A 57,223-nucleotide genomic window follows, 5' to 3' on the forward strand; every position below is an offset into this window, starting at 1 on the left:
CACGACGGGTACTCTACCAAACGCTTGCTTGGTAACGTAAGCGGATGGATTTCAGGTTCCGCAAGGGCGTCGCCGTCGTCACCGGTGCCACCGGCGGCATCGGCAGCGCCGTCGCCCGCCTCCTCGCCGCCCGCGGCAGCCGCGTGCTGCTCGCCTACCGCGGCAACGCCGCAGCGGCCGAGGCCCTCGCCGCCGACCTGCCGGGTGCGAGCGCGCACCGGGTCGAGCTGAGCGACCCGGCGTCGTGCGCGGCGCTGATCGACGCGGCACCGGTCGTGCACACCCTGGTGCACGCCGCCGGGCCACACGTGCCGATGCTGCACCTGAGCCGGGTCGCGCCGGACCGGTTCGCCACGCAGCTCACCGAGGACGTGGCCGGGTTCTTCAACATCCTCGCCGCGACCCTGCCGCGGCTGCGAGAATCCCGCGGCAGCCTGGTCGCGGTCACCACCGCCGCCACCCGCCGGTTCCCGGTCCGCGACGGCCTATCGGCCGGCCCCAAGGCGGCGGTCGAGGCGCTCGTGCGCGGGATCGCCGCAGAGGAGGGCCGCTTCGGCGTCCGGGCGAACTGCGTCGGGCCGGGCATGCTCACCGACGGCATGGCGGCCCGCCTCGTCGCCGACGGCGATCTGGACGAGCGCGCCCTGGAGGTGACCCGCGGCAACATCCCGCTGCGGATGTTCGGCACCGCCGCCGACGTCGCCGAGGCGGTGTGTTTCCTCGCCAGCGACCGGGCCCGGTTCATCACCGGCCAGAAGCTCGACGTCGACGGCGGCTACGCCGCCTGACCACACCGTTCGGGCCCGCACGACGAAGGACGTCGTACGGGCCCGATGCGGCCGGGTCAGTGCGCGGCGGTCTTCAGCACACCCATCCGGGTGCGGTACTCGCCGTCGAGGGCCGCGCCGCCGTCCTCGCGGGTCGCGACCACCTCGCCACGAACCAGCACGTAGCCGCGGTCGACGGCGCCGCGGACCGCGCCGAGGGCGGGCTCCGCCATGAGCACCGCGACGCCTTCGCCGGCGAGCTGGGTGACGGTGCGCAGCAGCTCCTGCACGACGAGCGGGGCGAGCCCGGTCATCATCTCGTCGAGCAGCAGCACCCGCGGCGAGCCCATCAGCGCCCGGGACACGACGAGCATCTGCTGCTCACCGCCGGACAGCACGCCGACGAGGCTCTTCATCCGGGTCCGCAGGATGGGGAAGCGGTCGATCGCGGTCTGCACCGCACTCCGCGGCAGGCGCAGCAGCTCCGCCATGACCTGCAGGTTGTCCGCGACGTTGAGCTTCGGAAACAGCTGGCGGCCCTGCGGCACCACGGCGATCCCGGCGCGGGCCCGGGCAGCCGGTTTGAGCCGGCTGACGTCCTCACCGTCCAGGAACACCCGGCCGGTCGCCGCGACCGAGCCGTACGCGGCGAGCAGGGCGCTGCTCTTGCCGGCGCCGTTCGGCCCGACCAGGGCGGTGATCACGCCGCCGGGCGCGACGATGTCCACACCGGCGACCGCGCTGGCATGCCCGTAACGGACGGTCAGCCCTTCGAGGCGCAGCTCATGAGACGACATGCGGAACCTCCTCGGCGTCATCTGGGGCAGCGGCCGGGGCGGGGTCGGCGACCCCGAAGTACACCTGCTGCATCTGCGGGCTGTCGAGGCATTCCCGGGGCGAGCCGTCGAACACCGACTGGCCGCGGTCCAGCAGCATGATCCGGTCGACGAGGCCCGCGACGAGGTCGACGTTGTGGTCGACGAGGATCACCGCGTGGCCGCGCCGCTGCACGGTGCGCACCACCTCGGAGATGCCGGTGACGCCGGCCGCGTCCGAGCCGGCGAACGGCTCGTCGAGCAGCAGCACCAGGGGGTCCTGGCCGAGCGCGCGGCCGACCTCGACGAGGCGCTGCTCGCCGAGGGACAGGTCGCCGGCGGGCCGGTCGAGCCGGTCGATGCCGAGCTCCTCGGCGAGCGCGGCGACGGCGGCGAGGTCGGCCGGCGGGTACGGGCGGAACGCCCCGCTGAACGACCCGGCGATCATCTGCCAGACGGTGCCGTGCCGCCGGGCGGCCCGGCCGAGCAGCAGGTTCTCCGCGACGGTGAGCTCGAGGGCGAGCTGCGGATACTGGAAGGTGCGGGCCAGCCCGGCCTTGGCGCGCCGGGACGCGGGACCGGCCAGGCGCTGCCCACGCAGCGTCAACAATCCCTCGGTGGCCGGCTGCGCGCCGGAGATGAGGTCGACCAGGGTCGTCTTGCCGGCCCCGTTGGGCCCGACGAGGCCGAGGACCTCACCGGCGGTGAGCGAGAACGACACGTCCTGCAGGGCGGTGACCCCGCCGTAGCGTTTGGTCAGGCCGGATCCGACGAGGAGCGTCTCAGCCACGGCGTCCCCCCACAAGTTTGGTGAGCCTGCTCGCGTATCCGATGACGCCCTGCGGCGCGACGAGCAGGATGACGAGGACCCCGAGCGCGAGGATCAGCGTGCCGCTGGTCTCCACGGCGGGGAAGTTCAGGGTGAGCTCGACGGCGATGACGGCGCCGAGGACGGCGCCCCAGGGGGTGGCCGCGCCGCCGATGAGCGGCATGAAGATGGCCAGGAACACCAGGTTGAGGGTGAACGTGTCCGGGGTGACGCTGCCGGCCGAGTAGGTGAACAGGCCGCCGCCGACGGCCGCGATCGCGGCGCCGATGGCCAGGGACACGAGGTTCATCACCGGCACCCGCACCCCGGCCGCCTCCACCGCGCGGGGTGCGTCGCGCATGGTCCGCACGATCACACCCCACGGCGACATCCGCAGCCGGTCGAGCAGGAACGCGATGACGCACACGACGACGGTGCAGCCGACGACGACCTGGTAGTGGCTGGGCTGCCAGCCGAGGATGTCGAGCTTGCGGAGGCTGCCGAGGCCCCCCGAGCCGCCGGAGATACCTTCGGCGTCCACCAGCCAGGCGGTGAACGCCATCCCGAACAGCAGCGTCACCGCGGCGAGGAAGAAGCCGGACAGCCGCCGGGTGGCGAGCCCGAGCAGCACGGCGACGGCCGCCGCGACGATCGGCCCGGCGACCCAGGCGAGGATGAGCGGCAGGCCGCTCTTCGTCGAGATCAGGCCGACCGCGTAGCCGCCGATGCCGGCGTACGCGCCGTAGGCCATCGACAGTGATCCCGCCATCAGGTACGGCACGTACATGCCGAGTGCGATCAGCGCGTAGGTGGCGGTCGTGGTGACCAGCGTCTGCTTGTAGCCGTCCGCGCCGACCCAGAGCAGGATCAGCACCGCGCCCACGACGCCGCCCAGCAGGCCGAAGGAGCCGGGGAAGCGCTTCATGCTCGTACCCTCCGCACGAACAGGCCGCTCGGTTTGAGGGCGAAGAACAACAGGGCGACGATCAGCAGCCCGTACACGTGGGACTGGCCGCCGAAGTAGTAGGGGACGAAGACCTCGACGGCGCCGAGCAGCAGCCCGCCGACGAGCGGCGCCCAGACCGAGCCGGTGCCGCCGACCACCATCGCGAGGAAGCCCGACAGCGCCCAGCTGAGCCCCGACAGTGAGCTGACGCCCGCCTTCGGTGCGAACAGCAGCCCGGTGATCCCGGCGAGCAGACCCGACAGCAGGAACGCGATGAGCCGCACCCGGTTGACGGGGAGGCCGAGGAGTCCGGCGGCGTGGGTGCTGTCACCGACCGCGCGTAGCAGCCGGCCGGTGCGGGTGCTGCGGATCCACACCGCGAGACCCGCGAACGCAACGACGGTGAAGGCGAGCAGCACCAGGGCGCTCGGCTGCACGACCGTGTCGCCGACCGTCACCGGGTCGAACGTGAGGAGGTTCTGCCCCGGCAACGTGGTGTAGCCGAACAGGTACCCGCCGAGCTGCTGGATCGCGAACAGCACCGCCGCGACGGCGACCAGGGCGGGCAGTTCGCCGCCGCCGGAGCGGCGCTGCACCGGCCTGACCACGACCAGTTCGGTGACGACGGCGAGCGCCGCGGCGGCGGTGATCGCCACCGCCGCCGCGGCCCACACGTTCATGTCCTCGTAGAGCACCAGGTACGACGTGCACAGCCCGCCGACCATCGCGTACGGCCCGATCGCGAAGTTGAAGAACCCGGCGCCGACCAGGACCAGGTAGTAGGCCAGCGCGAGCAGGCCGAAGAAACACCCCATCTCAAGGGCGGACAACCACAGCTGCAGCTGGCCCATACCTGTTACCTCTTACCTCACTACTTGACGCACGGCGGCTGGAAAGTGGCCCACGGGCCCTTGGGCTTGTTGTCCGCGCCGAACTCGATGAGCGACAGCCCGCACGGCCCGTCCGCGCCCAGGTGCTTGTCGGCGCCGAAGGACAGCGTGAAGTTCGCCTGGCCGAAGGTGGCCGGGTAGCCCTTGACGCTCTGGATCGCCTCGTTGAGCTTCTTCGAGTCGTCGACCCCGCCGGCCTTCTCGATCGCCAGCTTGAGCACGTGCACCGAGTCCCATGCCTGGGCGTCGTATGCGGTGATGTCGTAGTCCTTGCCGTATTTGTCCTTCAGCAGGGTCACGAGCGCCTGGGTGCGCGGGTTCGCCGTGTTGATGGAGCCCATGAAGATGAGGCCCTCCAGGGCGCCCGGGGCGGCCAGCTTCCAGGAGGCGGGCTGGTTGCCGATGGACGCGAGCGAGAAGCGCTTCGTGCCTTTCATCTGGCTGCCCAGGGTGTTCTGGGCGAGCACCTCGAACGCGCCGCCGACGCTGGTCACCAGGACCGCGTCAGGGTTGGCGTTCTTGAGCCGGGCCACCTGCGCTGACAGGTCGGAGGCGTTGGCCGCGCCCTTCTCGGTGGCCACGATCTGCACGCAGGACAGCGCCGGCAGCAGCGCCTTGTCGAGCGCGGCGATCGTGGTCGTGTCGTCGGTGAGGACGCCGATCTTCGTGATGTTCGCGGCCTTGAAGGCGCCGCAGTACACCTGTGCCCAGTCCGTGGTGGTGTTGGCGAGCATGTAGATCAGCTCGTTGTCCGGCGGTGCGACCAGTGTGGCGGTGACACCCGTGGGTGCGATGGCGGGCAGGCCGAGCGCCGTGAGCGTCGACTTCGCCTGGAGGATGGCGGCGCTGCCGCTCTGCAGGAACAGTGCCTTGGCGCCCTGGCCGGCGAGCTTCTGCAGCACGGCCGGCACCTTGGTCGGGTCGGATTCGTCGTTCTCGACGACCAGCTGCAGCGGGCGGCCCAGCACGCCGCCCTTGTCGTTGACGTCCTGGATCGCCAGCCGGATCGTCTTGCCGGCGATGGTGCTGTAGGAGGCGCCGGAGCCGGTGCTGTCCTCGTCCAGACCGATGATGATCGGAGCGCCGGACGCGGTGCCGTTGCTCGGCTTTTCGTTCTCCGCCTTGTTACCGCAGCCGGCGACGGTGAGCGCCGCCAGCGCGAGACAGCTGACGATGCGGCTCGTCAATGAAACGCCCATTTGTACCCCTGTCACGGAATTATACGAATCGTCAGCCTCAGGAGGAGTGATCGCGGCGAACACCGCCGGCCGTTTGGCCTCATGTCCATAAACCTAACAAGCGCTTGGTTTTTACATCTTGGCCACGGGCGCCCAGCGTGTCAAGAACGCCACGGACGCACGGACGTAACAGAACCGTCAAAATCCGCGACACAACAGCGCCGCGGGACGTCCCGCGGTGCTGGAAAGCGACCGGTCGCGCCGGCTACCCGGCCAGAGCGTCGACGAGGCAGTCACCGAAGATATCGCGAGGCGGCGCCGTGTCGACCACGACGGCAGGAGCGGTGCCGGTCAGACGGCCGGTAACCTCGCGGGCGAGGCGCTCGACCTGTTCGTCCCCGGCCGGGTGGACGGCTTCAGGTTGAGCATGGTGCAGCCCATCCAGGTCAGCGCCCGCAGCCGCTCGGCGACCTGGTCCGGCGATCCGGAGATCACGCCGGGCCTGACGTCTCCGACGCGCACCTCGACTTGAGGGCGCAGGTGATGTCGTCCATCGAGCGGCCGGCCGCCGCCACGGCGGTGACGACGCGGTCACGCATCCCGGCAGGCGGTCCAGCGGCGCGTAGCCCAGCGACGGCATCCACCCGTCGGTCAGCCGCCCGGTGACGGCCAGCGCGCGGGCCGAACGTGCCGAGCCAGACCGGGATCCGCCGGGCCGGCTTCGGCTCCATCGGCGCGGCGACCGCATGATGGATCCGCCCAGTGTACGTCAGGGCAGCCTCCGTCCACGGTCCCTGGATGATCTCGATGGCCTCGGCCAGCCCGTCGACCTTGTCCCGCGGCGCTGGCACGCCGATGCCGAAGGCACGGAACTCGTCGGACGCGCCACCGCCCAGGCCGAGGATCAGCCGGCCGCCGGAGAGCCGGTCGAGGGCCTCGGCCATCTGGCGACCATCGCTGGCTGCCGGTACGGCACGCCGAGCACCCGCAGCATGACGGCGATCCGCGAGGTGCGCGTTCAGCATCCACCCGACCACATCCCTGCGGGTCGGTCGTTGCAGATCGAAGTCGCCAGGTGGCTGCCCGGACGGCCAGGACTGTCCTTCGATCACGGTGGTGGTCGGCACTCGTGGTTGCACTCCGTGCCGTGGTTGCGGTGATGGTCCCCGGCCGCCGGCCGCGCAGGGTCCAGCGTCGTCGAGGGCATCATTCGGTGCTTCCGCACCGTCGCCGGCTTTCACGACCAGTCCGCATGGCACCGACCGCAGACGCCGCGCCCGCCGTCGTTGGTTACGACCAGTGCGCATCGCGCTGGTCGTCGGCAGCGGCCCGCAGCTGTCGCCATTGGTTTCCGGCATGGGCGCATCGCGCCGAGCGGCGGCGGTGGGCGGTACAGCGGCTGCTGGCGTGCGACGTGTCCGAGGAGTGGACCGCGCTCGCCCGCAAGCACTGGGAGCGGGCGGGCGTCGAGGACCGCATCGACCTGCGGATCGCGCCGGCCGTCGAGACCCTCGCGGCACTGCCCGCCGAGCCGGTGATCGACTTCGGGTTCATCGACGCCGACAAAACCGGGTACCCGCGGTACTACGAGGCGCTCGTGCCGCGGCTGCGGGCAGGTGGGCTGCTGGTCCTGGACAACGTCCTGCTCGGCGGGCGGGTGGTCGACCCCGGCGACCCGGCGACCCGGCGGCCGGCGCACGTCGCGATGCGCGAGCTCAACGAGACGGTGCTGCGCGACGAGCGGGTCGAGTCCGTGATGCTGCCCGTACGGGACGGGGTGACGCTGATCCGGAAACGGTGAGCGGGAGGAGGGGCCGGCGGACCGGCCCCACCTCGTCAGACCTTGGTGCAGGTGGCGCCGTTGAGGGTGAAGGTGGACGGGATGCCGTTGGTGCCGGGGACCGAGGTGGCGCTGAAGCCGAAGTTCAGGCTGCCGCCGGCGGGGATGGTGACGTTGTAGTCGGCCGGGTTCCTGGCGGTCACCTGGTTGCCGGTCTGGGTGGGCACGGCGTTCCACATGTTCGTCACGACCTGGCTGCCCGGGAAGGTCCACCGCAGGGCCCAGCCGGTGATCGGGGCGGTGCCGGTGTTGCGGATCGTCACGTCGCCGTTGAACGTGCTGCCCCAGTCGGACAGTCCATAGTGAACGGTACAGGGGCCGGACGGCAGCGAGGCGGAGGGCGAGACCGAGACCGAAGGCGACGCGGAAGGCGAACGCGAGGGGCTGGCGGAGAGCGACACGCTGGGCACGACGCCGCCGCTCTTCGTGATCATGTTGGCGGAGTGGGTGCGGAACGGGGCGAGCTCCGGGGCGCCCTTCATCACGCCGAACTTGCCGTCGACGCTGGTGGCCGAGTACCACCAGAAGGCGCTGCCGTCGCCGCCGGCGGCCTCGAAGTCGCTGTACAGGGCGCTGAACCAGGCGGTCCGGTCGACGTTGTGCACGTTGAACTCGCCCATGAAGAAGGGCTTGCCGACGAGGTTGTGCGAGTCGTTGATCCAGGCTCGGACCAGGGTCTTCGTCTGCTCGATGCCGAGGTTCGCCCAGGACTCCGTCGGGTACGGGTGCGCGGAGGTGAAGTCGATGTACGGCGACTGGTGGATGTGGACGAAGGGGTTGCCCTCGTCGCCGCCGAAGCCGTACCGCGTCTCGTGCCCCTCCAGGCCGGTGCCGAGCAGGTGGTTGGGGTCGATGCCCTTGATGAACGCGCCCATCTCGTCGACCCAGGCGCGCAGCGTCGTGCCGCTGGTGTTCTCGTTGGGGGTCTGGTTCTCGTAGCGCGGCTCGTTCATGAGCTCCCACGCCATGATGGTCGGGTCGTCCTTGTACTTGACGCCGCTGTAGTGGTTGGTGCGGTTCAGCGCGTGGGACACGTAGTTCTTGTAGCTGGTGAAGCAGCCGGGGCACTTCGACTTGTTGAAGAACTGCCCCCGGCCGGGCTGGCCACCGGACAGGCCTTCCCACTGGAGGCGGCGGTCGATCCCGCCGTACGCCTCCCAGTAGTTGTCGAAGACCGGGATGAGGCGGATGTTGTGGGTCCGGGCCGACTCGATGATGTAGTCGAACAGGGCGAACTGCTGCTCGTTGTAGACACCCTTGGCGGTCTCGAAGCCGTGCCAGCTCTCCATGCTGAACATCCACAGGCGCAGAACGGTCACCTTGTCGGCGGCCAGGTTCGTCATGTGCGCGTCGATCTTGGCCTTGTCCATGTACTGGGTCTCGGTGTCACCGGAGCCGGAGCCGTAGGTGAACAGGTCGTAGGTGTTGGTCCCGGCGAAGTAGAAGCTCTTGCCGCCGAGACAGAAGCGGATGCCGCAGCGCTGGACGAAGGCGGTGGCGGCGGCGGCCTGGTTGACGCCGGTCAGCGTGACGACGGCGCCGACCAGGACCAGGAGGACGGCGGTCAGCGCGGCGGGCCATCGACGGCGGGCGGGTTTGCTCATGCGGGTTTCCTTCGATGCCGATCGGGCGGGGTGTCCCGCGGCCGGCGCCAAGCCGCGAGCATTGAACGTGATCGACCTAACCGGTTAAGCGAAGTCAGGTTACGACTCCGCAGAAAATCGGTCAAGGATGGAACTTAGCCGATTCAGTTGCCACCGCGGGGCACTCACCGGGTCAGGTGGCCGCCCTGGCCGACCTCGTACGCCTCGGCGACCCACCCGGCGAACGCGTCGTCGAGCTGGCCGCGGTCGCCGATGCGGAACTGATGCACGAACAGACGCTTCGTGTACGGCGACGCACGCAGGTGGTCTTCCACGGTCCAGTCATCGCGCTCCACGCGCTGCCGGTCATGTAAGGAGGCGGACGATCCGGCCGGAGCGGGGGGCGGCGCGGCCGGCGAGCACGTCGAGCCAGGCGGCCCGCAGCGCTTCCGGGCCCTCGCCGGTCTCGACGTCGACCCAGCCGGCGGCGGCCGCGGCGAAGCGGCGCCACGCCTCGGCGAAGCGGCGGTCGAGGCCCTCGCGGCCCCAGTCGGCGGTCCGCTTGCGCATCTGGTCGGGGGCGAAGAAGACCTGGCCGGCGGCGTCGGCGTTGGGGATCTGGGCGGTGAGCCCGACCGCCACGTCACGGACCAGCCGGTCGCCGAAGTGGGCGCGGACCGCCGCCCGGGTGGCGGGCGAGCCGGACAGGTCCAGGTAGACGGCGGGCACCGCGTCGAGCGTGGCGATGTCGTCGTAGGACACGACCTGGTCGTAGCAGCCGAGCGACTCGGTGAAGGCGACGTTGCCCGGCGAGGTCAGCCCGATCACGCGCGGGCCGCGGCCCCGCAGCTCGAACGCGGCGGCGTAGGCGGTCTTGCTCGACGCCGAGGACAGCAGGACGGCGGCCGCGCCGTGGCAGTCGTTGTCCAGCAGCTGGTCGGCCAGCATGAACGAGGTGAAGAACAGCGGCCGGAACAGCACCAGCAGGTCCTCCTGGTCGGCGCGGTACACCGGGTCGCCCGTGGTCAGCCGGTACGCGTTGTACGGCGACGGCAGCGCGGCCCGGTGCCCGGCACCGTCGCGGAACCCGCTCCCGTCGATCCGCACCGGCCGCACGACGAGGTGGCTGGCGGGTGGCAGGTAGCCGTACACGCGCTGTCCGGCCTCGACACCCGGTACCGTCGACGCCGCCACCTCCGCGAAGCCCCACAGCGGCACCAGTCCCAGACCCGGGCCGCTGCCGGGGTCGCGGTGCGGGAAGAACTCCCAGTAGCGCATCGACTCGCCGAGCACGGCGTAGGTGACGTTGTTGGCCGTCATGCCGACCCGGTCGACCCGCAGCAGCGCCTCACCGCCGGCCAGGTCCGGCACCGGCCCTTCGACGAGCACGGTCCGGGCGAGGTCGTCACGGGCGACGGCAAGAGTCCAGGCGGTCATGGCCGCGACGGTAGGAACCGCCGCGGCATCGGGCAACGGGGCGCCGGGTGACATGTGCCATCCCGCCGCCCCGGTCGCCCGCGACATCGGACGCGGTGAGGCGAACCCCACTTACATGAAGCGCCAGAGGTGGTCGTTGGTGCCGTTGTCGTCCCAGATGAGGACCTGGGCGCCCTGGGCGGTGGAGGCGCCGTTGACGCCGAGGACCCGGCCGCCGTTCGCGGCCTGGATGCGGAAGTAGCCGTTCGCGCCGTACCGCAGCCGCCAACGCCGATCGGAGGACGAGGTGTCGGCGAGTTGGACGGCTCTGGCGCCGTTGGCGGTGCCCGCGTTCTCGACGCCGAGGACGAGGCCGCTGTTGGCGTTGCGGAGACGGATGTAGCCGCCGGTGTCGACGACGGCGGTCCACAGGTGGTCGGCGGTCCCGGTGTCGCCCCACTGCAGGACGAGGGCGCCGCTGGCCGTGGACATGTTGGTGACGCCGAGGACGAGGCCGCTGCCGAGGTTCTGGATGCGGCGGGCGCCGTTGGGCAGGAAGCGCCACAGGTTGTCCGCCGAGCCGTCGTCGGCGGACTGCACCGCCTGCCCGCCGTTGGCCGTCGAGTTGCCGGAGATGCCCAGCACCAGGCCGCTGTTGACGTTGCGGAGCTTGTGGCCGCCGTCGCCGTTGTCCACAACGGTCCAGCGGTGGTCGGCGGTGCCGTTGTCGGTCCACTGCAGCGCGACGGCGCCGGCGGTGGTCGACATGTTCTGGATGCCGAGGACTTTGCCGCTGTTGATGTTGCGCAGCCGGACGGCGCTGCCGTCGACGACGACCTCCCAGTTGTGGTCGGCGGTGCCGTTGTCGGTCCACTGCAGCGCCAGGCCGCCGTCGGCGGTGGACATGTTCTGGATGCCGAGGACCAGCCCGCTGGCGGCGTTCACCAGACGGTGGTCCGGCGAGCTGGTGGAGGCGCCGTTGGCGCTCCAGTAGACGGTGTAGTTGAAGCCGTGGGCGTCCTGGAAGGCGCCGAGGCCGACGTTGGTGCCGTTCGCGGTCGCGGTGAACGCGAGCGAGCTCGTGCTGGTCCGCGTGATCGACGAGGTGTTCAGCGCCGGCAGCGCGGACAGCGTGGTGTTGCCGTAGTTGCCGGCGAGCACGACCGGGCCGTAGGTGACGGCGACGACGTTGGCGTTGTCGTTGGCGGGGCGGATCGCCACGGCCATCGGCAGACGGACGGTGACGGTGTCGCCGGAGGTCCATGACCGGGTCAGCGCCGCGTAGGTGCCGGGGGCCGTGGCGATGTTCTGCACGGTGCCGTTGACGCTGACGGTGGCGCCGGACGTCCACGAGGGGATGCGGATCCGCATCGTCCACGACCCGCCGACGCTACCGGTGACCTGCAGCGTGGTGGTGTCACTGACCGGGTAGCTGGTCGTCTGCGTGACCGTGATCCCGCGCTGGCTCCAGGTCAGCACCGACGGCGCGAACAGGTTCACCGTCAGGGTGGTGCCGTTGTAGAAGTAGATGGACTCCATCAGCTTCGTGTTCGTCTCGACGCCGGTGCCCTGGCAGCACCAGAAGCTGTCGTAGTCGGTGCTCCACGTGCCGCCGCCCCACGCCGGGCCGACGCCGCGCCGGCCGCCGGCCCGCAGCGGGGTGAAGTAGGTGACGTGGCCGTGGCTGTCGGCGGGGTTCTGTGCGCCGATGAGGTGGTTGAGCAGCGCCCGCTCGTAGAAGTCGAAGTAGCCGGCGTTGTTCGGGTCCAGCAGCCAGAGCTCCTTCGTCAGTTTCAGCATGTTGTACGTGTTGCACTGCTCGGCCGTGTCGTTGGTGAGGAAGCCCGCGATCGCGTTCGGGCCGCGGAAGTGTTCGGCCTGGCTGTTGCCGCCGATGACGTACGTGTGGGCGTTGACCGCGATGTTCCAGGCGTTGACGGCGATGTCCCGGTAGCGGGTGGTGCCGGTCGCCTTGTACTCGCGGGCGGCGCCGATCCACTTCGGCACCTGGGTGTTGGCGTGCAGCCCGTTGAGCGCGTCGGTGTTCGAGGCCAGGGGGTTGAACACGGCGTTGTGGTCGAAGCGTTGCGCGGCGGTGAGCCAGCGCGCGTCGCCGGTCTGCTGGTACAGGTCGGCGAGGACCGCGTTCATGCCGCCGAACTCGACGCCCAGCGTGGTCTGCATCTGCGAAGCGGACAACCGGCCCGTGCGCCAGTCCACCCAGCCGGCCAGGGCGAGCAGCACGTCCCGGGCCTGGGTCGAGCCGATCAGGCGCCACACGTCGAGCAGGCCGGCGAGGGTCTTGTGGATGCAGTACCAGGGAACGTTGCCGTTGCTCAGGTTGCCGGCTTCCAGGGCGGTGAAGTCGGACTCCGGGAAGCCGGACAGGTAGCCGGTGTTGAAGCCGGCGGCGGCGTTGTTGGCCTGGCAGGCGGCCATCGCGGCGACCATGGCGTTGGCCTTGTCGCGGCAGGTGGTGTCGCCGAGCACGGCGTAGGCCTGGGCCCAGGCGGTCAGCAGGTGGCCCTGCATGTGGGTGCGGAACGGGAAGGTCGGCGCGTCCCAGCCGCCGGTCGCGGCGGCGCCGGCGGTGGACAGCCGGTGGTTGGCCCGGAAGTTGTAGACGAGCCGGTTGACGTCGACGAAGCGCAGGTAGGCCAGGGTCCGGTTCTGGTTGTCCAGGAAGCGGCCGGTGCTCAGCCGCACCTGCCCGAGGTCGAACGCGTATGCGGAGACGCCGATGTCGGCGCGCGCCGGGGCGAGGGCGGCGCCCGCGGCGGTCGGGTCGCCGAGCAGGGGCGCGGCCGCCGAGGCGGCGGCGACGGCGCCGGTGGTCTGCAGCAGCCGGCGGCGGCTGACGCTGGGGTGGGCCATGGGGTCTGTTCCTTTCGAACCGTGACGGCGGCGGTGGCTCTGTGAGCGTTAACATGCCTGCGCGACGCGCCCGCACTACGGGGGTGACGAGTGAAGTGAGCGCTAACATCGCGGCGGCATGACGAGACTGCCAGAGGAATCGGCAACCTTCAAGGGCACGGGCCGGGTCTACGACACGTCGGCACGACTGTCACGGGACTTCTGAGCACCCCGCGCCGGCGTCGTGGCCGTCCACCGGGGCGCGGCTGGTGGACAGCACCGGCGGTCAGGGCGCGGCACCGACCCGCCGCTCGGTGCCCCAGCCGAGCGTCCAGTGCTGGTCGGGGACCTCGCCGGCGGCACCGGCGAAATCGCGCAGGGCGAGCAGGAGTTTCGGCCGGCTGTGGGCGGGCATGGCACTCAGGATGCGGTTGATCTCGCGCCGGCGGGCGTCGGTGACCCGCTCGACGAGCTGACGCCCGGCCGGGGTGAGTGACACCTGAACCGCACGCCGGTCACCGGCGGCTGGGTCACGCTGGACGAGACCACGTCGCTGGAGCCGGTCGCAGTGACGCGTGGCGGTGGAGCTGTTGACGCCGAGCAGCTCGGCCAGGTCGACCATGCGTTGCGGGCCGCGGCCGGCCAGCAGCACCATCGCCCGGTGCTGGGGCAGGCTGATGTCGGCGGCGCCGGCGTCCAGCGAGCGCACGGCGATGGCGACGAGCACGCGGCTCGCGGTGAGGAACGCCTCGGCGAGATCGGCGTCGACGTGATCGGGATCGGTCACGCACCCAGTGTGCCCCGTCCAGGAAAATTTCATGCATCGGGCATGGATGCCCAGTGCACGGGTAAGCGAACCGGGCCGGCAGCTCCCGACCCGGGCGGGAGAAGCGGGCCGTGCCGTTGCGTGCCGGGCCCGTGCCCCGCCACCACGACCCGAGACGCCACGCGACGGTCCGGCTGTGCGGTGGCGCGGACCGGCCCGACACCGGAAAGGACCAACGCCACATGGAAACCATCACCTCCGAGGTACTGATCTCCCGGCTGGCCGACTGGGGCGTCGACACGGTGTTCGGCATCCCCGGCGACGGCATCAACGGGATCATGGAAGGGCTGCGGCGCAACGCCGACCGGGTGCGCTTCGTCCTGACGCACCACGAGGAGGCGGCCGCGTTCATGGCCACCGCCCACGCGAAGGCCACCGGACGCATCGGGGTGTGCCTGGCCACCTCCGGGCCCGGCGGCATCCATCTGGCCAACGGCCTGTACGACGCGAAGCTCGACCACGCGCCGGTGCTGGCGATCACCGGGATGCAGGAGACCTCGGTGCTCGGCACCGGATACCAGCAGGAGGTCGACCTGACCCGGCTGTACGAGGACGTCAGCGTCTACAACCAGCTGGTCGTCAACCCGCAGCAGCTGCCCGCGCTGGTGGACGTGGCGATCCGGCACGCGTACGCCCGGCGCGGTGTCGCGCACCTGTGCGTCCCCAACGACATCCAGGTGGCGCCGGCCGACGCCGACCCGTACCAGCACGTGTCCCCCGCCAAGCCGCCGGCCACGGCGCCGGTGTACCTGACCGGCTCGGTGCGGCCCCGCGACGAGGACGTCGCCCGCGCCGCCGAGGTGATCAACGGCTCGGCGAAGGCGGCGATCCTGGTCGGTGTCGGCGCGCGCGGCGCGGGCGCACTGGTGGAGCGGATGGCCGACACGATCGCCGCCCCGGTGATCAAGACCCTGTCCGGCAAGATGGTGATCCCCGACGACTCGCCCTACACCACCGGTGGCATCGGACTGCTGGGCACCGCCCCCAGCGAGGAACTGATCGACGACATCGACACCCTCGTCATGCTGGGCACCAACTTCCCGTACACCAAGTACCTGCCGCAGGCGGGCAAGGTCAAGGTCGTCCAGGTCGAGATCGAGGAGACCCGGGCCGGGATGCGCCTGCCGACCGACGTGCCGCTCATCGGCGACGTCGACGCGACGTTGCACGCGCTCATCCCCCGGCTGACCCGCCGCACCGACCGGTCGCACCTGCAGCGGTACCAGGCGCAGATGCGCGACTGGAACGAGAAGATGCACACCCTGGAGAACGGCGAACGGGACCCGATCGCCCCGCAGTACCTCGCGTCCTGCCTGGACGAGCTGGCGAACGAGGACGCGGTGCTGTGCTGCGACTCCGGCACGATCGCCACCTGGGCGGCGCGGCACTGGCGCATCCGCGGCGGGCGCGAGTTCTACCTGTCGGGCAACCTCGCCACGATGGCGCCCGGCCTGCCCTACTCGATCGCCATCCAGCACGCCTTCCCCGGCCGGCAGGTGATCGCCTATCAGGGCGACGGCGGCTTCGCGATGCTCATGGCCGAGTTCAACACCGCCTGCCGCTACGACCTGCCGATCAAGGTGGTGATCAACAACAACAACGCGCTGGGCCAGATCCTGTGGGAGCAGATGGTGCTCGGCTACCCCGAGCACGGGGTCCGCTTCGGCGACCCGAAGCCGGACTTCTCCGCCTGGGCGCACGCCTGCGGCGGCTTCGGCGCCCGCGTCGAGAAGGCCGGCGACCTGCGCGCCGCGCTGGTCGAGGCGTTCACCCACCGCGGCCCGGCGCTGGTCGACGTGACCGTCGACCCGAACGAGCCGCCGATGCCCGGCAAGGTCAGCTACGAGCAGGCGAAGAAGTTCGCCCAGGCCTTCCTGCACGGCCAGCCGCACAAGGCGTCGATCGCCACCACCCTGTTCAAGGACAAGATCCAGCAGCTGAAGGCGGACCGGTGACCACCCTGCTGCCGGCGCCCAGGGTCCGCACCGCCCGGCCCGCCGGCGTCGACGTCGACGCCCAGGGCCTGGCCGCCGCGCTGCGGCAGCGGATCCACGGCGGCGTGCGCTTCGACGACGGCACCCGCGCCCTCTACGCCACCGACGCCTCCAACTACCGGCAGGTCCCGATCGGTGTGGTGGTGCCGCGCACCCTCGACGACGTGGTCGCCACGGTGGCCACCTGCCGCGAGTTCGGCGCGCCGCTGCTGTCCCGCGGCGGCGGCACCAGCCTGGCCGGCGAGTGCTGCAACGTCGCCGTGGTCATGGACTTCTCCAAGCACCTCAACGCGATCGAGTCCATCGACGGGCCGCACCGGCGGGCGGTGGTGCAGCCGGGGCTCGTCCTCGACCAGCTCAACGCCGCCACCCGGCGCCACGGCGGGCTGGTCTTCGGGCCGAAGCCCGCCACGCACAGCCACTGCACGATCGGCGGGATGGTCGGCAACAACTCGTGCGGCTCCACCGCCCAGTGGAGCGGCACGACCGCCGCCAACGTCGAGCGGCTGGAGATCCTCACCTACGACGGCGAGCGGATGTGGGTCGGCGAGACCTCCGACGAGGAGTACCGGCGGATCCTCGCCGCCGGCGGCCGCCGCGCCGAGATCTACCGGGCGGTGCGTGACCTGCGCGACCGGTACGCCGGGCAGATCCGCGCGTTCCCGAAGCTGCCGCGGCGCATCTCCGGCTACAACCTGCCGGCGCTGCTGCCCGAGCACAGCATGAACCTCGCCCAGGCGCTGGTGGGCACCGAGTCGACCTGCGTGACGGTGCTGCGCGCGCAGCTGCGGCTGCTGCCCGAGCCGCCGAAGCACGTCCTGGTGCTGATGGCCTTCCCCGACATCGCCGCCGCCGCCGACGCGGTGCCCACCATCAACCGGTACGCCCCGACGGCCCTGGAAGGGCTCGACGACAAGCTGATCCGCTACGAGGGCGAGGAGCACATGCGCCCCGAGGCGCTGAAGCTCCTGCCCGAGCCGACCAACCACACCGGTCGCGGGGCCGCCTGGCTGATGGTCGACGTCGGCGCCGACACCGTCGAGGAGGCGAAGGACCGCGTCCACCGGATGCTCGACGAACTGGGCCACGACGAGGGCAAGGTCTTCGACGACCCGGAGCACCAGGCGCAGCTGTGGGCCGTCCGCGAAGGCGGCCTCGGCGCCACCGCCCGCACCCCCGGCGGGCCCGACACCTGGCCCGGCTGGGAGGACTCCGCCGTGCCGCCGGAGCGCCTCGGCGACTACCTGCGCGACTTCCAGCGGCTGCTGCACCGCCACGGCTACGACGCCGCCAGCCTCTACGGCCACTTCGGCGACGGCTGCCTGCACACGTCGATCCCGTTCGACCTGGTCACCGCGGGCGGTGTGGCCGACTTCCGCACCTTCGTGGAGCAGGCCGCCGACCTCGTCTCACACCACGGCGGGTCCTACTCCGGCGAGCACGGCGACGGGCAAGCCCGCGGCGAGCTGCTGACCAAGATGTACGGACCGGACGTCGTCCAGGCCTTCGAGGAGTTCAAGGCGATCTTCGACCCGGACAACCGGATGAACCCCGGCAAGGTCGTGCACGCCAACCCGCTCGACGGACAGCTGCGCCTCGGCGCCGGTTACGCCCCCGCCGAGCCGGCGACCTACTTCCGGTACACGGAGGACAGCGGCAGCTTCGCCCGCGCCGCGCTGCGCTGTGCCGGGGTCGGCGCGTGCCGCCGGCCGGAGCCGGACCAGGGCGTGATGTGCCCCAGCTACCAGGTCACCGGCGACGAGGAGCACTCCACCCGGGGGCGGGCGCGGCTGCTGTTCGAGATGGTGCGCGGCGAGACGATCACCGGCGGCTGGCGGGAGCAGTCGGTGGCCGACGCCCTCGACCTGTGCCTGGCCTGCAAGGGCTGCAAGCGGGACTGCCCCATGCACGTCGACATGGCCACCTACAAGGCCGAGTTCCTCGCCCATCACCACGCCGGGCGGATCCGGCCCCGGTCCCACTACTCGCTGGGCTGGCTGCCGGCGGCGGCCCGGCTGGCGGCGCTGGCCCCCGACCTGGTCAACGCCGTGACGCACGCGCCCGGGCTCGGTGCCGCGGTCAAACGGCTCGGCGGCATCGACCCGCGCCGCGACCTGCCGCGCTTCGCCGGGGCGAGCTTCCAGCGGTGGATGCGCAACCGGACGCCGGGCGGCACCGGCGAGCGCGGCACGGTGCTGCTGTGGCCGGACACCTTCACCACGTACCTGTCGCCGGGCATCGCCGCGTCGGCGGTCGGCGCGCTGGAGGCGGTCGGCTTCCGGGTGGAGCTGCCCCGCGGGCCGGTCTGCTGCGGGCTCACCTGGATCTCCACCGGGCAGCTCGGGGTCGCCCGCCGGGTGCTGCGGCGCACCGTCGACACGCTCGCGCCGTGGCTGCGGGCGGGGGTCCCGGTCGTCGGGCTGGAGCCGTCCTGCACGGCGGTGTTCCGCGGTGACACGCTGGAGCTGCTCGGCCACGACCAGGACGCGCTGCGGTTGCGCAAGCAGACGCGGACGCTCGCCGAGCTGCTCGTCGCCGACCACGACCTCAAGCTGCCCGAGCTGCGCGGTGAGCACGGCGAGCGGCCGCACGCGATCAGCCAGACGCACTGCCACCACCACGCCGTGCTCGGCCACGACGCCGACGTGGAGCTGCAGCGCCGGGTCGGCCTGGAGGTCGACCAGCTGGCGTCCGGCTGCTGCGGGCTGGCCGGGGACTTCGGCATGACCCCGGATCACCGGGACGTCTCCCTCGCCGTCGGTGAGCAGGTCCTCCTGCCGGCGGTCCGGGAGGCCGCGGCCTGCACGCTGATCCTCGCGGACGGCTTCTCGTGCCGGACCCAGATCGAGGAGGCCGGCACGGACCGGCACGCGCTGCACCTCGCCGAGGTGGTCAACGCCGCGCTGCGCGGCGTGCCGGCGGGCGAGCGGCCCGAACGCGCGCTGTCGGTGCGTCCGGAGGCGAGAGCGGGGCGGTCGTGACCGCCGAGGTGCCCGTCGAGCGGGTCGCCGCGGCGGTGTACCGGATCCCCACCGACGCCCCGGAGGCCGACGGGACCATCGCCTGGGACAGCACCACCATGGTCACCGTCACCGTGACGGCGGGCGGGCAGACCGGGCTCGGCGCGAGCTACACCGCGCCGGCCGCCGGGCAGCTCGTCGAGCAGACCCTCGCCCCGGTGGTCACCGGGCGCTGCGCCCTCGACGTGACCGCCGCCTACGAGGCGATGCACCGGGCCGTGCGCAACATCGGCCGGCCCGGCGTCGCCGCGACCGCGATCTCCGCCGTCGACATCGCCCTGTGGGACCTCAAGGCCCGGCTGCTGGACCTGCCCCTGGCCCGCCTGCTCGGCGTCGTGCGGACCGCGGTGCCGGTCTACGGCAGCGGCGGGTTCACCACGTACGACGACCGGCAGCTCACGGCCCAGTTCGGCGGCTGGGTCCACGAGCAGGGCATCCCGCGGGTCAAGATGAAGATCGGCGAGTCGTGGGGCGGCCACGTCGAGCGGGACCTCGCCCGGATCCGGCTCGCCCGCCAGGTCATCGGACCGCAGGCGGCGCTCTACGTCGACGCCAACGGCGCTTACCAACGCAAGCAGGCGATCCGCGTCGCCCGGGCCGCCGCCGAGCACGACATCGCCTGGTTCGAGGAGCCGGTCTCCTCCGACGACCTCGACGGGCTCCGGCAGGTCCGCGACGCGGTGCTCCCCGACGTGGCGGCCGGCGAGTACGGCTACGACCTGCCCTACTTCGCCCGCATGATCGACGCCGGGGCGGTCGACTGCGTCCAGGCCGACCTCACCCGCTGCGGCGGGATCACCGAGTGGCGCAACGTCGCCGTCCTCGCCGCCGCCCACGGCCTGCAGGTCTCCGGGCACTGCGCGCCGCACCTGCACCGCGACGTCGCCGCCGCCACCCCCAACCTGCGCCACCTGGAGTGGTTCCACGACCACGTGCGCATCGAGTCGATGCTCTTCGACGGCGCCGCCGCCCCGGACCCCGGCGGCACCCTGGCGCCGAACCTGTCCGCCCCCGGGCACGGCCTGACCCTCGACCAGGACCGCGCGCGGCAGTACCGGATCGGCTGACACTACGTCGGCGTCACCCACCTGGAGACGCTCACCGACATCCTCGTGCACGGCCAGGACATCGCCGTCCCGCTCGGCCGCGACCTGCCCACCCCGGCGGAGGCCGCGGCCGTCGCCACCACCCGCACGCTGACCATGAGGCTGCCCCCGCCGCTGCCGTCGGCGAAGCGGCTCACCGGCTTCCGGCTCGTCGCCACCGACACCGCCTGGACGCACGGCGAAGGCCCCGAGGTCCGCGCCCCGATGGCCGCGCTGCTCCTGCTCGCCTGCGGCCGCCTCACCGCCCTGCCGCAGCTCAGCGGCGCCGGCGCGGCGCAGCTCACAGGCCGCCTGAGCGCCGGCGCACGGCACAATGTGTAGGTGCGAGCGAAGATCACCCGGCCCGAGCTGCGGGGCCGGCGCCACGAGCGGGAGCGGCTCGACCGGCTGATCCGTGACGTGCGCGCCGGCCACAGCCGGGTCCTCGTCCTGCGCGGCGAGGCCGGCGCCGGGAAGACCGCGCTGCTCGACCAGGTCGCCGGCGACGCCACCGCGGTGACGGTCGCCAGGGCCGCCGGGGTCGAACCGGAGACCGAGATCGCCTACTCGGCGCTCCAACAGCTCCTCGCCCCGCTGCTCGGCCACCTCGACGCGCTGCCCGAGCCGCAGCGGCGCGCGCTCGGCACCGCGTTCGGGCTCACCGCCGGCGACCCGCCGGAGGCGCTGCTCGTCGGGCTCGCCGTCCTCGGCCTGCTCGCCGAGGCCGCCGCGGAGCGGCCCCTGGTGTGCGTGGTCGACGACGCGCAGTGGCTCGACCGGATGTCCGAGGTCATCCTCACGTTCGTGGCCCGGCGGCTCGACGCGGAGTCGGTGGCGCTGGTCTTCGCCGCCCGCACGCCCGGCGGCGACCGGATCCTGGCGGACCTGCCCGAGCTGCGCGTCGACGGGCTGCCGGAGGCCGACGCGCGGGCGTTGCTGGATTCGGTGCTGCCGGGCCCCGTCGACGACCGCGTGCGGGACCGCATCGTCGCCGAGACCCGCGGCAACCCCCTGGCGCTGCTGGAGCTGCCCCGGGAGCGGACCGCGGCGGAGCTCGCCTTCGGCTTCGGCGGGCCGGGCGGCGCGCCCGTCGCCGGGCAGGTCGAGGAGGACTTCCAGCGGCGCGTCGCCGCCCTGCCCGCCGACACCCGCACCCTGCTGGCCGCCGCGGCCGTCGAGCCGGTCGGCGACCCCGCCCTGCTGTGGCGCGCCGCCGGACGGCTCGGCGTCGGCATGGACGCGGCCGCCGCCGCGGAGCAGGCCGGCCTGGTCGAGTTCGGTGCGCTGGTACGGTTCCGCCACCCGCTCGTCCGCTCCGCCGCCTGGCGCGTCGCCGGCCCGGCGACGCTCCGCGACGTGCACGCCGCCCTCGCCGCCGGCACCGACCCCGGCCTCGACCCCGACCGGCACGCCTGGCACCGCGCGCACGCCGCGACCGGCCCCGACGAGGACGTCGCCCTGGAGCTGGAGCGGTCCGCGGACCGGGCCCTCGCCCGCGGCGGGCGGGCCGCGGCGGCCGCGTTCCTGGAGCGCGCCGCCGAGCTGACCACCGACCCGAAACACCGCTCGGCGCTGCTGCTCGCCGCCGCGCGGGCCCGGCTCGCCGCCGGCGCCGCCGACCGTGTCCCGGACCTCCTCGCCGCGGCGGGGCTCGGCCCGCTCGACCCGCTCCAGCAGGCGCGCGCGGAGCGGCTGCGAGCCCAGGCGACCCTCGCGCTCGCCCCCGGCCCGGCCGCCGGCCCGGCGCTGCTCGCCGCCGCCCGGCGCCTCGAGGCACTCGACCCGGCGGCGGCCCGGGAGACCTACCTGTCCGCGCTCGGCGTCGCCGACCCCGCCGGCGACGAGCTACGGCGGACGGCCGAGGCGGCGCTGGCCGTGCCGGCGGCGGACGACGCGCCGGGAGCGCTGCTCACCGGCCTCGCGACGTGGGCCCTGGACGGATCCGCCGCCGCGGTGCCGGCGCTGCGGCGGGCCCTCGACGCGATCGACCCGGCCCGCGACCTCGACCTGCTGTGGCTGGCGGTGCCGGCTGCCCTGGAGGTGTCCGACATCGCGACCGCGCACCGGCTCAGCGGCGCGGCGGCCGGCGCGGCGCGGGCGGCCGGGGCGCTGTCCGTGCTGCCCGTCGCGCTGACGCTGCACGCCGGGACGCTGCTGCTCATGGGCCGGTCCGGCGAGGCGGCGGACCTGCTCGCCGAGTGCGAGGGGCTCGCGGCGGCCACCGGCGCCGCCCGGCACGCCGAGGTCGGCTGCGGGCACGCGTCGCTCGCCGCGCTCCTCACCACCGCCCCCGCCGCACTCCTGACCACCGCGCCCGGCGCGCGCCCGGCGCTGGGCATGCGGGCGCTGGTGCTGTCCGAGGTCGTCGAGGCCGCGGTACACGCGAACGAGCCGGCCGTCGCCGCGGACGCCCGGGACCTGCTGGCCGCGCACGCCGCCGCGACCGGCACGGACTGGAGCCTCGGCGCCCTCGCGCTCGCCGACGCGCTGACCGGACCCGGCGAGGCCGCCGACGGACGGTTCCGCGAGGCCGCCGCCCGGCTCGAGGCCGCCGGACTGGGCCTGCTCACGGCCCGCGCCCGGCTGCTGCACGGCGAATGGCTGCGGCGCGAGGGCCGCCGCGCCGACGCCCGGACCGTGCTGCACGCCGCGCACGACGCGTTCGACGGCATGGGCCTGCACGCGTTCGCCGAGCGGGCGGCCCGGGAGCTCGCCGCGACGGGTGAGACCGTCCGCAAACGGTCGGAGGGCCCGTCCGACGAGCTCACCGCGCAGGAGGCGCAGATCGCCCGCCTCGCGGTCGCGGGCCGGACCAACCCGGAGATCGGCGCCGCGCTGTTCCTCAGCCCCCGCACCGTCGAGTGGCACCTGCGGAAGGTGTTCGGCAAGCTCGGCATCACGTCCCGGCGCGAGCTCGCCGCGGCGCTGGTCCGGCCCTGACGGCCGCTCAGCTCCTGAGGCCGGCGGCCTCCGCCATGTACGTGGCGTACCAGGCGGGCCAGTTCTCGTCGGCGCGGCCCAGCTCCTGCTCGTGCCGGCCGTGCGCCGCCGCCGCCTCGCGCAGCGCGTGCTCCAGCTCCGCCACCGAGCCGAAGTTCGCGTGGTCGACGCGGCCCGGCAGGCGGCGGGTGATCTCCTGCAGCACGAACTCGTTGCCGTCCGGGTCGGTGAACGACGCGAACGACGCGTACGACTGCCGCCGCGGATCAGGTCCGGGCGCCCGCGCCTCCGTGCCGGCGTGATGGAAGACGCCGCCGGCGTCGTGGAACACCTCGCTCACGTCCACCCCGCGGGTCGCCAGCTCCTTCTGCGCCGCGACGACGTCGTCGACGACCAGGTGCACCCCGCGCACCGAGCCTGGCTCCGCGTCGGTGACCCGGTCACCGAAGATGATCGACGTGGCCGACCCGGGCGGGGTGACCTGCACGACCCGGAACTCGTCGGCACCGGTGAAGTCGGCGTCCTCCCGGCAGCCGATCCCGAGGTAGAACCGCTTGGCCCGGTCGACGTCCGAGACCGGCAGCACGACGATTTCGAGCTTCATGTCCACCATGCCGGTCCTCTGCCCACTCCGGCGCGCATCTACCTTCCCCGCCCGACCCCATGCCACCCTTCCGCCTCCTCCGCCCCGCCGCCTTCTCCGCCCCCTCGCGGCCCGTCGTATTGTGAGGGCCTGACGGGGAGAGGATGGGTCCATGTCGATGCTCAAGGGCGCCAACATGCCAGTGCAGGCGCCGGTGGTCCGGGCCGTGCTGGGGTGGCAGAGCGGGCCGGGCGTGCCCGACGCGGACGGCTCGGCGCTGCTGCTGACCGGCGGTGGCAAGGTCCGCGACGACAACGACTTCGTGTTCTACAACCAGCCGTCGCACCCGGCCGGCGCGGTCCGGCACGAGGGGAAGGCGACCGCGGGGAGCCAGGTCACCGACACGGTGTTCGTCGACCTGGGCCGGGTCGAGCCGGCGATCGAGCGGATCGTGCTGGCCGCGTCCGCCGACGGTGGCACGTTCGGGAAGGTGCCGGGGCTGCACATCCGGCTCCTGGACGCGACGAGCGGTGCGGAGGTCGCTCGCTTCGACAGCCCTGGTGCCACGACCGAGACGGCGTTCATCTTCGGCGAGTTGTACCGGCGGGCCGGGCAGTGGAAGTTCCGGGCGGTCGGGCAGGGGTACGCCTCCGGGCTGGCGGGACTGGCCCGCGACTTCGGCATCTCGGTCGACGACGCGCCCGCGCCCGCTGCTTCCGCGCAGCCGACGGAATACCCGCCGCCCGTCTCCAACCTGCCGATGGCGCCGCCGCCTCCGGTCGCGCCGCCGGCTCCGGTCACACAAGGGTGGCCGTCGGTGACCGTGACCGGGCCCGACGGGCAGCCGCAGCGGATCGGGCTGCCCGCGACGGTGCCCCCGCCGGTCGCCCCGCCCCCGCCGCCGGCGCCCCCGGTCCCCGTCGCGCCGCCGGCTCCCCCGGCGCCGCCCGTCGCGCCGCCCGCGCCGGTGCGGCTGTCCAAGGTCACGCTCACCAAGCAGGCGCCGACGGTGTCGCTCGCCAAGCAGGGCGGCCGGTCCGGTTCACTGCGGGTCAACCTCAACTGGAGCATGCGTTCCCTCGGCAAGCGCGGCCTCTTCGGCAAGCAGAGGACCGCGCACCTGCCCGACCTGGACCTCGACCTGTGCTGCCTGTGGGAGCTCATGGACGGCCGGAAGGGCATCGTCCACCCGCTCGACAACCAGTTCGGTCAGCTGAACGACGCGCCGTACATCATGCTCGACGGCGACGACCGCACCGGCGCCAACGAGGCGGGCGAGAACCTCACCATCAACCTCGACCACACCGACAAGTTCCGCCGGATCCTGGTCTACGCCAGCATCTACGACGGTGCCGACTCGTTCGCCGGCCTCGACGCGGTCGCCACCCTGTATCCGCAGCACGGCGCCCCGATCGAGATGCGCCTCGACGAGTGCACCGTCATGTCGCGGGCCGGCGTGCTGTTCCTCATCGAGAACGTCAACGGCGAGCTGGTCGTGCGGCGCGAGTCGCGGTACATCATCCCGGCGCCCGGCCAGTTCCGGAACCAGGCCGTCGACCTCGCCTACAACTGGGGCCTGTCGTGGGTGGCGGCCGGGCCGAAGACCTGACGGGTCACACGACGACGACCAGCTTGCCGGTGGTGTGCCGGCGGGCGAAGTCGACGCAGGCCTGCGCTCCCTCGGCGAGGGTGTACCGGCGCCCGATCGTCGCCCGGAGGCCGGCGTCCGCGACCTCGCGCATGCCGCCGTGGACGCCTTCCATGTCGAGGACGAACCTGAGCTCGACGTCGTCGCGGCCGGTCCAGTCCTGCCGCGGCACCGGGAACGTGATGGTGAGCAGCCGCCCGCCGGGCCGGACCGCGGCCGCGACGCCCGTCAGCGCGTCGCCCGGCAGGGTGAGGTTGACCGCGGCGTCGACGCCCGACGGGTAGCCGGACTCGGCGTATCCGATCGTCTCCGCGGCGCCGAGGTCGCGCAGCAGGCCGGCGTCCTCGTCGGTCGCGGTGGCCACGACCTCGGCGCCCGCCGCGGCGAGCAGCGGGACGAGGGTCGTGCCGACGCCGCCGGTCGCGCCGACGACCAGGATCCGCTCGCCGGGGCGGACGCCGGCGGTGGCCATCAGCGCCCGCGCGGTCAGGCCGGTGGTGGCGAGCGCCGCGGCGTGCTCGGCCGTCAGGCCGGCGGGGCGGTGCGCGACGAACGGCGTGTCGGCCTCGACGACCGTGTATTCGGCGAGGGAGCCGGTGCTCATCGACGGGCGCGGGCCGAGCATCGGGCGCAGCGCCCGGGGTGCGGCGTAGCCGAAGATCTCGTCGCCCTCGGCGTAGCCGGTCACGCCCGGGCCGGTTTCGGCGACGGTGCCGGCGAAGTCGTTGCCCGGCACGTGCGGGAACGTCAGGGGCGCCGTGTCGCGGAACTGCCCGCTGGGGATGACGACGTCGCCCGGGTTGATCGAGGCGGCGGCGACGCGGACCAGCAGCTGGCCCGGTCCGGGCCGCGGGACCGGCAGCTCGCCAACCGTGTACCCCTCGGGTGGTCCGTAGTCACCGGCGATCACTGCGCGCATGAGGTCCTCCGGAATCCATAAGCGGACCACTCGGTCCGCTTCTAGTGAAAACACTAGTCATAAACGGACCGCACGGTCAACTTGTACGATGGCACCATGACCTCGAGCCGCCCACAGCGCGCCGACGCCGCGCGCAACCGGGCGGCGCTGCTGGCGGCCGCCGCCGACGAGTTCGCGGAGCGGGGCATGGACGCGTCGGTGGCCGACATCGCCCGCCGCGCCGGCGTCGGCAAGGGCACGGTGTTCCGCCATTTCCCGACGAAGGACGACCTGATCGCCGCGATCGTGCTCGACCGGGTCGACGAGCTGACCGCGGCCGGCGATCGCCTGCTCGGCGAGGCCGATCCGGGCGTGGCGCTGCTGGCGTTCATGACCGCCGCCGCCCACCAGCGCCAGCAGCGCGACCTGTCGTTCCTGCACGGCGCCGGCGACGTCGACCCGGCAGTGACGGGCGCCCGCGAGCGGATGTACCGCGTGATCCACGACCTCGTCGACCGGGCCCGCGGCGCCGGGGCGGTGCGCCCCGACGTGACCGGCGCCGACGTCATCCTGCTGATGTGCGCCCCGAACTACGTCGCCGGCTACGTGCCGGACGCGTCACCGGACCTGTGGCGCCGATACCTGGGCATCCTGTTCGACGGTCTCCGCCCGCAGGGCGCCCACCCGCTCCCGGCGCCACCACCCACGCTCGCCTGACCCGCCAGGCCTCGCGCCTCGGCGGCGCCGCCGACGTTCGCCTGACCCGCCAGGCCTCGCGCCCGGCGTCGCCGCCGACGTTCGTCCGACCCGCCAGGCCTCGCGCCCGGCTCGACGGGCGTCCATGGCAGGATGCGGCGCATGCAGCGTGTCCTGCCCGACGGCGTCGCGGAGCGCATCGCGACCGCCGGCCGGGTCGTCGTGTTCACCGGCGCCGGGATCTCCGCGGAGAGCGGCGTGCCGACGTTCCGCGACGCCCTGACCGGCCTGTGGTCCCGGTTCGACGCGTACGAGCTGGCCACCCCCGAGGCGTTCGAGGCCGACCCCGCGCTCGTCTGGGGCTGGTACGAGTGGCGCCGCGCCGCCGTCCGCAGGGCCGAGCCCAACGCCGGGCACGTGGCCGCCGCCGCCCTCCAGTCGCTGGTGCCCGGCACCGTCGTCGTCACGCAGAACGTCGACGACCTGCACGAGCGGGCCGGCTCCAAGGACCCGGTCCACCTGCACGGCAGCCTCTTCGCGCCCCGCTGCGTCGCCGGCCACCCGTTCGACGCACCGCCCGGCGACGACGACGTCCCCGACGACCTCGGCCCGGTCCCGCCGCCGCGGTGCACGGCGTGCGGCGCGCTGGTGCGGCCCGGCGTCGTGTGGTTCGGCGAGGCGCTGCCCAGGGCGGCCTTCGCGGCGGCCGTCGAGGCGGCGTCCTCCTGCGACGTGCTGCTGAGCATCGGCACGTCCGGCGTGGTGTACCCGGCGGCCGAGCTGCCCGTGGTCGCCACCCGCTCCGGGGCGACCGTCATCCAGGTCAACCCGGACGAGACGCCGCTGGACGACATCTGCGACGTCAACCTGCGCGGCACCGCCGCCCGGCTGCTGCCCGCCATCTACGCCGAGGTCAAGGAGGTCACCGCCGGCGGCCGGTGACCTTCGACCCCGGAAGGCGACCGGCCTTGGCGGTGCCCGCCAGGGTGTCGCCGTCGATGGTCACGTCGAAGACCAGGTTGAGCCGCAGGGGGCGGGTGACGGCCTGCTTCCAGGTGAGCCGGTCGCCGTCGAGGATGACGTCGGTGAGGGGGACCTCCTCTCCCTCACCGGCGGCGACACCGGTCAGGGCGGCACCGTCGCGGCGGATCACCGCCGTGGCGTTGATCCTGCCGATGGGCGTGGCGATGGTCAGGTCCCAGGTGCCTTCGGCCGTCATGTTCACCACGCCCCGGCGGGCTGCGGGCCGGCGTCGCGCCAGACGGTGCCGCGCCGTTCGTAGGCGAACAGCTCCTCGACGGCGTGCGCGATCCGCGGGCCGAGCTCGCGCTCCAGGAGGTACAGGGCGAGGTCGAGCCCGGAGGTGACGCCGGCGCCGCTGACGAAGTCACCGTCGTCGACGACCCGCGCGCGGACGGCGCGCACGCCGGTGGCGTCGAGCAGGTCCAGGCCGAGGTGGTGGGTGGTGGCGTGGCGGTCCTCCAGCAGGCCCGCCATGGCGAGGACCAGGGATCCGCCGCACACCGAGGCGACGGTCACGGCCGGCTCGTCCATCGCCGCCTTGAGCAGCCCCGGCAGGTCGGTGGTCAGGGTCCGGCCCAGCAGGACCGGGATCGAGTCGTCGGTGGGCTCGTCCCCGGGGTCGCCGACGCGACCGGCGGCGCCGGGCACGACGACCAGCCCCGGACGCGACGGGTCGAGGGCCGCGGTCGCCCGCAGCGCCAGGCCGCCCGTGCCGCTCACCACCTCCCTGGGGCCTTCGGCGGAGACGAGCGCCACGGTCAGGGCCCCGCCGACCGCGACGGCGCCCGCGTGCAGCACCTCGTACGGTGCGATGACGTCCAACGGGTCGAAGCCGTCGAACAGGACTATCTGCGCATGCATGCGACTCACGCTAAGGACCTGGTGGCGGCGGCCCCAGTGGCATTCGTGACCACTTCCGACGGGATTTCGCCAACCCGTGCGGTACCGTGCCGGCCATGCACATCGTCGCCGTGCTCGCCTTCGACGGGGTGATCCCGTTCGACCTGGCCACCCCGATCGAGGTGTTCACCCGCACGTGCCTGCCCGGCGGCGGCCCCGGCTACGAGGTCCGGGTCTGCGCCGAGCGCCCGCACGTCGACGCGGGCGCCTTCACCCTGACCGCGCCGTGGGGCCTCGACACCCTGGCCGAGGCGCACACGGTCATCGTGCCCGGCACCGCCGACCCGGCCGCCGCGCTGACCCCGCCGGTCCGGGCCGCCTTGCGTACCGCGGCGGCGAACGGCACCCGGATCGCCTCGATCTGCGCGGGCAGCTTCGTGCTCGCCGCCGCCGGCCTGCTCGACGGGCTGCGGGCCACCACCCACTGGATCGCCGCCGGCAGCCTCGCCGCCGCGCACCCGTCGGTGGACGTCGACCCCGGCGTGCTGTATGTCGACAATGGACAGATCCTCACCTCCGCGGGCGCGGCGGCGGGCCTGGACCTGTGCCTGCACATGATCCGCCGCGACTACGGGTCCGCGGTCGCCGCCGCCGCCGCGCGGCTGTCGGTGGTGCCGCTCGAACGCGAGGGCGGCCAGGCGCAGTTCATCGCCCACGACCACCCGCCGACCCCGCAGGGCGCCGAGCTGGAGCCGCTGCTCACCTGGCTCCAGCAGCACCTGCGGCGCGACCTGACCCTCGCCGACATCGCCGCGCAGGCCGGGATGAGCACCCGCACCCTGATCCGCCGCTTCCGCGACCAGACCGGCCTGACCCCGCTGCAGTGGCTGCACCGCGCCCGCGTCCGCCGGGCCCAGCACCTCCTGGAGACCACCCGCCACTCCGTCGAACGCATCGGCGCCGAGGTCGGCTTCGGCTCACCGACCGCGTTCCGCGAACGCTTCAAACGCACCACCGGCGTCAGCCCGCAGACCTACCGCCACTCGTTCAGCTGACCCGCCCACACCCGGCCCGGGCCTCGAGAATTCCCGGGAAAAACAGCGACACCGGGGCCCGGGTCGATGACGATGGGCGGATGGCGATGGTGGTACGGCAGGTACAGGCGGGCGACGGCCCCGGACGGGCACGGCTGTGGCAGGAGAGCGGCGCGTTCTTCGCCGGCCTCGACCCGGCCACCGCGCAGGAGCCGCAGACCGACGGGCTCGTGGAGTGGCACGAGGAGCTGCACTCGCGGTACGCGGACGACCCGACGGTGCTGATGCTGGTCGCCGAGCAGGACGGGGACATCGTGGGGGCGGCGGTCGCGCGGGTCGAGGAGCCGCTGCCGACCGCGCACTGGCAGCTGCAGCGCGACCTCGCCCACCGGCGGGTCCACGTCGACGCGCTGACGGTGGCCGGCGGCGCCCGCCGCGGCGGGGTCGGGTCGGCGCTGATGGCCGAGGTCGAGCGGTGGGCGGTCGAGCGCGGCGCGGCGGCGATCATGCTGGAGACCGGCGTGGACAACCCGACGTCGATGCCGTTCTACGAGCGGCGCATGGGCTACACCCGGCACGAGGTCGTGTTCCGCAAGGACCTGCGGTGACCGCCGGCCGCGCTCGCAGCAGTCGCGCTGTGGGTCAGCCCGTCGGTGCCCGGAAGCCCCTCACGAGCAGCCAGACCGCCAGGACCATCTCGTTCACCGCGAGCGGGACCACCAGCGCGGCGTGCGCGGGTGACGCGGTGGTGAGGCCCCCGAACATCACCAGGCCGGCGTCGGTCACGTACAGCGCCACCCCGGCCAGCGCCCAGCCCGGGAGCCAGCGGGGGACGAGCCGTGACCGGAAGAGCACGACGTTGAGCAGCAGCGCGCTGAGGCAGAAGAACAGCGCGGCCGGCGCGTAGCCCCACGTGTCCTGCGTGTCCAGCACCGACCGCACGGCCGGGTCGAGGCCGCCGTCACCCGCCGCGACCAGGATCAGCGGCCCGAACGCGGCCGGCAGCAGCAGCACCACCTCGACCGTCCGCGCCACCACGTAACCGACCGCGGAGCTTTCGCTGTACACCTTGAGCACCGGGAACAGCGCCGCCGGGATCATCGCGATCGCTCCGGCCATCACCAGCACGGCGAGCGCGCCGGCCGACTGCCGGTGCGCGCTGCCGGTGCCGCCGCCGAGCAGCGCCGCGCCGATCACCCCCGCGACCGTCGCGGTGATGAAGAGGGCTCCGGTCACCCGTGCCGCCGTTCGATGCATGTCGTTCGCTCCTGTCTCGTCGGTGCGCCCATGCTCGCGGCCCGCCGGTGTGCAGCGGGTGTGCGTCCGGTTGGGGAACGGGGTTGCCGCCGGTTCGCGGCGCGTGGCACGCTCGCCGCACGTCGTCGGCCCGTGGGAGCAGCGCTGTGGTGCGGATCGGTCTGCTCGGCGGGGTGCGCGTCACCACCGACGACGGCGAGCCCGTCGACATCGGCTCCGCGAAGACCCAGACGCTCCTGGCCGCGCTCGCCCTCTCCCCCGGCACGCCGCTGCCCCAGTCGCGCCTGGTGGACCTCGTGTGGGGCGACGACCCGCCCCGCACCGCGCACAAGACCCTGCAGTGGCACGTCGCGCAGCTGCGCAAGGGGCTCGGCGGGCCGGCGATCGCGCGGGTCGGCGACGCGTACCGGCTGGACGTGCCGCCCGACGCCGTCGACGTCGCCCGCTTCCGGCGGCATGTCGGCGACGGCGACCCCGGCGGCGCGCTCACCCACTGGGGTGGTTCGCCGCTCGCCGGGCTGGACGCGCCCGGCCTCGCCGGCGCGGTCGCCGGGCTGACCGAGCAGTGGGCGGCGGCCGTCGAGGCCGACCTGGAGCGGCGCGCGGCGGCGGACCCGCGTGGTGCCGTGCCCGCGCTCGCCGAGTTCGTCGAGCAGCACCCGCTGCGGGAGTGCGCGTGGGCGGTGCTGATGACTGCGCTGTTCCGGGCGGGGCGCCAGGCGGACGCGCTCGCCGCGTACCGGCTCGCCCGCCAGCACCTCGTCACCGAGCTCGGCGTCGAGCCCGGCCCCGAGCTGCGCGCCGCCGAGGCGCAGATCCTCGCCCACGACGAGCGGCTCCGCGGTGCCGCGTCCTCGACCGCGCTGTTCGGGCGCGACCAGGACCTGGCGGCGACCCTCGACGCCCTCACTGCGGCACCGGTCGCGGCGCCGGTCGTGACGCTGGTGGGGCCCGGCGGGATCGGCAAGACCCAGCTCGCACTGGCGGCGGCTGGCGCGTCCGGGGGCGACCACTGGCTCGTCGAGCTGGCCGGGATCGTTTCGCCGTCGGATGTACCGCAGGCCGCGGCCGACACGATGCACCTCCCGCACCGCGCGGGGCAGACCCTCACCCAGTCGATCGTCACGGCCCTGCGCACCGGTCCCGCGCTGCTGGTCCTCGACAACTGCGAACACGTCCTCGACGGCGCCGCCGCCCTCGCCCAGGCCGTCGCCGCCGGCTGCCCCGCCGCGCGGGTCCTCGCCACGTCGCGGGAGCGGCTCGGCCTGTCCGGTGAGCGGGTCCTCGCCGTCGGCCCGCTCGCGCCGGACGCCGCCGTGTCGCTGTTCCACGCCCGGGCCGCGGCCGCCGACCGCACCTACGACCCGCAGGCCCACCCGGCCGCCGTCGCGCAGCTGTGCGACCGGCTCGACGGCATCCCCCTCGCCGACGAGGTGCGCGCGGCCGTCCCGGTCGAGCTCTGGTGGGCCGACGACACCCCGTCGGCGCCGCTGAAGGAGGCCACCGGCGGCCCGGCGTGGCGGGTCTGGCGCTCGCTCGTCGACCGCCACACCGAGCACGCCCTCCTGCGGTCGTGGTTCCGGATCGACCTCAGTCGCTGACCCCGAGGTGCAGCAGCCAGACCCGGCCGTCCGCGAGCACGACGAGGTCGACGTAGGCACCCTCGTACCAGCCGTCACACTGCACCGTGAGCTCCCACGCCTCGGCGTTGGCCGGCCACAACCGCGAGAGCAGCGCCGTCACCCACGCGGCGAGACCGTCGGCGACCGCCCGCGGCGCCGCCGGCCCGGCCCAGGCGTCCGGCTGCCGCGTCGGCACGAAGAACCCCGGCAGCGCCGCACCGACCACTGTGGACCAGCCGACCGGGGCCAACCCGGCGACCGTGCAGTCCCGTGGCAGCAACGCCTGCACGCTCGCCGGGACGCCGCCGGGCCCGAGGGGCACGTCGTCGAGCGTGAACGTGCACGCGTGGTCGGCCTCCTCGAGCAGGTCCTCGAGCACCTTCAACGCATGCCGGACCATGTCGGGCACCGCGTCGACCCGTGCGTTGCGTGCCGCCGACAGCGCCGCCCAGTCGAATCCCGTCACGCGGGCCACAGTAGCGGCATCCAGTGCTCCAGCTGGGGCTCGTCTCCGCCAGATGCTGCCAACCCTGACGAGTCCTCCAGTACAGGAGCGATCACTCCGTTGCGTGAGTCGATTCCAAGCATCTGCTTGACATTGCCGGGAGGGTGGCAGCACACTCCAAGCATGTCTTTGGAATCTCGCCACACCCAGCGGATCCTGGACGATCCGGTGACCATTCGGGCGCTGGCCCACCCACTTCGGATCAAGCTGCACGAGCTGGTCGGTCGGCAGGGCCCGACAACCGCGGCGCAGGCGGCCCGGCAGCTGGGCGTCAGCCAGGCGTTGGCCTCCCACCACCTGCGTCAGCTCGCCAAGTACGGCTTCGTCGAACCGGCCGACACCACCAACAACCGGGACCATCCGTGGCAGGTCACCGCCACGTCAATATCGGCGGCACGGACCGGGCAGGACGAAACCAGCGCCGCGGTCGACGTCCTGGACCAGATGGTGGCCGAGCGTGGCGTCGAACACCTCGCCGCGTGGCACCGCCGCCGCGACCAGTACGACCCGCGATGGCAGCGCAACGCCGGCGTCGCCCAGAGCCTGGTCTACCTGACGGTCGAAGAGTTCACTGAGCTGCACGAGGCGCTGGACGCCCTGATCACCCCACTCGTCGAACGGCGCCGCCTCGGCGAACACGCCGCCCGACCCGCCGACGCCCAACCGGTGAACCTGACCTTCATCAGCGTCCCGGTCGAACCGACCGCCGCTGACGGCTGAGATGCGCACGCTGTGGCGGGTGCTGACCCGCTACCGCGACCTGCGGCTGCTGCTGTCGGCCGGGCTCCTCTCGCTGACCGGTGACTGGATCCTGCGCACCGGCCTGGCCTACCACGTCTACGCACTGACCGGCTCCACCCTCGCTTCGGCCACCACTCTGCTGGCCGCCCTGCTCCCGCAGATAGCGCTCGGCTCGCTCGCCGGGGTTTACGCCGATCGGTGGGACCGCCGCCGCACCATGGTCGTCACCAACCTGCTCCTGGCCGCCGGGTTGCTGCCACTCCTCGCTGTCCACAGTAGAGACCAGGTCTGGATCATCTACCTGGTCACCGTCGCGCAGAGCAGCCTCGCTCAGTTCTTCATCACCGCCGAGGCAGCCATGGTGCCCCACACGGTGCCGCCGTGGGACCTCGTGACCGCCAACGCGCTCAACGGACAGAACCGCGACATCGCCCGGCTGGCCGGCGCCGCGCTCGGCGGTCTCGCCGCCGGGCTGGGCGGCATCACCGCACTGACCCTCATCGACATGGCCAGCTTTGCCGTCGCCGCGGCGATCCTCGCCCTGATCCGCCACCCGGCCGGTCCCGCGTCCCGACCGGCGCCGGCACACCATGCGATCCGCGAGCTCACCCATGGCGCGCGACTCGCCACTCGCCACCCAGCGCTGCGCCGCCTCCTCCTATTCGTGCTGATCATCGGATTGGGCGAGGCGATCATGGGCACACTCATGGCCCCGTTCGTCCGCGACATCCTGCACGGCGATGCCGAAGCCTACGGTCTGATCCTGTCCAGCCAGGCCGTCGGCGGCATCATCGGCGGCCTCACCGTCGCCGCCGCTGGAAACCGCTTCCCGCCACGCCACCTTCTCGGCTACGGCGCCCTCGCCTTCGGCGGGCTGGACCTGACGCTGTTCCTCTACCCGCTCCAGACCCAGGCGCTCTGGCCGGCGTTCGTCCTCATGATCGCCATCGGACTGCCCGGCGCCCTCACCATCACCGGCCTGTTCACTCTGCTCCAGACCACCACCGACGACGCGCACCGCGGACGGATCTTCGGCCTCGTCAACGCGATCCAAGGTGCCGCGATGCTCGCCGGGACACTCGCCGCCGGCGTCCTCAGCAGCCAGCTCGGCATCATCCCTGTCATCGCCTTCCAAGGCGTCGGCTACTGCGCCGCCGGCGCACTCATGCTGCTGTTCCTGACCCGAGCAACCAATCCGACCCCCCGACCATCAACCACGCCAGCAGCATCACTCGATCGACCAACGCCCGAATGACGCGACGTTGCCGCTGCCGTAGGTGTCCAATACCCGTACCACGGGCGCGGTACGGTGGGCGGCGTGGAGCTGGCCGGTGGACTGGTGGTGCGGGCGGCGCGGCCCGCGGATCTCGAACAGATCGGGGCGCTGCTCGCCGACCGCGGCGAGCCCGCCGACCGGCAGGACCACCGGCTGGTGGTGGAGGACGCCGACGGCGGATTCGACGCGTGCGCGGTGGTCGTCGACGGGGACCGGGTCGTGTCGACGGCGACGCTGCTGGACGAGACCGTCGTCCTCGGCGGGGTGGCGATCCCGGCGGGGCAGGTGGAGCTGGTCGCGACCGATCGCGAGTACGAGGGGCGCGGGCTGGTCCGGGCGCTGATGGGCTGGGCGCACGAGCGGTCCGCCGCCCGTGGGCACCTACTGCAGGTGATGATCGGGATCCCGTACTTCTACCGGCAGTTCGGCTACCAGTACAGTATCCCGATCCCGCACAGCAGGCCGGTCCACACCGTGCCGTCGACGCCCACCGAGTGTGCGGTGCGGGTCGCGGGGCCGGACGACATCGCGGCGATGGCACGGCTGCAGGACGCCGTGCAGCGCGCGTACGACGTGCGCATGCCGCACTCGCCGCTGTGCTGGCGGGCGCTCGTCGCACGGGCCGGCAGCAGCCAGGTCGTCGTGGAACGGGCCGGGCGGCTGATCGGCACGGGCCGGGTCACGCCACCGGACGAAGGCGTGGTGCTGGGCGAGGTCGCCGCCGCCGAGCCGGACGCGGTCGCCGCGCTGCTCGCCCACGCCGCCACGCTCGCGGACGGCGAACCGTTCTCGGCGAAGGACCGCGGCGGCCTCCTCGGCCCGCACCTCGCACCGCCCCCACCCGAGGCGAACGACTACTACCTGCGCATCCCCGACGTCGTGGCGCTGCTCGACCACCTCAGGCCCGTGCTGTCGGAGCGCCTGCGCCACCACGACGGCGAGGACGACGTCGTCGTGTCGTTCTTCCGCCGGCACGTGCGGCTGCGGCGCGCCGCCGGCGCGGTGACCGAGGTCGTCGCGGGCGGCCCGATGCAGGGCCCCGCGTCGCACGGCGGTGCGGGCGTGGCACCGGACCTCGTCGGCCCGCTGCTCTTCGGCCCGCACGGCATCGAGGGCCTCGCCGCCTGGCACGCCGACGTCTACCCCGGCCCGAACGCCGACCTGATGCGGGCGCTGTTCCCGCCGGTGAGGGCGGACCTGCTCACGTTCTACCTGCCGTGACGAGTCCCCGGCTGATTTCCGGCCGGGAACCGTTCAGGTGCGGGACAGTTGCGCCGATGGTCTCAGCGTCACACGGACGCGACGGACCACAGGGGGCACGGATGAACCGCACGACGATCACGAAGGCGCTCACGCTCGCCGGCTTCACCGCCGTCGCCGGGCTCAGCACGCTCGCCGGAGCGACCGCCGCGCACGCCGCCACCGCCCCGACCGTCTACGCCCGCGCCGGCGTCATCTACGCCGTCACCGACGGCCGCACGGTCCGCCTCACCGAGGACCAGGTCAACGCGCAGCCGAGCCTCTCGCCGGACGGGACGCGCATCGCGTACGTGCACAACAACACCGTCTGGGTGATGAAGTCCACCGGCGCCGGCAAGCACCAGGTGAGCGACCGCACCGGGACCGCACCCGCGTGGACCCCCGACGGCAACACCATCACGTACACGGCCGAGTCCTGCACCGGCGCGCCCGGCACGTTCCGCACCGGCACCCGCGGCGGCGGCGCCTCCCAGCCCCTCACCCCCGCGGAGTGCCGCGACCAGGCCGCACCGCAGGTCGGCTACATCACCGACGTCCCCGCCACCGACCCCGGCCAGTAGGCGGAAGGTACGGTCGGCGGGTGCCCGAACTCATCGCGCCCGACGCCCGCCTGCACGGCGCCTGGCTCGAGGCGCACGCCGAATGGGGCCCCGGCACGCACGAGGACGGGTTCGGCCTCGCACCCACCGACGACGTGCACTCGCCCGCCGGCTTCGCCGCGTGGGTGGACCGCCTCGCCGCCCGTTCGGTGCCGGACGGTTCGGGACGTCACCGCTGCCGGCACCGCTGGATCGTCGAGGACGGCCGCGTGCTCGGGGCGATCGCACTGCGCCACGGCGACGACGACTACGTGCGGTGGGCCGGCCACATCGGCTACGGCATCCGCCCCACCGCCCGCCGCCGCGGCCTCGCCACGTGGGCGCTGCTCCGCACCCTCGACGACGCCCGTACCCTCGGCCTGACCGGGCTGTTCACCGTCTGCGCCGTCGACAACGAGGCCTCGATAAGAACCCTCGAACGCGCCGGCGGCGTCTTCGAAGGCATCCGCGACACCCCGTTCGGCCCGGTCCGCCGGTACGGTTTCGCGTCATGACCCCGCGCACCGTCACGCACCCGGTCTTCGGCACGATCGAGTTCGACCCGGCCGACCGTGCGTGCCAGTGGGAGACGACAGCCGGCACGGTCCGCGTGGACGTGACGTTCGACGGCGCCACGATCTCCGCACCGGCGCTGGACGAGGTCGCCCCGTTCGTCACGGACCTCGCCGCCTTCGACGCCCGCGCCCGCGCCGCCATCGCGGACGACGTCGATGCGGTCCTCGACGACTACCTCGACTTCGACGGCGCCGAAGCGCTGCCCCACCGCACCCCGGACGCCTTCCCGGCGGCGCTGCGTCTGGTCCGCGTAGGCCTGCACCCCGGCGACCCCGAGTCCGGCGCGGTCTTCGACTACACCCTCGGCGAGGACCTCACCGACCACCTCGTCGCCGTCCGCTTCGGCCCCGGCGGTGCGGTCGACGACGTGGCGGTGGAGAGCTGACCGGTGGTTGACTCTCCCATGGTGGGAGAGTCGAAGGTGTGGGTGTGGATGGCGACGGGCTGTGGAGCATCGGGGAGCTGGCGAGGCGGACCGGGCTGCCGGTGAAGGTGGTCCGGCACTGGTCGGACATCGGGGTGGTGCCGGCGACGGGGCGGAGCACGGGCGGGTACCGGCGGTTCGACGCACAGGCGCTTGCGCGGCTGGAGCTGGCGCGGACGCTGCGGGAGCTGGGGCTCGGGATGGCGGCGATCCGGGAGGTCGTCGACCGGGAGCGCAGCATCGCCGAGGCGGCCGCCGTGCACGCCGACGCGATCGAGGCGCAGGTGCGGGCGCTGCGGTTGCAGCAGGCGGTGCTGCGGTCCGTCGCGCGGCGGGCCGCGACCGCCGAGGAGCTCGCCGAGCTCACCCGGCTGGCGCGCCTGTCCGCCGCGGAGCGCACCGCGGTCGTGCACGGGTTCGTGCGGGAGGCCGTCGGCGGGCTGGACGTGCCGACGTACCGGGAGGGGCTGCTCGCGGCGACGCCCGGCCTGCCCGAGCAGCCGACCGACGAGCAGCTCGACGCGTGGCTCGAGCTCGCCGCGCTGGTACGGGCACCCGCACTACGGGCGGCGCTCGCGCGGATGGCCGCGTACGCCGCCGAGCACGCACCCGGCGAACACGACCAGGAGGACCTGGCGGCGGTCGAGCGGCTCACGGACCTGTGGGTGGAGCGGGTCACGGCGGCGATGGACGCGGGCGTCATGCCCGACTCGCCCGCGGCGGACCCGGTCGTCGCCGGCATCGTCGAGGCGTGGATCCCGACGCAGGCCCGGACCGGCCTGCACCTCGACGGTGACGGCGAGGCGGCGCGGGCGGGGCTGCTGGAGCAGCTGGAGGTCGCCGCGGACGCCGGGGTCGAACGGTACTGGCAGCTGCTCTGCGTCATCAACGGCTGGCCGGTCCGGCCCAGCATCGCCGCGCCCGGCCGGTGGCTGACGACCGCACTACGGGCGAACCCGGCACCCGGCGCCCGTACCGCCGCCATCGCCGCGGTCCTGGAAGAAGGCGGCGACCCGGAGGCGATGCTCGCCGCCTGCGAACGGGTCCTGGCGGCGGTGGGCGCGATCGTCGCCGAGGTGCCCGCCGACCGGTTCCGCGACGGCACGCCGTGCGCCGGCTGGGACGTACAGACGCTGCTGAACCATCTCGTCTACGAGAACCTGCTGTGGACCGGCCTCGCCACCGGCGCGCCGCGCGGGGACTTCGACGCCGACCATCTCGGCGGCGACCACGTCGCGGCGTTCCGGTCCGCCGCCGCCGGCACCCTCGCCGCATTCCGGCGGCCGGGGATGCTGCGGGAGCGGTTCGGGCCCGCACCCGGCTGGCGGCTGGTCGAGCAGGTCGTCATCGAGATGCTCGTGCACGGCTGGGACCTGGCGCGGGCGCTCGGCCGGCCGACGGACCTCGTGCCGGACGTCGCCGAGGCGGTGCTGCCGGCGGTACGGGCGATGTACGGCGACCTGCCCCGTACCCCCGGCGGGTCGTTCGGCCCGGAACAGCCCCCGCCCGCGGGCGCGACGGCCGCGGACCGGCTCGCCGCCTACCTCGGGCGCCGGCCGTGACGCGGGTCAGCCGCCCTTCTGCTCGGTGGCCGGCGGGCGCAGGCGCACGGCGACGATCGTGGCACCCTTGCCGTCGTACGCGGTGATGAGCGGATACCGGTCCTCGGGCAGCGGCGTGGTGCGCCCCTCGCCGGCCGGGACGTTCTGCGGGATGGGCTTGCCGTGCCGCTGCACCCAGAAGATGGTGACCGCCGGGTTCCTGCTCCACTTCGCATACTTCGCCTCGACCGTCTTGCCCTCGGCCTGGCTGGTGACGCGGGTGGCCTCGGCCCACACGGCGCCGAGCTCGACGAGCGTGCCGTCGGGCGTGACGCACTGCATGAGCCCGAACACCCGCCCCGGCTCGACCGGACCCCACTCGGCCATGTACCCGGTGCCGCCGGCGCAGATGGTGTCGACGCGGACCTCGCCCGTGCCGGTGTCACGCCACGCCTGGTCCAGGTACGGGCGCTCCGGCGCGCCCCAGAAGTACAGCACCATCTCCTTGCCCTTGATCACGACCCCGGTCGGCACGGTGTCGCCGACGGGCAGCGCGCTGGGATTGACGGTGATCGGCACCGGCGACGGCGTCACGGGCCCGCCGGCCTGCTCCCCGCCGGTCTTCGCCGCGCAGGCGGCCACCCCCACGACCATCAGGCAGGTCGCGACGACGCCGCTCACCGCGATGACAACCTTGCGCATGCGAACCTCCTCGGCCGTGCCCCGTGCATCCAATGACGAGGTGATGGCCGCCGATGGTTGCATCGACCGTTATTGGTCGCCGTGCATCACCAGGACGAGAGAAGCCGTCGGCGCCGTCTCGGTCGTCCGCAGGCACCACGCGGCGAGCAGCTCCAGGGAGTCGGCGAGCTCCTCGCGGACGTCGTAGGCGTCCTCCAGCGGGTCGCCGTCCGGGTCGATGAACGCGTCGTCGGGCAGCTCCTCCAGCCGCTCCCGCCAACCGCTCGCCTCGAGCTCGGTGGTGAGCACCGCCGGCGGCAGCTCCGTTACCACCGGCCACGCCGGCCCGCCGACGTTGGACGTCCCCCAGAGCTGCGCGAGGGCGGGCAGGCCCAGCGCGTCGAGGACCGGCCGCCAGTCGAGGAACATGGTCTCCTGCAGCCAGATCGTGCGCTGCTCGTACACCGGGATCCCGATGGAAACGACGACCTCTGCGAGCGAGGCGCCCGTGCCGCCCTCGGCCGCCAACCGGTCCATGGCGACGGCGAACCCGCGCACCTCACGCTCCGACACGACCTGAACGATAGCGTCCGGGCGTCACGCCGGCGCGGGCAGGAGGACCTGGTCCAGCAGGTTGAACGGGGTCCGCCACTGCTCGGGGTGGTCGTAGTTGCCGGCGGTGACCGCCACGACGAGGTCCAGCTCCGGCACCACCGCGAGGCGCTGCCCGCCGTTGCCCGCGGCCTGCGCCACCGCTCGGCCGGCGACGGACTCGAGGTACCACTGGTAGCCGTACCCGGCGCCCCAGTCGGTCGTGCAGCGCGGCTCCAGCATCGCGCGGATCCACGCCCCGGGCACGATCTGCCGCCCGTCGCGCAGGACGACCTCGCCGATCCTGGCCAGGTCGCGCGGCGCGAGCCGCAGCCCCGACGCCGCCGACGCGACCCCGTCCATGCCTTCGATCCACTCGAACCGCTCGATGCCCAGCGGCTCGAACAGCCTGGCCCGCGCGTACTCCGGCAGTGGCCGGCCGGTCCCGTCGGCGATCAGCCGGCCGAGCAGGGCGCTCGCGCCGCCGCAGTACGCCCACCTGGTGCCGGGCGGCTCCTGGATCGGCCGCTCCAGCACGTACCGGTACCGGTCCGGCGCCAGCTCCATCGCGATCTCGGCGTTGGCCGGGCTGTCGTACGGGATGTCCTCCCGCCACTCGAGCCCGAGCGTCATCGTCAACGCGTGGCCCACCGTGAGCCGTGCCCGCTCCGGGTCGGCGCCGAGATCCCCGTACTCCGGGAACTGCCGCAGCAGCGGCGCGTCAGGCTCGGGCACGCACCCCTCCCCGAGCGCGATCCCGTACAGCAGCGCCGTCACGCTCTTCGTCACCGACCGCAGGTCGTGCAGCGTGTCCGGCCCGAACTCGACCACCCCGAGCGACCGGTTCCAGCTCCTGTCCGCGCCGCGCCCGTAGTACTCCAGGACAGTCTCACCGCCACGCACCGCCACGACCCCGTGCAACCCGTCCAGCTGCCCAGCCTCGAGCGCCTCGTCCAGCGTCACCATGCGCTCAGGCTTAGCACCCCCAGGCCCCACATTTCGACCCCGTGACCGTGGCAGGCTGGAGGGGATGAAATCGGTCGGGGCGTTCTCAGGGCTGGGTGTGCTGTGCGTGGCCGCGTCGGTCGTGTTGTACGGGCTGCTGCACGTGCTGCCGCCGTCGGCCGGGCTGGACTGGACGAGCCGCACGATCAGCCAGTACGCGCTGCTGTCCAACGGCTGGGTGTTCGATGTGGCGACGCTGCTGCTCGCGGCCGGATCGGTCGCGGTCGTGGTGGCGTTGCGGCGGGCCGGGCTGGTGCGCCGGGGTGCCACGGTGGCGCTGCTGCTGTGGGTGGTGGGGCTGGTCGGCGTGGTCTGGTTCGAGAAGCACAACTGGGCGTCGGGGCCGTCGCTGAGCGGTGACGTGCACCGGGCGGCGAGCCTGGTCGCGTTCCTCAGCCTGCCGGCCGGCGCGCTCCTCGCGGCGGCGCCCTGGCTCCGCGACACCGCGGCGCGGCTCGTCGCGCTCGGCGGGGTGGTGTCGCTGCTGTGCTTCTCGCCCATCCTGTGGGCGCTGGTGTCCGAGTCGTGGACCGGTGTGCGCTGGTGGCGGGCGATCCCGCTGGGCGGCGTGGAGCGCGCGCTCGGCCTCGCCGAGGTCGCGACCATCCTGCTCCTGGCCTGGTGGGCGGCTTCATCGGCAAGGGCGGCCAGGTCCTCTCCACGCCGGCCCAGCTGAAGCCCTGGAGGTCCGCCGCCGCCAGGTCAACGCCAGAGTGCATGCGGGCGCGGGGACCGCCGACGATCCCCGCGCCCGGTTGTGCAGTCAGACCGCTAGCTGGCGTACACCTCGAACTCCAGCAGCGAGTAGCCCCACGCCGTGGCGCGGGTGGTGCCGTTGATGCGCACGTAGCGACCCGTGGCGGCGAGGCCGGTGTTGTCGTCGACGCCACCGTCGCCGCCGGTCACGGAGCGCACCGTCGTCCAGTTCGTCCCGTCGGCCGAGGTCTGGATCTGGTACGCGGAGCCGTACGCGGCCTCCCAGGTGAGCTTCACCCGGCCGATCGCGTACGACTGGCCGAGGTCGACGCGGATCCACTGCGGGTCCGCGAAGGCGCTCGACCACCGGGTGGTCAGGGAGCCGTCCACGGCCGCCGACGCCGGGGTCCCGGCGTTCTCGACGCTGGACGCCGTCGCCGTCTTGTTCAGCGCGAGGTTGGTGGCGGGCGGCTGGGTGACCGTCCCGCCGTACACCTCGAACTCGAACAGCGAGTAGCCGTAGGCCGTGCCGCGCGCGGTGCCGTTGATGCGCACGTAGCGGCCCGTGCCGGTGAGGCCGGTGTTGTCGTCGACGCCACCGTTCTCGCCGGTCACCGTCTTGATGGTGGTCCAGGTCGTGCCGTCGGCGGACGTCTGGATCTGGTACGCCGAGCCGTACGCCGCCTCCCAGGTGAGCTTCACCCGGTTGATGGAGTACGACTGGCCGAGGTCGACCCGGATCCACTGCGGGTCGGAGAACGCGCTCGCCCACCGGGTCGTCAGCGAGCCGTCGACGGCCGCCGACGCCGGGGTGCCGGCGTTCTCCACGCTGGACGCCGTCACCGGCTTGTTCAGCGCCAGGTTCGACGACGGCGGCTGGGTCGTGCCGGAGTTGAACGTGAAGTCGTCGATGTCGAACAACGACCCCGCGCCGCCGGTGAACACCAGGTACAGCGCAGATGTGCCGGACGGCGGGCTGATCGTCCCGGTCACGTCGACCCAGGTCTCCCAGCCGCCGGTCGGGGCGACCTGCACGGTGCCGGCCACCGGGCCGGTCGGCGAGCCGGTCCGCACGGTGATGGTGCCGCCGGTGCCGGCCGAGGCGACCCGCGCCTTGAAGCTGTTGACGCCGGCCAGGTTGTACGTGTTGAAGGAGATCCAGTCGCCGTTCTCGATGTACCCGACGGCGTTGCCGCCGTGGGCGCTGGGCTTGGCGGCGAGCTGGACGCCGTTCATCGTGTTGTAGTGCTCGGCCTGCCGGGTCCGCGGCTGCAGCTGGTGCTGGTCCTGGACCGCGGTGCCGCTGACCGGGGTGTACACGGCGGCCATGACCCCGAAGATGTTCGAGCTGGGGTCGTGCTCACCGTCCACTGTGGTCTGGATCGACCCGGTGCACCCGTTCTTGCTGGTGATCGGGTGACCGTGACTGTCGTGGCCCAGGACGTAGTTGACCACGACCCGGTTGCAGTCGATGGTGCCGGCGTTCGGGTCGGTGACCCTCACCTCGAACGGCACCTGGTCCCCGAACTGGAACACCGAGCCGTCGGCCGGGGTGATGAGCTGGATCGTCGGCCGGCCGACCCCGACGACGACACTGGCCGTCGAGGTCCTGCCGCCGGTGTCCCGCACCGTCAGCGTCGCGGTGTACTCGCCGTTCGTGGGGTACGTGAACGTCGGGTTGGCCGCGGTGGAGTCGGTGCTGCCGTTGGTGGTGAAGTCCCAGGCGTACGTGATCGCGTCGCCGTCGGGGTCGTTGCTGCCGGCCGAGCTGAACTGCACGGTCAGCGGCGCCGCCCCGGAGGACGGGGTCGCCGCGGCCTGGGCGATCGGTGCCCGGTTGCCGCCGCTGTTGTACTCGATGCGGTAGAGCGCCGAGTTGGCGTCGCCGCCGAACCAGGTGGTGCCGTAGTCGAGCACGTACAGTGCGCCGTCCGGCCCGAACTCCATGTCCATGATGGCGGTGCCGGTCCACGGGATCTGGGTGATCGCGCCGGCCGTGCCGTTGGCGTTGATGGCGGCCGCCTTGATCCAGCGGCTGGTGAACTCACCGAGGAAGACCTGGCCGTTGTACTGGGCCGGGAATTTCACGTCGGAGACCAGGTTCGGGTTGAAGTTGTAGACCGGGCCGGCCATGGGGCCGCCGCCGCCCAGCTCCGGCCGCCACGGGCCCTGTCCGCCGTACGGCAGCCAGGCGGCCTGCGAGGCCGGCAGGGTGGTGATGCCGGTGTTGTTCCGCGAGTTGTTCGTCGGCCCGCCGGCGCAGTTGTACGGCCCGGACGACGGCCCGGTGGGGAACGTGTACTCCTGGTACGGGGTGTTGTAGTTGGAGCAGTACGGCCAGCCGAAGAAGCCCGGCTGGGTGATCCGCTCGAACGAGACCGTTCCCGCCGGCCCGCGGTTCGGGTCGGCGGAGCCCGCGTCGGGGCCGTAGTCACCGAGGTAGACGACCCCGGTGGCCTTGTCGACGCTCATCCGGAACGGGTTGCGGAAGCCCATGGCGTACACCTCGGGCTTGGTGTTCGGCGTGCCCGGGGCGAACATGTTGCCGGCCGGGATGGTGTACCCGCCCGTGGCGCCCGGCTTGATCCGCAGCACCTTGCCGCGCAGGTCGTTGCTGTTGCCCGAGGTGCGCTGCGCGTCGTAGGCGGGGTTGCGGTCGGCCCGCTCGTCCAGCGGCGCGTAGCCGCCGGAGTCGAACGGGTTGCTGTCGTCGCCGGTGGACAGGTACAGGTTGCCGGCGGCGTCGAAGTCGATGTCACCGCCGACGTGGCAGCACAGCCCGCGGCTGGTCGGCACGTCGAGGATCGTCACCTGCGAGTTCGGGTCGATCGTGTAGTCGTCCCGCACGGTGAACCGGGCCAGCTTGTTGGAGCCGTTGAACGGGGCGAACTGCGCCGCCGTGCCGGTGGACGGGGCGTCGCCGGCCGGGGTGCTGAGCGGTGGCGCGTAGTAGACGTACACCCACTTGTTGGTGGCGAAGTTCGGGTCCGCCTTGATGCTCTGCAGACCCTCCTCGTCGTGGGTGTAGACCTGCAGCGTCAGGGCGACCTTCGTGTTGCCGTTGACGTCGGTGTACCGGATGACGCCGTCGCGCGCGGTGTGCAGCACGCCCCGGTTCGGCAGGACGGTGAGACCCATCGGCTCGCCGGTCTCCGCCACGCCCTTGGCCAGGTTCACCTGGCTGAACGTGCCGACGGCGGACTGCACCGAGCAGTTGCCGATGTTCTGCGCGGCGTACTTGATGCCGCCGAGCAGGTGGGTGCGGAAGTTCGCCTCGGTGTAGCTCTCCTGGGTGTGGCCGAGGCCGGTGTACCAGGAGCGGCCGCCGTCGTAGGCGCGGCACCACGAGATCGGGTGGTCGCCGTTCATCGTGCCGCCGGTGTACGTGGCCTCGTTGAGGTTGGCCAGGACGTGCACCTGCGAGCGCGGGTTGGTGCGGTAGTTGTACAGCTCGTCGGTGCGGTTCCAGTTCGCCGGGATGCCGGCGTTGGACGGGTGCGCGGTGTCCTCGATGCGCACCGTCACCGGCTGGATCGCCGGGTGGCTGGAGAAGTAGGCGCCGACGAGGTTGCCGTACCAGGCCCAGTCGTATTCGGTGTCGGCCGCTGCGTGCACGCCGACGTAACCGCCGCCGGCGCGGACGTACCGTTCGAACGCGGCCTGCTGGTTGGCGTCGAGCACGTCGCCGGTCGTCGACAGCCAGATGACCGCCTTGAAGCGGGCCAGGTTCGTGTCGTTGAACTGCGTCGCGTCCTCGGTCGCCTCGACCGTGAAGTTGTTCTGCGTGCCCAGTTGCTGGATCGCGGTGATCCCGGCGGGGATCGCGTCGTGCCGGAACCCCGCGGTCTTGCTGAAGATCAGCACCGAGAAGTCGGCCGCGAATGCCGGGGCGATGTTGAAGCCTGCCGCGGCCAGCACGAGGGCGACGCAGAGCAGCACTCTGCGGAACATGATCGGTTGCACCTCTCCTACGAAGAAAGCAGCGAACGACGTGCGCCGATCACGTCCGATCCCTGATAGGGCTTCCGGTTTGCGGGCACGGTGAAGTGCCGCCCGCTCCGGCGGGTGGATGGGGGTGTCACACGGGCGTCGATGCCACGCGAAGGGGCCGCGCACCAGCGCCTCGCCGAAGGTCGCACGGTGCCGCGGTGGTGTCCGTCGCCATTGGCGGTGGCGATGGGACCTGTTGGGGGCGGGGGTTACTCCTTCCACCCCGGCGGGCGCCCCAGAGAGCGCTCTCTCACCGAGGTGCCGCTCAGTTAAGCAGACTCGCCATCCTCTGGCAACGGTTCTGCATAGACCATCGTTTATTCAGCCTGCGGCCTGCGCCGGCGGCGCCGGGATGACCCGCAATGACCAGGTCATCGAGAACCATCCCTTGTCCTCATCGGCGACCGCGAGCCGGGTCCCGTCGGCGTTGAACGCCACGCCCAGGAAGCGTCCCCGGGCGATCCGCTCGAACCTGCCGTCCTTCACCAGCCACACGCCCGCCTTGCCGTTGGCCTCTCCGGCGAGCACGATCCGGTCGCCGTGCACGGTCAACGCCGAGGGCGCCTGCACGGCCCGGGCCACCGTCCGCGCCGGCCCGCGCCCGACCCGCCGGCACACGGAGTAGACGGGGAAGACCGACTCCGCCCCCGGCGCGTCGGTGCCGCACCGGGTGGTCAGGTAGACCAGCGACCCGTCGGCGGCCACGTCGCCGAGCATCGCGTCATGCTCGCCCAGACACGTCGACGGCAGCTCCCCCGCCGGAGCGTTCTGCGGGCAGGAGGGCGTCGGGTAGTACACCGTGCCTTCGCCGCCCGACCAGGCGACGCCGCCGGAGTGCCCGACCTTGCCGACGACGGCCGACCGCCCGGTGGCGGCGTCCCATCGCACGACCGCCGCGGGGGCGTCGGCGCCGGTGCCCCGGCAGGACATGACCAGCCCGAGCTCGTGACCGCTGACCGCCAGGACCTTCCGTAACCGGGCCTTCAGCCCGCGCGGGTCCGGGCAGTCCGGGTGCTGGACCGTCACCTGTTCCGGACGGCCGCCGTCGCGGACCCGCATCAACCGCGGCAAGGTGTCGGAGCCGTCCTGGCGCTGCGCGAGGTAGTAGACCGTGTCGCCCACCCAGACCGGGCTGGAGTACTGATCCGCGTCCGACGAGACCAGCTCCTGACCCCGCCCACCCGCACAACCGGCGGCGGTCGCGAGCCCGAGGACCGCGACCGCCGCGACTATGCGTCTGAGGATCGTCACTGGCCCACCCAGGTACCGCCTTCCAGGGCGCGGGCGCGTAGGAGCTCGGCGACCGACCAGGCCTGGAACGGGCAGCCGGTGGCGGCGTGCGGCGCGTCACCGTCGGCGGTCTCCGACACCGAGCCCAGCCCCCACTCGCTGAGGTGCAGCTCCAGGCCGTCCAGGACGCCGGTGGTGTCGGCGCCGGCACGGCGGGCGGCGTCGACGAACGGGCCGATCAGCCACGGCCAGACGGTGCCCTGGTGGTAGGCGTGGTCGCGGTCCGGCGGGCCACCGCGGTGCCGGCCGTGGTAGCCCGGGGAGCCCGGGGCGAGCGACCGCGGGCCGATCGACGTCAGCAGCGTCGCCCGGCACAGCTCCACGATGTCCGGGTTCTCCGCCGGTACGTGCGGCAGGCCCACCGCGAGGAGCTGGTTGGGCCGGATGGAGGAATCGTTGCCGGCCGGACCGTCGACCACGTCGTACAGGCCGAGGCCGTCGGGGCGGGTGAAGCGGTGCTCGAACGACGCGGCGGCCCGCGACGCCGCCGAGGACCAGTCGTGCCCGCGGCCGATCCGGTCGAAGAGGGCGGCGGTGCTCGCCAGGCCGTTCACCCACAGGGCGTTGATCTCGACCGCCTTGCCCTGGCGTTCGGTGACCGGGACGCCGTCGACGCGGGCGTCCATCCAGGTGAGTGCGAACCCCGGCTTGCCCTGCATGAGCAGGCCGTCGGCGGGGTCGGCGGCGATGCCGAACCGGGTGCCGCGGCGGTGCAGGTCCAGCACCTCGTCCATGGCGCCGGCGAGGGCGGCCACGGTGTCCAGGTCGCCGGTGACCTCGGCGTACCGGTCGATGGCGCGCAGGAACCACAGGGCCGCGTCGGCGGTGTTGTATTCGAGGGTGCCGGTGTCGGCGGTGTTGGCGAGCATGCCGTCGGACACGGTCGCGCCGGCGCGGAGCAGGACGCGGCGCGCCTGCTCGTGGCGGCCGGTGGTGAGGAACAGCCCCTCGAACGACGTCATCAGGTCGCGGGACCACTCGCCGAACCACGGGTAGCCGGCGACGGCCGACGGGCCCGTCGGCGTCTCGATGACGAACTGGTCGGCGGCGATCGCCAGCTGCCGCCCGACGGCGTCGCCCCCGCCCAGCGCGACGGCACGGCGCCGGGCCGCGGCGACGATCTCGACCGCCGACGGTATCTCGCCGTCGATGAACGCGGCCGGCATCCCACCGGCGAAGGTGGTCGGCACCGCGCCGGCGGCCGGCTCCCCGGTCGCGAACGCGGTCACGGACGCGGTCTCGCCGGGTGCGAGCGTGGCGGTGAAGCGGCCGGCGGCCCACAGGTCCTCGTCCGGGTTCAGCCCGCGGGCGGCCTCCTCGCGGGCGTGGACGCCGCGGTACCACTCGCCGCCGGGCCGCCACGACGGGCCGGCGACCCGGTACACGCCCTCGAACTCGAAGCCGCCGGCGACCGGCGTCACCTGCGGGTCGCCCCACGCGTGACGCTCGCCGTGCGCGTCCCGCCAGGTGCACAGCGGGGTGAGCTCGAGCTCGACCGGGCGCGGGGCGCGCAGGACGCGGAACACGACACCGACCGCGGACCGGCCGTGCGCCATCGCGATCTCCCGCTCCAGGACCACGTCGCCGAGGTCCCAGCGCCAGCACGGCACGCCGTCGACGAGCCGGAACTCGGCGAGGTGCGTGTGGCCGGCGGGGTCGACGGCGCCGCCGGCCCACTCGTCGGTGGCGAGCCGGAAGACCCGCCCGCCGGCCCGCACGACCGGGTCGAGCGCGGCGAGGCCGAGGCTCCGGGAGGCGGCGCCGGGCGCCGCTACCACGAGCAGGCCGTGGTAGCGGCGGGTGCGCAGGCCGGCGACGGTGCCCATCGCGTAGCCGCCGAGGCCGTCGGTGACCAGCCACTCCCGGCTGGCCGCCGCGTCGAGGTCGCCGCACACCTGGCGGCCGAACCTGATCATGAACGGACCTCCGCCTGGTGCGCCGACGGGCGCGCGATCATCTCCGCCAGCAGGCCGGTCCAGCCGGTCTGGTGGGTGGCGCCGAGGCCGGCGCCGTTGTCGGCGTGGAAGTACTCGTAGAACAGCAGGTTGTCGCGCCAGTGCGGGTCATGCTGGAACTGGTCGATCCAGCCGAACGCCGGCCTGCGCCCGTCGGGGCCCCGCCGGTACAGCGCCAGCATCCGCTGACGGAGGTCCTCGGCGATCTCACCTGCCGTGCACTGCCGCCCGGACCCGGTCGGATACTCGATCTTCACGCCGTCGCCGAGGTGGGCGTGGTTGTCCTCCAGGGTGCGCATGACGAGGTAGTTGAGCGGCATCCACAGCGGCCCGCGCCAGTTGGAGTTGCCGCCGAACATGCCGGTGCTCGACTCGGCGGGCTCATAGCCGACGGTCGCGGTCCAGCCGGGCAGCTCGACGCTGAACGGATGCTCGGCGTGCCACTTCGACAGCGCCCGCAGCCCGTACGGCGACAGGAAGCTCTCCTCGTCGAACAGGTGCGGCAGGATGCGCCTGGTCCGGCCGTGCGCCGCGACCCCGACGCCGACCGTGCCGTCGGTCCCCGGCACGACCTGGTGCTCGGGCATCGCGGCGAAGCTCTTGGACAGCCGGCGGACGCGGGCGAAGTCCTCCTTCGGCAGTGCCTTCGTGGCGAACAGCGGGATGACGCCGACCATCGACCGGACCCGCAGCGGCTCGCTGCTGCCGTCGGGGCGGCGCAGCATGTCGTAGTAGAAGCCGTCCTGCTCGTCCCACAGGTCGTTGTCGCGCATCGCCTCGGAGATCAGCCCGAAGTGTTCGAGGAACTTCACGACGAGGTCGTCGAACGCCGGGTTGTGCGCGGCCAGCTCGCGGGCCATCTCCAGCAGGTTCAGGCAGTAGAACGCCATCCACGCCGTCGCGTCGGACTGCTCCAGGCGGTACCCCGGCGGCAGATGCGAACGGTCGATCGGGCCGATGTTGTCCAGCCCCAGGAACCCGCCCTCGAACAGGTTCCGCCCGTCCTCGTCCTCGCGGTTGACCCACCAGGTGAAGTTCAGCACCAGCTTCGAGAAGACGCGGGTGAGGAACTCCAGGTCGCGCCGGCCGTCGATGTTGTACACCTGCAGGGCCGCCCACGCCTGCACCGGCGGGTTGAGGTCCTCGAACGCCCACTCGTACGCGGGGATCGCGCCGTTGGGGTGCTGGAACCACTCCCTGCACAGCAGCAGCAGCTGGTACTTGGCGAACTCCGGGTCGAGGTGCGCGAGCGCCACCGCGTGGAACGCCGAGTCCCACGCCGCGAACCACGGGTACTCCCACGGGTCGGGCATCGACATGATGTCGGACGCGTCCAGGTGCCGCCAGCCGGCGTTGCGGCCGTGCCGCCGGCCCGGGGGTGGCGGCGGCTGCCCGGGGTCGCCGCTGAGCCACTTCGCCACGTCGTAGTTGTAGAACTGCTTGCCCCAGATCATCCCCGCGAAGCCCTGCCGCATGATCATCGCGTCTTCGTCGCTGGTGCCGGCGGGGGCGAGCTCGGCGTAGAAGGCGTCGGCCTCCTGCTTCCGCTCGTGGAGGACCTGGTCGAACGCCGGCCCGAACGCGTCCGGGGCGGCGTTCGGCGCGAGCCGCAGCGACAGCTCGACCGTCTCGCCCGGCGCGACCGTCACCTGATACCAGAACGCGGCCTTCGTGCCCTCGTGCGCGGGGTTGACGGTGGCGGCGCCGTGCACGACATGGTCGTTGATGCCGTCCTTGGGGAACGCCGCGCCGGACGGCACGCCGTAGAGCCGCTCCGTGTTGGTGTCGTTGTCGCAGTACAGCTGCCGCGGCATCGACCCGTCAGGACCGGGTGCCGCCTGGAGCACCATCGACCCCATGCCGATCGTGTCGCCGCCCGCCGTGGCCAGCCGCGGCTTCTCGCCGCTCTCCTCCCACGACCACGTGTTGCGGAACCAGACGGTCGGCAGCACGTGCAGCGTCTCCGTCTCCGCCCCCGGGTTGGTGATCCGCACGCGGATCCGCATGTCGTCGGGGTCGGCCTTGGCGTAGTCGGCCTCGACGATCCAGAACCGGTTCTCGTCGAAGATCCCCGTGTCGAGCAGCTCGAACTCCGGCTCCTCCCGCGACCGGCGCTGGTTCTCGCTGACCAGCTGCTCGTACGGGAACTGCCGCTGCGGGTAGTGGTAGCGCCAGCGCAGCCACGAGTGGCTCGGCACCGCGTCGAGGTACCACCAGTACTCCTTGGCGTCCTCGCCGTGGTTGCCCTCGTTGCCCGTGAGGCCGAAGATGCGTTCCTTCAGGATCGGGTCGCGCCCGTTCCACAGTCCCAGGGCGAAGCACAGGCGCTGCTCGACGTCGCAGATGCCACCCAGGCCGTCTTCGCTCCACCTGTACGCCCTGGACCGCGCATGGTCGTGCGGGAACGCCTCCCATGCGGTGCCGTCGCCGCTGTAGTCCTCGCGGACGGTGCCCCAGGCCCGCTCGCTGAGGTACGGTCCCCACCGGTACCACGGATTGGCGTGCTCCTTCAGCCCGGCCGGTGCACGCTCGGCGTCGGCTGGTGCCTGGTCGGGGGTCTGAAGGGGAGTGGCCATCCGCTCCCGCTCCGGATTGCTCATGCTGCCAGGACACCACCGGGACCCCTCGGGCGGCGTCACCTCCTGCGCGCGACCGGGTCCGTATTCCTCTGTTTTGCGGTAATCAGGGGGATTTCCGGGCGAAGATGACGGGGTGAGCCAGCCTGACGACGAGCAGCATGTGGTCCACGTCGGCCGGCAGCCGATCTACGACCGCGACGGCGCCGTGGTCGCGCACGAGTTGCTGTTCCGCGCCGGCGCGACCGCCGCGACCGCCTCCCGCCGCGACGCGCACGCCACCGCCAGGGTGCTGGTCGCGGCGTTCACGGAGTTCGGCCTCGACGAGGTCTCCGGCGGGCAGGTCTGCTTCATCAACCTGACCCGGGACTTCCTCACCGGCCACCTGCCGCTGCCGTTCGACTGCAGCCAGGCCGTCCTCGAGGTGCTCGAGACCACCGACGTCGACGAGGAGGTCCTGGCCGGCGTCACCGCCCTGCACGAGCATGGGTACACCATCGCCCTCGACGACTTCGTCTTCGGCACCAGCCACGAACGCCTCCTCGACGTCGCCACCTACGTGAAGATCGACATGCTGGACTCCGACGAGGCCACGATCCGCGCGACCGTCGTCAACTGCCGCCTGCACGCCCACCTGCAGCTCATCGCCGAACGCCTCGAAACCCCCGAGGCCCTCGACCTGGCGATGTCCCTGGGCTTCGAGTTCTTCCAGGGCCACGTCCTGGGCCGCCCGCACGTCAGCTCCACCGTCGCGCTCGCCCCGTCCCGCCTCGCCCGCCTGCGCATCATGGCCGCCCTCAGCACCGACGACGTCGACGTCGACTCGCTCGTCCCCCTCATCGGCCAGGACGCCGGTCTCAGCCTGCGCCTGCTGCGAGCCACCAACGCCGCGTCCTTCGGCCTCAACCGCACCGTCTCCTCCATCCGCGACGCGGTCGTGGCCCTCGGCCTGACCCGCCTGCGCCAGTGGGTCACCCTGATGGTCGTCGCCGACATCACCGAGGCCGACCCCGAGCAGCTGAGCCACCTGCTGATCCGCGCCCGCTGCTGCCAACTCCTCGCCGAGGCCGCCTCCCTTCCGGGCGAACCCGCGTACATCGGCGGCCTCCTGTCCGCCGTCGCCGACCTGTTCAACGAACCCACCACCCGCGTCCTCAACGGCGTCCCCCTCGACCCGTCCCTCACCGCCGCCCTCCTCACCGGCGCCGGCCCCCTGGGCCAGGTCCTCACCACCGTCCGCGCCTACACAACCCCCTCCCCCTCCGACCAGTCCCCCGCGTCCACCCCCCGCAGCCACACCGGAAGCACGGAACCCATCGAAAGCACCGAACCCGCCGGAAGTGCCGGATCCACTGGGAGCACCGAACCCGCCGGGAACGCCAGGCCCACCGGGAGCGCCGGACTCACTGGGGTTGCCGGACTCACTGGGGTTGCCGGACTCACTGGGGTTGCCGGACCAGGCAAACCCGCCGAACCTGCGGAACCTGTTGGCCCCGCCGGACCGCACGGTTTCGCTGAAAGCGCAGGCACAGCTGGCAGCGCAGGCACAGCTGGGAACGCCGGTCCCACGACTGAACCTGCCGAGTCCGCACACCCGGCCGGAGCCGCCCCGCCGGTCACCATAGACGACCCCACCGCGCTGGCATCCTTCTACCTCGCCGCGGTCCGCTGGACGAACACCACCCTCAGCGAACTCTCCAACGAATTCCGCCACCCCCAACCCGCCAACCGCACCACCGCCCCACTCCCCCAGAACCGCTGACCCCCGCCCGCGACAACGCCCCACCCACCACCCCACCCAGCCACAGCCCCGCCGCACCACCTTCGGCTCCGTCGCGCGACGACCGTTGCAGCGCCCGTCACAGCCGCACCCAGCCATGACGCCTCGGAAGCGCGCAGCAACCACACAGCACTCACCACCCACCACACCCAGCCACAGCACCGACTCGAGGGCAGCGCACGGCAACCGCACAGTGCTCGACACCGCCGCGCCCGGCCGTAGCACCGCCGCACCGGGCTCCAGCGCCGGCGCATCAGCTCGCGGGTGGCGCTCGGCAGCCGTGCGGTGTTCGGCACGGCTGCACCCAATTGCTGGACGGTCGCAGCGTTGGACGCGGTCCCGAGGCGGCCAGGGGCGACGGTGCGGCGGTTGGCGGTGATGCTGGCGGTGGCGGGGGTGCGCGACGATGGCTGGTGTGAGCCGAAGCCCTTGGCGCCGCTGGCTGCGACCCGACCGCGCCGCCGCCGCAGACCAGCCGCCTGCCGACCCGGGTGAGGCCGAAGCGTGGCACCGGCGGGCCGTCGCCGCCGACCCTGGGCGCACGCTGTCCATGGTGAAGCTCGCCGACCTGCTGCGGAAGCGCGGTGACACGGCCGAGGCCGAGTTCTGGTATCAGCGCGCCGCTGACGCTGGCGACCCGTTCGCCATGAGCACACTCGGCGATCTCCACCTGAACCGCGGGGACCAGGCCGGTGCCGAGACCTGGTTTCGCCGCGCCGCAGGCACCGGCTACGTCGTCGCCATCTGCAACCTCGGTGACCTCTACCGGGCCCGCGACGACCCTGCCGAGGCGGAGGCCTGGTACCGGCGGGCCGGCGACGACGAATACGCGATGAGCCGCCTCGGCAGCCTCTTCGCCCACCTCGGCGACGCCGGCCAGGCCGAGACATGGTTCCGGCGCGCGGCGGAGGCGGGCAGCACCTACGCGATGGACAGCCTCGGCGAGCTCCTCCGCGACCGCGGTGCCACCGCCGAGGCCGAGCGCTGGCTCCGCCGGGGTGCCGAGGCGGGCAACGACTTCGCCATGTGCAGCCTGGGCGAGCTCCTCCGCGACCGCGGTGCCGTCGACGAGGCGGAGCGCTGGCTCCGCCGGGCGGCCAACGCCGGTAACTCCCGTGCCATGTCCGCCCTCGGCGACCTCCTCGCGGGCGGCCAGACATGACCGCATGACTGCCAGGTAGGACACCGCTGCCGGACGCATGGGAGCCGGAGCCGGGCGCACCGCGGACCACGGCGGTGACGCGGGCTCGCCGGCCAGCACCCGGGCGTTGCGCAGGCGGGTCAGCTTCGCCGCGTGGCGGGCCCGCAGCCCGTGCGCGCGGGCCTCGGCAAACTCCGCCCTGACCCGGCGCTGCTCCTCACGCCGACGCTCCCACGCAGCAGCCGACGCCGCGAGACGCGCCTGCGAGTCGATCGAGCCAGAGACCGTGGAACGGCCCGCATCTGGGGCTGACAAAGAAAAGTAGGGTCGTGGCACTTGCCGCCTCCCCCCGGTAGGCGCTGCCCCACCATTCTCCCAACGCCCCAAAACCGCGTCCAGCCCGCGCCCGCCACATAACCCAACGCTGCCCCAACCGTTACACTCCGGCGTGCTTGCAGGGTTCGACGCGGTCACCGCGATGGGCGATGGAGTCAGCGACGCCGGACAGGCGTGGTCTTCGTGCGGCGGGAGAACCAGTCCTGCGCGCACTGGGGCATCCGCCGCGACGATCTCCAGTGGCGGACCCGCCGGTGGTCTACAGAACAGGCCGGACAGGCCGAGCGTGGCTGCCGTTCCTGGACCGCGTGTCGCTCGCTGCGGTCGAGATGGTGCTGAGCGAGTCGTTGTTCAGCACGGGGCACGTCCTCAGCGCCGGTGACCTGGCTGAAGACGTGCTGGCGGCCGTCCTGGCGCGGCTGCGCCGGATGCCGTTCCCCGAGTATCCGATGTGGGCCGGTGAAGCCGTGTCCCCCGTGCGCTGGTACGCGGCGCCGGGGCTGCTGGTGCGCATCGACGGGCCGGCTCCGCAGGCGTTGCTCTGGGCGAGCGGGCAGGATGAGCGGGATCTCGGCCTGATCAGCGAGGTGTTGCCGGACTACTGGTGAACGGGGACGCCGAGGGCGTCCAGGAACTCGCGGGCCCACTGGTCGACGTCGTGGGACTGGATGCGGGCGCGCATGGTGCGCATGCGGGTGGTGCGGTCGGCGGGTGGAGCGGCCAGGGCGGCGAGGATGGCGCGCTTCAGGTCCTCGACGTCGTGCGGGTTGGTCAGGAACGCCTCGTCGAGCTCGGCGGCGGCGCCGGTGAACTCGCTGAGGACCAGGGCGCCGAGGGCGTCGCGGCGGGCGGCCACGAACTCCTTCGCGACGAGGTTCATGCCGTCGCGGAGCGGGGTGACGAGCATGACGTCGGTGGCGAGGTACAGGGCGACCAGCTCCTCGCGGGACCGGTTCTGGAACAGGTAGTGCACGGGCATCGTGCCGACCTCGCCGAACTCGCCGTTGATCCGGCCGACCTCGCGCTCGACCCGTTCGCGCAGCTGCTGGTACTGCGCGACCCGCATGCGGCTCGGGGTGGCGACCTGGACGAGGACCACCTCGTCGCTGGACACCGCGCCCTCGGACAGCAGCTCGCCGAACGCCTCCACGCGCTGCTCGATGCCCTTCGTGTAGTCGAGGCGGTCGACGCCGAGCAGCATCCGCCGGTCGCCGCCCAGCTCGGAGCGCAGCCGGCCGGCCGCCTCCTGCACCTCGGGCGACGCGGCGAGCCGGTCGATCTCCGTGATGTCGATCGAGATGGGAAACGCGCGTGCCACGACGGTGCGGTCCTCGTACACCACGGAGTCACCGGACGGGTGGAGGCCGAGGAGCCGGTCGGTGAGCTGCAGGAAGTTCTGCGCGGCGAGGGGGCGCTGAAACCCGACCAGGTCGGCACCCAGCAGGCCGCGCAGCAGCTCGGCCCGCCGCGGCAGCTGCATGAAGAGCTCCACCGGTGGAAACGGGATGTGCAGGAAGAACCCGATCCGCAGGTCCGGACGCAGTCGCCGCAGCATCGCCGGTACGAGCAGCAGCTGGTAATCGTGCACCCACACGCTGGCGCCTTCCGCCGCGACGTCCGCCGCGGCCTGCGCGAAGCGCCGGTTGACCTCCTCATACGCCTGCCGCCAGTCCCGGCGGTACACCGGCTGCTCCACGAGGTCGTGGAAGAGCGGCCAGA

51 protein-coding genes (2 of these 51 cut by a window edge) are annotated in these 57,223 nt (G+C 72.9%); 25 read left to right on the forward strand and 26 right to left on the reverse strand.

Annotation, left to right across the window (positions count from 1 at the left end; genetic code table 11):
• Window positions 1–3: the beginning of an LLM class F420-dependent oxidoreductase gene (locus tag AB0I21_RS03810; RefSeq protein WP_360558830.1), read on the reverse strand. 864 nt of this gene lie to the left of the window's left edge; only the first 3 of its 867 coding nucleotides appear in the window; it begins with the start codon at window positions 1–3; its stop codon lies off the left edge, out of view.
• A 41-nt stretch (window positions 4–44) separates the two neighbouring features.
• On the opposite strand from AB0I21_RS03810, the gene AB0I21_RS03815 reads away from it, so the two are divergent.
• Window positions 45–788 carry an SDR family oxidoreductase gene (locus tag AB0I21_RS03815; RefSeq protein ID WP_360558832.1) on the forward strand — a complete coding sequence of 248 codons (744 nt, stop codon included), beginning with the start codon at window positions 45–47 and terminating at the stop codon, window positions 786–788.
• A 56-nt stretch (window positions 789–844) separates the two neighbouring features.
• Here the strand turns inward: AB0I21_RS03815 and AB0I21_RS03820 are convergent, their stop codons facing one another.
• The 5 genes from AB0I21_RS03820 to AB0I21_RS03840 are packed head-to-tail and all read right to left on the reverse strand — an operon-like array spanning window position 845 to window position 5,425.
• On the reverse strand, window positions 845–1,564 hold the full coding sequence (locus tag AB0I21_RS03820) for an ATP-binding cassette domain-containing protein (RefSeq protein WP_360558833.1): 720 nt from the start codon (window positions 1,562–1,564) through the stop codon (window positions 845–847).
• The gene (locus tag AB0I21_RS03825; protein ID WP_360558834.1) at window positions 1,551–2,372 is read right to left on the reverse strand and encodes an ATP-binding cassette domain-containing protein; all 822 of its coding nucleotides are present in this window, start codon (window positions 2,370–2,372) and stop codon (window positions 1,551–1,553) included. Before AB0I21_RS03825 ends, AB0I21_RS03820 begins: the two co-directional genes overlap by 14 nt.
• Window positions 2,365–3,315, reverse strand: coding sequence for a branched-chain amino acid ABC transporter permease (locus AB0I21_RS03830; RefSeq protein WP_360558836.1), 951 nt, complete (start codon window positions 3,313–3,315; stop codon window positions 2,365–2,367). The genes AB0I21_RS03825 and AB0I21_RS03830 overlap by 8 nt, the downstream gene beginning before the upstream one ends.
• On the reverse strand, window positions 3,312–4,187 hold the full coding sequence (locus tag AB0I21_RS03835; protein WP_344499667.1) for a branched-chain amino acid ABC transporter permease: 876 nt from the start codon (window positions 4,185–4,187) through the stop codon (window positions 3,312–3,314). The genes AB0I21_RS03830 and AB0I21_RS03835 overlap by 4 nt, the downstream gene beginning before the upstream one ends.
• Before the next feature lie 20 nt (window positions 4,188–4,207).
• Window positions 4,208–5,425, reverse strand: coding sequence for an ABC transporter substrate-binding protein (locus AB0I21_RS03840; protein WP_360558837.1), 1,218 nt, complete (start codon window positions 5,423–5,425; stop codon window positions 4,208–4,210).
• 217 nt (window positions 5,426–5,642) lie between these two features.
• Here AB0I21_RS03840 and AB0I21_RS03845 point away from each other — a divergent pair, with 217 nt between their 5' ends.
• On the forward strand, window positions 5,643–5,936 hold the full coding sequence (locus tag AB0I21_RS03845; protein ID WP_360558839.1) for a hypothetical protein: 294 nt from the start codon (window positions 5,643–5,645) through the stop codon (window positions 5,934–5,936).
• On the opposite strand, the gene AB0I21_RS03850 is transcribed toward AB0I21_RS03845, so the two are convergent.
• Window positions 5,896–6,531, reverse strand: coding sequence for an LLM class flavin-dependent oxidoreductase (locus AB0I21_RS03850; RefSeq protein ID WP_360558840.1), 636 nt, complete (start codon window positions 6,529–6,531; stop codon window positions 5,896–5,898). The two genes, AB0I21_RS03845 and AB0I21_RS03850, sit on opposite strands and share 41 nt — an antisense overlap.
• A gap of 287 nt (window positions 6,532–6,818) precedes the next feature.
• Between AB0I21_RS03850 and AB0I21_RS03855 the strand changes: the two genes are divergently transcribed.
• Entirely contained in the window at window positions 6,819–7,205 is a 387-nt protein-coding gene (locus AB0I21_RS03855; RefSeq protein WP_360558842.1) for a class I SAM-dependent methyltransferase, read from the forward strand.
• Between the two features lie 35 nt (window positions 7,206–7,240).
• Here AB0I21_RS03855 and AB0I21_RS03860 read toward each other — a convergent pair whose 3' ends face one another.
• The 5 genes from AB0I21_RS03860 to AB0I21_RS03880 all read right to left on the reverse strand — a co-directional run bounded on the left by AB0I21_RS03860 (window position 7,241) and on the right by AB0I21_RS03880 (window position 13,883).
• Window positions 7,241–8,848: a cellulose binding domain-containing protein gene (locus AB0I21_RS03860; RefSeq protein ID WP_360558844.1), complete on the reverse strand. Its 1,608-nt coding sequence runs from the start codon at window positions 8,846–8,848 to the stop codon at window positions 7,241–7,243.
• Window positions 8,849–9,012: 164 nt separating this feature from the next.
• Window positions 9,013–9,183, reverse strand: coding sequence for a hypothetical protein (locus AB0I21_RS03865; protein WP_360558845.1), 171 nt, complete (start codon window positions 9,181–9,183; stop codon window positions 9,013–9,015).
• A 10-nt stretch (window positions 9,184–9,193) separates the two neighbouring features.
• Entirely contained in the window at window positions 9,194–10,264 is a 1,071-nt protein-coding gene (locus AB0I21_RS03870; protein ID WP_360558847.1) for a DUF2855 family protein, read from the reverse strand.
• 111 nt (window positions 10,265–10,375) lie between these two features.
• Entirely contained in the window at window positions 10,376–13,117 is a 2,742-nt protein-coding gene (locus AB0I21_RS03875; RefSeq protein ID WP_360558849.1) for a beta-L-arabinofuranosidase domain-containing protein, read from the reverse strand.
• A 265-nt stretch (window positions 13,118–13,382) separates the two neighbouring features.
• The gene (locus tag AB0I21_RS03880) at window positions 13,383–13,883 is read right to left on the reverse strand and encodes a MarR family transcriptional regulator (RefSeq protein ID WP_360558851.1); all 501 of its coding nucleotides are present in this window, start codon (window positions 13,881–13,883) and stop codon (window positions 13,383–13,385) included.
• A gap of 221 nt (window positions 13,884–14,104) precedes the next feature.
• On the opposite strand from AB0I21_RS03880, the gene AB0I21_RS03885 reads away from it, so the two are divergent.
• From AB0I21_RS03885 to AB0I21_RS03905, 5 genes are read left to right on the forward strand one after another with little or no spacing between them, the layout of a single operon-like run.
• The gene (locus AB0I21_RS03885) at window positions 14,105–15,877 is read left to right on the forward strand and encodes a thiamine pyrophosphate-dependent enzyme (protein ID WP_360558853.1); all 1,773 of its coding nucleotides are present in this window, start codon (window positions 14,105–14,107) and stop codon (window positions 15,875–15,877) included.
• Complete coding sequence (locus AB0I21_RS03890; protein ID WP_360558855.1) at window positions 15,874–18,897, forward strand: FAD-binding and (Fe-S)-binding domain-containing protein; 3,024 nt, start codon at window positions 15,874–15,876, stop codon at window positions 18,895–18,897. Before AB0I21_RS03885 ends, AB0I21_RS03890 begins: the two co-directional genes overlap by 4 nt.
• Window positions 18,894–20,003, forward strand: coding sequence for an enolase C-terminal domain-like protein (locus AB0I21_RS03895; protein ID WP_360558856.1), 1,110 nt, complete (start codon window positions 18,894–18,896; stop codon window positions 20,001–20,003). Before AB0I21_RS03890 ends, AB0I21_RS03895 begins: the two co-directional genes overlap by 4 nt.
• 45 nt (window positions 20,004–20,048) lie before the next feature.
• Window positions 20,049–20,363, forward strand: a complete 315-nt coding sequence (locus AB0I21_RS03900) for a hypothetical protein (protein ID WP_360558857.1) — start codon at window positions 20,049–20,051, stop codon at window positions 20,361–20,363.
• Window positions 20,364–22,961 carry an AAA family ATPase gene (locus AB0I21_RS03905; RefSeq protein WP_360558859.1) on the forward strand — a complete coding sequence of 866 codons (2,598 nt, stop codon included), beginning with the start codon at window positions 20,364–20,366 and terminating at the stop codon, window positions 22,959–22,961. It abuts the gene before it with no gap.
• A gap of 7 nt (window positions 22,962–22,968) precedes the next feature.
• Here the strand turns inward: AB0I21_RS03905 and AB0I21_RS03910 are convergent, their stop codons facing one another.
• Window positions 22,969–23,565, reverse strand: a complete 597-nt coding sequence (locus AB0I21_RS03910; protein WP_360558860.1) for a VOC family protein — start codon at window positions 23,563–23,565, stop codon at window positions 22,969–22,971.
• Window positions 23,566–23,716: 151 nt separating this feature from the next.
• Here AB0I21_RS03910 and AB0I21_RS03915 point away from each other — a divergent pair, with 151 nt between their 5' ends.
• The gene (locus AB0I21_RS03915) at window positions 23,717–25,153 is read left to right on the forward strand and encodes a TerD family protein (RefSeq protein WP_360558862.1); all 1,437 of its coding nucleotides are present in this window, start codon (window positions 23,717–23,719) and stop codon (window positions 25,151–25,153) included.
• 4 nt (window positions 25,154–25,157) lie between these two features.
• Here AB0I21_RS03915 and AB0I21_RS03920 read toward each other — a convergent pair whose 3' ends face one another.
• On the reverse strand, window positions 25,158–26,111 hold the full coding sequence (locus AB0I21_RS03920) for an NADP-dependent oxidoreductase (protein WP_360558863.1): 954 nt from the start codon (window positions 26,109–26,111) through the stop codon (window positions 25,158–25,160).
• A gap of 96 nt (window positions 26,112–26,207) precedes the next feature.
• Here AB0I21_RS03920 and AB0I21_RS03925 point away from each other — a divergent pair, with 96 nt between their 5' ends.
• Both AB0I21_RS03925 and AB0I21_RS03930 read left to right on the forward strand, forming a co-directional pair.
• Entirely contained in the window at window positions 26,208–26,807 is a 600-nt protein-coding gene (locus AB0I21_RS03925; protein WP_360558865.1) for a helix-turn-helix domain-containing protein, read from the forward strand.
• 141 nt (window positions 26,808–26,948) lie between these two features.
• Window positions 26,949–27,728, forward strand: coding sequence for an NAD-dependent deacylase (locus tag AB0I21_RS03930; RefSeq protein WP_360558867.1), 780 nt, complete (start codon window positions 26,949–26,951; stop codon window positions 27,726–27,728).
• Here the strand turns inward: AB0I21_RS03930 and AB0I21_RS03935 are convergent.
• Window positions 27,709–28,005 carry a hypothetical protein gene (locus tag AB0I21_RS03935; RefSeq protein ID WP_360558869.1) on the reverse strand — a complete coding sequence of 99 codons (297 nt, stop codon included), beginning with the start codon at window positions 28,003–28,005 and terminating at the stop codon, window positions 27,709–27,711. The two genes, AB0I21_RS03930 and AB0I21_RS03935, sit on opposite strands and share 20 nt — an antisense overlap.
• Before the next feature lie 2 nt (window positions 28,006–28,007).
• The gene (locus AB0I21_RS03940) at window positions 28,008–28,670 is read right to left on the reverse strand and encodes a DJ-1/PfpI family protein (protein ID WP_360558871.1); all 663 of its coding nucleotides are present in this window, start codon (window positions 28,668–28,670) and stop codon (window positions 28,008–28,010) included.
• Window positions 28,671–28,765: 95 nt separating this feature from the next.
• Here AB0I21_RS03940 and AB0I21_RS03945 point away from each other — a divergent pair, with 95 nt between their 5' ends.
• Complete coding sequence (locus AB0I21_RS03945) at window positions 28,766–29,704, forward strand: helix-turn-helix domain-containing protein (RefSeq protein ID WP_360558872.1); 939 nt, start codon at window positions 28,766–28,768, stop codon at window positions 29,702–29,704.
• A gap of 80 nt (window positions 29,705–29,784) precedes the next feature.
• Window positions 29,785–30,291, forward strand: a complete 507-nt coding sequence (locus tag AB0I21_RS03950; RefSeq protein ID WP_360558874.1) for a GNAT family N-acetyltransferase — start codon at window positions 29,785–29,787, stop codon at window positions 30,289–30,291.
• 34 nt (window positions 30,292–30,325) lie between these two features.
• On the opposite strand, the gene AB0I21_RS03955 is transcribed toward AB0I21_RS03950, so the two are convergent.
• Complete coding sequence (locus AB0I21_RS03955) at window positions 30,326–30,940, reverse strand: DUF4386 domain-containing protein (protein ID WP_360558876.1); 615 nt, start codon at window positions 30,938–30,940, stop codon at window positions 30,326–30,328.
• A 146-nt stretch (window positions 30,941–31,086) separates the two neighbouring features.
• Between AB0I21_RS03955 and AB0I21_RS03960 the strand changes: the two genes are divergently transcribed.
• Window positions 31,087–32,541 (forward strand): BTAD domain-containing putative transcriptional regulator, encoded by a 1,455-nt coding sequence (locus tag AB0I21_RS03960; RefSeq protein WP_360558877.1) that lies wholly within the window; start codon window positions 31,087–31,089, stop codon window positions 32,539–32,541.
• Here the strand turns inward: AB0I21_RS03960 and AB0I21_RS03965 are convergent.
• Window positions 32,531–33,028: a hypothetical protein gene (locus AB0I21_RS03965; protein ID WP_360558879.1), complete on the reverse strand. Its 498-nt coding sequence runs from the start codon at window positions 33,026–33,028 to the stop codon at window positions 32,531–32,533. The two genes, AB0I21_RS03960 and AB0I21_RS03965, sit on opposite strands and share 11 nt — an antisense overlap.
• Window positions 33,029–33,190: 162 nt before the next feature.
• Here AB0I21_RS03965 and AB0I21_RS03970 point away from each other — a divergent pair, with 162 nt between their 5' ends.
• From AB0I21_RS03970 to AB0I21_RS04000, 7 genes are all read left to right on the forward strand, one after another.
• Window positions 33,191–33,787, forward strand: a complete 597-nt coding sequence (locus AB0I21_RS03970) for a helix-turn-helix domain-containing protein (RefSeq protein ID WP_360558881.1) — start codon at window positions 33,191–33,193, stop codon at window positions 33,785–33,787.
• Window position 33,788: 1 nt separating this feature from the next.
• Window positions 33,789–35,063 (forward strand): MFS transporter, encoded by a 1,275-nt coding sequence (locus tag AB0I21_RS03975; protein ID WP_360558883.1) that lies wholly within the window; start codon window positions 33,789–33,791, stop codon window positions 35,061–35,063.
• Window positions 35,064–35,126: 63 nt separating this feature from the next.
• Window positions 35,127–36,305 carry a GNAT family N-acetyltransferase gene (locus tag AB0I21_RS03980; protein WP_360558885.1) on the forward strand — a complete coding sequence of 393 codons (1,179 nt, stop codon included), beginning with the start codon at window positions 35,127–35,129 and terminating at the stop codon, window positions 36,303–36,305.
• 101 nt (window positions 36,306–36,406) lie between these two features.
• A complete protein-coding gene (locus tag AB0I21_RS03985) occupies window positions 36,407–36,904 on the forward strand; it encodes a DPP IV N-terminal domain-containing protein (RefSeq protein WP_360558887.1) in 498 nt (165 codons plus the stop codon).
• Between the two features lie 20 nt (window positions 36,905–36,924).
• Window positions 36,925–37,437, forward strand: coding sequence for a GNAT family N-acetyltransferase (locus tag AB0I21_RS03990; protein ID WP_360558888.1), 513 nt, complete (start codon window positions 36,925–36,927; stop codon window positions 37,435–37,437).
• On the forward strand, window positions 37,434–37,883 hold the full coding sequence (locus AB0I21_RS03995) for a DUF2004 domain-containing protein (protein ID WP_360558890.1): 450 nt from the start codon (window positions 37,434–37,436) through the stop codon (window positions 37,881–37,883). Before AB0I21_RS03990 ends, AB0I21_RS03995 begins: the two co-directional genes overlap by 4 nt.
• A 44-nt stretch (window positions 37,884–37,927) precedes the next feature.
• A complete protein-coding gene (locus AB0I21_RS04000; RefSeq protein ID WP_360558892.1) occupies window positions 37,928–39,484 on the forward strand; it encodes a TIGR03086 family metal-binding protein in 1,557 nt (518 codons plus the stop codon).
• Between the two features lie 6 nt (window positions 39,485–39,490).
• On the opposite strand, the gene AB0I21_RS04005 is transcribed toward AB0I21_RS04000, so the two are convergent.
• From AB0I21_RS04005 to AB0I21_RS04015, 3 genes are all read right to left on the reverse strand, one after another.
• On the reverse strand, window positions 39,491–40,165 hold the full coding sequence (locus tag AB0I21_RS04005; RefSeq protein WP_360558894.1) for a hypothetical protein: 675 nt from the start codon (window positions 40,163–40,165) through the stop codon (window positions 39,491–39,493).
• 69 nt (window positions 40,166–40,234) lie between these two features.
• Complete coding sequence (locus tag AB0I21_RS04010) at window positions 40,235–40,717, reverse strand: hypothetical protein (protein WP_360558896.1); 483 nt, start codon at window positions 40,715–40,717, stop codon at window positions 40,235–40,237.
• Between the two features lie 24 nt (window positions 40,718–40,741).
• Window positions 40,742–41,701 (reverse strand): serine hydrolase, encoded by a 960-nt coding sequence (locus AB0I21_RS04015; RefSeq protein ID WP_360558897.1) that lies wholly within the window; start codon window positions 41,699–41,701, stop codon window positions 40,742–40,744.
• 64 nt (window positions 41,702–41,765) lie between these two features.
• Between AB0I21_RS04015 and AB0I21_RS04020 the strand changes: the two genes are divergently transcribed.
• On the forward strand, window positions 41,766–42,416 hold the full coding sequence (locus AB0I21_RS04020; RefSeq protein ID WP_360558898.1) for a DUF998 domain-containing protein: 651 nt from the start codon (window positions 41,766–41,768) through the stop codon (window positions 42,414–42,416).
• 95 nt (window positions 42,417–42,511) lie between these two features.
• Here the strand turns inward: AB0I21_RS04020 and AB0I21_RS04025 are convergent, their stop codons facing one another.
• From AB0I21_RS04025 to AB0I21_RS04040, 4 genes are all read right to left on the reverse strand, one after another.
• Complete coding sequence (locus AB0I21_RS04025; RefSeq protein WP_360558900.1) at window positions 42,512–46,387, reverse strand: ThuA domain-containing protein; 3,876 nt, start codon at window positions 46,385–46,387, stop codon at window positions 42,512–42,514.
• Between the two features lie 360 nt (window positions 46,388–46,747).
• The gene (locus AB0I21_RS04030) at window positions 46,748–47,677 is read right to left on the reverse strand and encodes a hypothetical protein (RefSeq protein ID WP_360558902.1); all 930 of its coding nucleotides are present in this window, start codon (window positions 47,675–47,677) and stop codon (window positions 46,748–46,750) included.
• Complete coding sequence (locus AB0I21_RS04035) at window positions 47,674–49,632, reverse strand: amylo-alpha-1,6-glucosidase (RefSeq protein WP_360558904.1); 1,959 nt, start codon at window positions 49,630–49,632, stop codon at window positions 47,674–47,676. Before AB0I21_RS04035 ends, AB0I21_RS04030 begins: the two co-directional genes overlap by 4 nt.
• On the reverse strand, window positions 49,629–52,271 hold the full coding sequence (locus tag AB0I21_RS04040; protein WP_360558906.1) for a glucosidase: 2,643 nt from the start codon (window positions 52,269–52,271) through the stop codon (window positions 49,629–49,631). The genes AB0I21_RS04035 and AB0I21_RS04040 overlap by 4 nt, the downstream gene beginning before the upstream one ends.
• 112 nt (window positions 52,272–52,383) lie before the next feature.
• Here AB0I21_RS04040 and AB0I21_RS04045 point away from each other — a divergent pair, with 112 nt between their 5' ends.
• From AB0I21_RS04045 to AB0I21_RS04055, 3 genes are all read left to right on the forward strand, one after another.
• Window positions 52,384–54,009 (forward strand): HDOD domain-containing protein, encoded by a 1,626-nt coding sequence (locus AB0I21_RS04045; protein ID WP_360558908.1) that lies wholly within the window; start codon window positions 52,384–52,386, stop codon window positions 54,007–54,009.
• Window positions 54,010–54,442: 433 nt separating this feature from the next.
• Entirely contained in the window at window positions 54,443–55,189 is a 747-nt protein-coding gene (locus tag AB0I21_RS04050; RefSeq protein WP_360558910.1) for a tetratricopeptide repeat protein, read from the forward strand.
• Between the two features lie 623 nt (window positions 55,190–55,812).
• Entirely contained in the window at window positions 55,813–56,112 is a 300-nt protein-coding gene (locus AB0I21_RS04055; RefSeq protein WP_360558911.1) for a hypothetical protein, read from the forward strand.
• Here the strand turns inward: AB0I21_RS04055 and AB0I21_RS04060 are convergent.
• Window positions 56,103–57,223: the 3' portion of a trehalose-6-phosphate synthase gene (locus tag AB0I21_RS04060; protein WP_360558912.1), read on the reverse strand. Its footprint extends 277 nt past the window's final position; the window shows 1,121 of its 1,398 coding nt (coding positions 278–1,398); its start codon lies off the right edge, out of view; the stop codon is at window positions 56,103–56,105. The genes AB0I21_RS04055 and AB0I21_RS04060 overlap by 10 nt on opposite strands.

The organism is Dactylosporangium sp. NPDC050588 (assembly GCF_040654975.1).
Lineage (GTDB): Bacteria > Actinomycetota > Actinomycetes > Mycobacteriales > Micromonosporaceae > Dactylosporangium > Dactylosporangium maewongense.

Bases quoted from the DNA above. Each gene is read 5' to 3' on its own strand.
- AB0I21_RS03815 (WP_360558832.1), top strand. From the start codon at position 45: ATGGATTTCAGGTTCCGCAAGGGCGTCGCCGTCGTCACCGGTGCCACC.
- AB0I21_RS03820 (WP_360558833.1), bottom strand. From the start codon at position 1,564: ATGTCGTCTCATGAGCTGCGCCTCGAAGGGCTGACCGTCCGTTACGGG.
- AB0I21_RS03830 (WP_360558836.1), bottom strand. From the start codon at position 3,315: ATGAAGCGCTTCCCCGGCTCCTTCGGCCTGCTGGGCGGCGTCGTGGGC.
- AB0I21_RS03835 (WP_344499667.1), bottom strand. From the start codon at position 4,187: ATGGGCCAGCTGCAGCTGTGGTTGTCCGCCCTTGAGATGGGGTGTTTC.
- AB0I21_RS03840 (WP_360558837.1), bottom strand. From the start codon at position 5,425: ATGGGCGTTTCATTGACGAGCCGCATCGTCAGCTGTCTCGCGCTGGCG.
- AB0I21_RS03860 (WP_360558844.1), bottom strand. From the start codon at position 8,848: ATGAGCAAACCCGCCCGCCGTCGATGGCCCGCCGCGCTGACCGCCGTC.
- AB0I21_RS03870 (WP_360558847.1), bottom strand. From the start codon at position 10,264: ATGACCGCCTGGACTCTTGCCGTCGCCCGTGACGACCTCGCCCGGACC.
- AB0I21_RS03875 (WP_360558849.1), bottom strand. From the start codon at position 13,117: ATGGCCCACCCCAGCGTCAGCCGCCGCCGGCTGCTGCAGACCACCGGC.
- AB0I21_RS03885 (WP_360558853.1), top strand. From the start codon at position 14,105: ATGGAAACCATCACCTCCGAGGTACTGATCTCCCGGCTGGCCGACTGG.
- AB0I21_RS03910 (WP_360558860.1), bottom strand. From the start codon at position 23,565: ATGAAGCTCGAAATCGTCGTGCTGCCGGTCTCGGACGTCGACCGGGCC.
- AB0I21_RS03915 (WP_360558862.1), top strand. From the start codon at position 23,717: ATGTCGATGCTCAAGGGCGCCAACATGCCAGTGCAGGCGCCGGTGGTC.
- AB0I21_RS03920 (WP_360558863.1), bottom strand. From the start codon at position 26,111: ATGCGCGCAGTGATCGCCGGTGACTACGGACCACCCGAGGGGTACACG.
- AB0I21_RS03925 (WP_360558865.1), top strand. From the start codon at position 26,208: ATGACCTCGAGCCGCCCACAGCGCGCCGACGCCGCGCGCAACCGGGCG.
- AB0I21_RS03930 (WP_360558867.1), top strand. From the start codon at position 26,949: ATGCAGCGTGTCCTGCCCGACGGCGTCGCGGAGCGCATCGCGACCGCC.
- AB0I21_RS03935 (WP_360558869.1), bottom strand. From the start codon at position 28,005: ATGACGGCCGAAGGCACCTGGGACCTGACCATCGCCACGCCCATCGGC.
- AB0I21_RS03940 (WP_360558871.1), bottom strand. From the start codon at position 28,670: ATGCATGCGCAGATAGTCCTGTTCGACGGCTTCGACCCGTTGGACGTC.
- AB0I21_RS03945 (WP_360558872.1), top strand. From the start codon at position 28,766: ATGCACATCGTCGCCGTGCTCGCCTTCGACGGGGTGATCCCGTTCGAC.
- AB0I21_RS03950 (WP_360558874.1), top strand. From the start codon at position 29,785: ATGGCGATGGTGGTACGGCAGGTACAGGCGGGCGACGGCCCCGGACGG.
- AB0I21_RS03955 (WP_360558876.1), bottom strand. From the start codon at position 30,940: ATGCATCGAACGGCGGCACGGGTGACCGGAGCCCTCTTCATCACCGCG.
- AB0I21_RS03970 (WP_360558881.1), top strand. From the start codon at position 33,191: ATGTCTTTGGAATCTCGCCACACCCAGCGGATCCTGGACGATCCGGTG.
- AB0I21_RS03975 (WP_360558883.1), top strand. From the start codon at position 33,789: ATGCGCACGCTGTGGCGGGTGCTGACCCGCTACCGCGACCTGCGGCTG.
- AB0I21_RS03985 (WP_360558887.1), top strand. From the start codon at position 36,407: ATGAACCGCACGACGATCACGAAGGCGCTCACGCTCGCCGGCTTCACC.
- AB0I21_RS03995 (WP_360558890.1), top strand. From the start codon at position 37,434: ATGACCCCGCGCACCGTCACGCACCCGGTCTTCGGCACGATCGAGTTC.
- AB0I21_RS04005 (WP_360558894.1), bottom strand. From the start codon at position 40,165: ATGCGCAAGGTTGTCATCGCGGTGAGCGGCGTCGTCGCGACCTGCCTG.
- AB0I21_RS04015 (WP_360558897.1), bottom strand. From the start codon at position 41,701: ATGGTGACGCTGGACGAGGCGCTCGAGGCTGGGCAGCTGGACGGGTTG.
- AB0I21_RS04020 (WP_360558898.1), top strand. From the start codon at position 41,766: ATGAAATCGGTCGGGGCGTTCTCAGGGCTGGGTGTGCTGTGCGTGGCC.
- AB0I21_RS04025 (WP_360558900.1), bottom strand. From the start codon at position 46,387: ATGTTCCGCAGAGTGCTGCTCTGCGTCGCCCTCGTGCTGGCCGCGGCA.
- AB0I21_RS04035 (WP_360558904.1), bottom strand. From the start codon at position 49,632: ATGATCAGGTTCGGCCGCCAGGTGTGCGGCGACCTCGACGCGGCGGCC.
- AB0I21_RS04040 (WP_360558906.1), bottom strand. From the start codon at position 52,271: ATGAGCAATCCGGAGCGGGAGCGGATGGCCACTCCCCTTCAGACCCCC.